Origin of the sequence: Stenotrophomonas sp. NLF4-10 (genome assembly GCF_022359915.1) — a bacterium.
In the GTDB taxonomy this organism is placed as follows: domain Bacteria; phylum Pseudomonadota; class Gammaproteobacteria; order Xanthomonadales; family Xanthomonadaceae; genus Stenotrophomonas; species Stenotrophomonas daejeonensis.
In genome coordinates this window covers 2,589,137-2,646,060 of record NZ_JAKSEE010000003.1, presented here as the reverse complement: position 1 = coordinate 2,646,060, position 56,924 = coordinate 2,589,137, and the positions used below count along the sequence as shown (strand labels likewise).

The window sequence follows — 56,924 nt, the reverse complement described above, 5'->3', positions numbered from 1 at the left end:
CCTTGTTGGCGTCGGTGGCGGGCAGCGGTTGCGGCGCCTGGTCCTCGTCGGGCAGCGGGGTTTGAAGGGTCTGCCATACCGCCTGCGAGAGCTTGCGCGGGGCCTTGGGGAAACGCTCGAACAGGCGCAGCAGGGCGTCGTGGTCGGTCGGCGGCGTGCGCGCCAGGGTGGCGGCCAGTTCGTTGTCGAGGATCCAGCTGCGCGGCTTGTCGCTCTGCCGGGCCTGCTGGTCGCGCCAGCGCAGCAGCCGCAGCAGGCGGCGTTGCGCGTCGGTATCGAGGAACTGCGCCGCGCGCATGGACAGGTGCGGCCAACGCTCGCCTTCGTCGTTGTCGACGCCGGCCAGCAGGCGTTGTGCATCGTCCTGCATCCATGCCTGCCTGCCGAGTTCGTGCAGGCGCCGGTCGATGGCATCGTGCAGGGCGAACAGGTATTCGACGTCGTCGGCGGCATATTCGAGCTGCGCCGGCGACAGCGGGCGGCGCATCCAGTCCGAGCGTGTCTCGCCCTTGGGCAGGGTGGTGCCGGTGATCTCGGCGACCAGTTTCTGGTAACCCATGCCGCCGCCGATGCCTGCCAGCGCGGCGCCGATCTGGGTGTCGAACAGCGGCCGCGGCAGCGCGCCGCAGGCGCACTTGAACGCCACCAGGTCCTCGCTGGCGCTGTGCATGACCTTGAGGATGGCGGTGTCCTCCAGCCACGGGCGCAGGGCGTCGGTCATGCCGGGGATCAAGGGGTCGATCAGCAGGATTTCGTCGCCCACCGCCATCTGCACCAGCGCCAGTTGCGGCCAGTAGGTGCGTTCGCGGATGAATTCGGTGTCCAGTCCGATGCGCGCGGGGCGTTGTTGATGGCGCGCTTCCAGTTCGGATGGGTGTTTGATCCAGTGAGCCACGTGTATTCCGTCGACGGCAGGGTTTGCCCGGGCAGGCGAGAATAGCCTAACGTCGCAGCGCCCCCGAGCGCGGGAACCGTATGGAAGGAAGTTTGCGCACAACCGGCAGGATGGTCCGCATGGCGCTGTGTGCCGTGCTGGCCTGTGCCGCGTGCGGGCGCCAGGCGCCGGAGGTTTCCGCGGTGGTACCCGAAGCCATCGACCATGCCGCGGCGGGCGAAGCGGCGCGACCGGCGGCCGGCGCGCTGCCGATGGTCCTGCCGGATGCGCCGCCGCCGTGGGTGCCGTTGACGGTGGAGCTGCAGGCCGACGAAGTGCGCGGGGCACTGCGCAAGGCGGCGGCTGCACTGGCGGAAGGGCGGCTGTACCACGAGGCGGACGATGCAATTCCGCTTTACCTGGCGGTGCTGGCGCTGCAGCCGGACAACCGCGAGGCCACGCGCGGGTTGCGCAAGGCGAGGGCGCAACTGCTGGCCTCGGCCCGCGGCCTGCTGGAGCAACCCGAGGACCAGCGCAGGGCGCTGGCCGATGCGGCCGAACGGATGGCGGTGGCGGTGTACCTGGCGCCGGAAGGCAAGCCCGAGCTGGAATTGCAGCAGCGCGTGCAGGTGGCGCGCCGGCTGCTGGCGCTGAACCGGGCCGGCGAGGATGCGCTGCGCAAGGGGCGGTTCGACGAGGAAGGCGGCGCGCTGGCCGCGTTCACCGAGGTGCTGGCGCTGGACCCGGGCAACAGCCGCGCGCGGCAAGGAGTGGCGGCGGTGGAAAGCGGCCTGCTGCGCGCCGCCGAGGAGGCGGCCGCGCTGGCCGATTTCGATGCCGCGCTGCGTTTGCTCGACCGTGCCGCGAAGATCCGCGATGACGCCCCGACCGTGGCCGATGCACGCTTGCGCATCGAAGCCATGCGCATGGCGCAGCTGGCTGCGTTGCGCGACGGCGGCCTGCGCGACCTCACCTCACCCAAGGGCCTCAAGGACGCGCGCGAGAAGCTGGAGCGGGCGCTGCGCATCGCCCGGCCCGGCGACGAGGCGGTGGCGGTGCTGCGGCAGCGCATCGAACTGGCCGCGCATTACGGCAGTTTCCGCCCCGGGCAGGTGTTCACCGACGCCCTGCTCGATGGCGGGCGCGGGCCGCAGATGATCGTGGTCCCGCATGGCGGCTTCCAGATGGGCGCGACCAATGGCGAGCCGGGGGCGGTCGATGCCGAGCGGCCGCAGCATTACGTGCGCTTCGAGCGCGGCTTCGCCATGTCGATCACCGAGGTCACCGTGGCCGAGTTCGGCCGTTTCGTGGCCGCGGCCAATGCCCGCCCGCGCGCTGTCCGGCGCGGGCATTCGGTGGTCTACGACGAGCGCAGCGGCAACTTCATCCGCCGCAGCGGCGTGGATTGGCGGTCCGGCTACAACGGTGCCAGGGCCACGCCGGACGATCCGGTGATGCACGTCAGCGTGCGCGATGCCGAGGCCTATGCGGCATGGCTGTCCGAGCAGACCGGGCGCTATTACCGGCTGCCGAGCGAGGCGGAGTTCGAATACGCCCTGCGCGCCGGCAGCACCGGGCGCTACCCGTGGGGGAACGCCGGGGTGCCGCCGGAGGGCAGCGGCAATTTCACCGGCGGCGAGGACGTCTCGCCCAGCGGCCGCCACTGGAAGAATGCCTTCGTCGGCTATGGCGACGGCTACTGGGGCGCGGCGCCGGTCGGCCGCTTCCGCGCCAATGCCTGGGGCCTGCACGACATGGCCGGCAACCTCAGCGAATGGGTGGCCGATTGCTGGCACGCCAGCTACCGGCGCGCGCCGGCCGATGGCGCGGCCTGGTACAACCCGGGCTGCCGGCAGCGCGTGGTGCGCGGCGGCAACTGGGCCAACGCGCCGGAACAGACCCGCGCGGCGTGGCGGCTGTCGCAGGACTCGGACATGACCAGCGCGCGCATCGGCTTCCGGTTGGTGCGTGGCATCTGACGCGGCGCGCTACCATCGCCGTGGCAGACCCGGCGATGGAGATTCCCGATGCGACAGGACCCTGTTGGCAACCCGCGCGACCCGCGTCGCCGCCGTGGCGTCGGCGGCCTGCGCTGGATCGTCCTGCTCGGCTTCGCCATCTATGGTGGCTGCTACTACTTCAGCAACCGCACGGTGGACCCGTATACCGGCGAAAAGGTGCTGATCGATGCGTCGCTCGACGCCGAGAGCGAGAAGGCGCTGGGCCTGCAGGCCTACCAGCAGATCCTGTCGCAGGAGCGGCCGGTGGACCCGGATACGCAGGTGGCGCGGCAGATCCGCGGGATCGCGCAGCGGCTGATCGCCAAGGTCGAGCCGGTGGAGGCGGCGCTGGCAGCCGAGCACGGACAGGCGCCCAACCGCTTCTCGCAGGGCTTCGACTGGGAAGTGAACGTGCTGCAATCGGACCAGGCCAACGCGTTCTGCCTGCCCGGCGGCAAGATGGCGGTCTACACCGGGCTGGTGCCGGTGGCGAAGAACGCCGATGCGATGGCGGTGGTGATGGGCCACGAGATCGCCCACGCGCTGCTGCGCCACGGCGCGCAGCGCATGGCGCAGCAGAAGCTGACCGAGATCGGTCAGATGGCCGGTGCCGCCGGCGGCATGGATGCGCAGCAGCAACCGATGCTGATGTCCGCCTTCGGCTACGGCTACCTGCTGCCCTATGCGCGCACCCACGAAACGCAGGCCGACGAAGTGGGGCTGATGCTGGCCGCGGCAGCCTGTTTCGACCCGCAGGAAGCGGTGCCGCTGTGGGAGCGCATGGGCGCGGCCAGCGGCGGGCAGGCGCCGCCGGAGTTCGCCTCTACCCACCCCAATCCCGGCACCCGCATCCAGAACCTGCAGGCGCTGATGCCCAAGGCGATGGAATACCGGCAGCGGTTCTGCGAGACGGCGCAGGCGAATTGATTCGTGGATGCGGGGCAAGCTCCCGCGCAAATGGCCATGCGTCTCGCAGGTGCCGGGCTTGCCCGGCACGAGGCATTGCCGGGAAAGCTTAAAGCTTCATGCGGGGCAAGCCCCGCATCTACGAGGGGTCGATGACCTGCACGTCCACCGTGCCGTCGCCCACGCGTGCATGCAATGTATCGCCGGCCTGGACCTGCGTGGTCGAACGCACCAGCGCGCCGTCATCGGCACGGGTGAGGATCGAGTAGCCGCGCGCCACCGTGGCCAGTGGGCTCACCGCTTCCAGCGAACGGGCGATGCCGCGCAGGCGCAGGGCGTCGCGTTGCAGTTGCCGCGCCATCGCCGCCTGCGTGCGCGGGGCCAGCATCGACAGCCGTTCGGCGAGCAGGGCGAGGCGGCGGCCGGGCCGGGTCGCGCGCAGCACCGCGTTGCCATGCGCCAGCCGCGCGTGCCGCTGTTGCAGCTGCCGTTGCCAGCAGGCATGCAGGCGCGCGAGCGCGGCCTGCTGGCGTTGCCGCAGCAGCGCCAGCCGCGCCTGCGGGCTGCCCGCCTGCAGGCGCAGTGCGGCGCGGTCGGCGCGCTGCATCGCCTGGTTCAGTACGTGCGCCTGCCGTTGCGCGAGGCGGTGCTGCAGGTGGCGCAGGCGCGCGCCGAGGTCGCGCCGGTCCGGCACCAGCAGCTCGGCGGCCACCGAAGGCGTTGGTGCGCGCAGGTCGGCAGCGAAGTCGGACAGGCTGAAATCGGTCTCGTGGCCGACCGCCGACACCACCGGGGTGGCGCAGGCGGCGATGGCGCGCGCCAGCTGTTCGTCGTTGAACGCCCACAGGTCTTCCAGCGAGCCGCCGCCGCGGGTGAGCAGGATCGCGTCGTAGCGGCCGCTGGCGTCGGCGCGGCGCAGCAGCGCGGTGATCTGCGCGGCGGCGGTTTCACCCTGCACCAGCGTCGGCAGCAGCTCCACTTCCAGCAGCGGGAAGCGCCGCGCCAATACGCTGAGCACGTCGCGCACCGCCGCACCGCCGGGCGAGGTGATGACCGCCAGGCGCCGCACATGCGCCGGCAACGGCTTCTTGCGCTCCGCGTCGAACAGGCCTTCGGCCTGCAGGCGCGCCTTCAGCTCCTCGAAGGCGCGGCGCAGCGCGCCCTCGCCGGCTTCCTCCATGTGGTCGAGCACCAGCTGGTAGTCGCCGCGCGCCTCGTACAGGGTCAGGCGCCCGCGCACCAGCACGCGCAGGCCCTCACGCGGGACGAACTTCAGCCACTGGCTCTTGGGCCGGAACATCGCCGCGCGCACCTGCGCGCGTGCGTCCTTCAGCGTGAAGTACAGGTGCCCCGACGATGGCCGGCTGACGTTGCCCAGCTCGCCCTCCACCCACACCAGCGGGAACGCGCCTTCGAGCAGGTCGCGGGCGAGCGTGTTGAGCTGGCTGGGGGTGAGGAGGTGGTCCATGTGGCGGGAAAGAAAAGCGGAGGGCTATTGTTCTCGCCTGCGCAGGGGAACGCCAGCGCTGGCGGCGGCAGACCTGTAGGAGCGCACTTCAGTGCGCGAAAGGGCTTTGTCGGTAGGGCCCCATCGCGCACTGAAGTGCGTTCCTACGAGTGCGCTTTTATGGGGAGGGCAAGGAGATCGGGGCATCGTCGTGCCGCTGCAACGCCCAGCGCACATGCTCGCGCACCAGTTCGGAGGGATGTTCGATGCGGCTTTCCAGCGCCTGCCGCGCGGCGGGCGAGGGTGCGGCATTGCCCAGCGCCACGGCGATGTTGCGCAGCCAGCGTTCGTGGCCACTGCGGCGGATCGGGCTGCCCTCGGTGCGGCGCAGGAATTCGTCCTCTTCCCACGCGAACAGCTCCGGCAGCGTGGCGGTGTCCAGGTTGTTGCGCGCGCGGAAGTCCGGCTCGTCGGTGCGACGGGCGAACTTGTTCCACGGGCACACCAGCTGGCAGTCGTCGCAGCCGTAGATGCGGTTGCCCATCAGCGGGCGCATTTCCAGCGGGATGGCGCCGTCGTGCTCGATGGTCAGGTAGGAGATGCAGCGGCGCGCGTCGAGCCGGTACGGGGCGATGATCGCCGCGGTCGGGCAGACCTCGATGCAGCGCGTGCAGGTGCCGCAGTGCGCGGTGGCCGGTGCGTCGACCGGCAGCGGCAGGTCGACGTAGATCTCGCCGAGGAAGAACCACGAGCCGCCGTCCTTGTCGATCAGGCAGGTGTGCTTGCCGATCCAGCCCAGCCCCGCGTTGCGCGCCAGCGCGCGCTCCAGCACCGGCGCCGAATCGACGAACACGCGATGGCCGAACGGGCCGACCTCGGCGGCCACGCGCTCGGCCAGCTTCTGCAGGCGGTTGCGCATCAGCTTGTGGTAGTCGCGGCCGAGTGCATAGCGCGCGACGTAGGCGCGCTCGGCATTGTTCAAGGTGGCCCAGGCTTCGGCGTCTTCCTTGGGGCCGTAGTCCAACCCGACCGAAATCACCCGTACCGTGCCCGGCAGCAGTTCGTGCGGGCGCGCGCGCATCGCGCCGTGCCGGGCCATCCATTCCATCGTTCCGTACAGGCCCTTGCCGAGCCAGTCGGCCAGGTGCGCCTCGTCCTCGCGCAGCTCGATGTCGCTGATGCCGCAACGCTGGAAACCGGCCTCGCGCGCAAGCTGGCGGATGCGCAGCGACAGCTGCGCCATGTCGGCGGCGGAAACGGCTTCGGGCATGGCGCAAGTATAGAATTGCCGGCATGAACCCGCCCGCCGAACTGTTCGATACCGCCGCCGCGCGGCGCATCGATGCGCAGGCCACGGCCGTGCTTGGCGGCGACGGTTACGTGCTGATGCAGCGCGCCGGGCAGGCGGCATGGCAGTGCGCGTTGCAGCACTGGCCGCAGGTGCGGCGCATCGTGGTGGCCTGCGGGCCGGGCAACAACGGCGGCGATGGTTACGTGCTGGCACGGCTGGCGTGCCAGTCCGGCCGTGAGGTGCGCGTGCTGCACCTGCCGGATGACGCGCCGCGCACGCCGCTGGCGCAGCGCGCGTGCACTGACTACCTCGCCGTTGGCGGGCGGGTCGAATTGTCCCGCGACTGCCTCGGGAGCGCGGAGTTGGTCGTCGATGCGTTGTTCGGCATCGGGCTGTCACGGGCGCCGACGGCCGCTGCCGCAGCGCTGGTCGAGGCCATCAATGCCGCGGGCGCACCGGTGCTGGCGCTGGACGTGCCCAGTGGCGTCGATGCCGACAGCGGCGCGGTGCCGGGCGCGGCCGTGCATGCCACGCGCACGCTGCAGTTCATCGTGGCGCACCGCGGGCTGCATACCGGCGATGCGCTGGAACATGCCGGGCACTGCCTGCTGGACGGGCTGGATGTTCCCGCCGAAGCATTTGCCGGTGCTGCGGCTGTGGCATCGCGCTGGAACGGGGCGGCGTTGCCGGGGCTGTTGCCGCCGCGCCGCGCCAACACGCACAAGGGCGAATCCGGCCACGTGCTGTGCATCGGCGGCAACCACGGCAGCGGCGGCGCGGTGATGCTGTGCGCCGAGGCCGCGCTGCGCAGCGGCGCCGGGCTGGTCAGCGTGGCCACGCGCGCGCCGCACGTGGCGCCGTTGCTGGCGCGCTGCCCGGAAGCGATGGCGCATGCGGCCGATGCGGAATTCGATCCGGCCGGATTGCTGGCGCGTGCCGGCGTCATCGCGCTGGGGCCGGGGTTGGGGCAGGACGACTGGGCCCGACGCTTGTGGACCGCGGCGCTGGACAGCGGCAAGCCGCTGGTGGTCGATGCCGATGCGCTGAACCTGCTGGCCGCCGCGCCACGCCCGCTGCCGCAGGCCATCCTCACCCCGCATCCGGGCGAGGCCGCGCGCCTGCTTGGTATGGATGCCGCCGGCATCCAGCGTGACCGTTTCGCCGCTGCGCATGAATTGGCCACGCGCTTTTCCGCCGTGGTCGTGTTGAAAGGCGCTGGCAGCGTGGTGGCCGCGCCGGGCGCCACGCCGCGGGTGATCGCCGCCGGCAACCCGGGCATGGCGGTGGGCGGCATGGGCGACCTGTTGACCGGCGTGATCGCCGCGCTGCGCGCGCAGGGGCTGCCGGCATTCGATGCGGCCAGCGCCGGTGCGTTGCTGCACGGGCTGGCCGGCGATGCCGCCGCACGCGCGGGCCAGCGCGGCCTGTTGCCGCGCGACCTGCTGCCTCACCTGCGCACCTTGTCCAATCCGGAATGACGACGATGATCGAACTGCTGCTCCCCGACGCCGACGCCACCGACCGGCTGGGCCGGTTGCTGGCGCATACCCGGCCGTCGCCGGCGGTGGTCCACCTGCACGGCGACCTGGGCGCAGGCAAATCGACGCTGGCCCGTGCATTGCTGCGCGCGCTGGGCGTGCAGGGCGCGATCCGCAGCCCGACCTACACGCTGGTCGAGCGCTACCCGCTGCCGGCCGGCGAGGCCTGGCACCTGGACCTGTACCGGATCGGCAATGCCGGCGAGCTGGACTTCCTCGGGCTGGACGAGGCGGCGGCCGACCTGTGGCTGGTCGAATGGCCCGAACGCGGCGCCGGCGCGTTGCCCCCGCTGGACCTGCAGGTGGCGCTGGAAATGCATGGCGCAGGCCGCAAGGCCAGCCTGCACGCCCATTCACCGGCCGGCGAGGCGTGGCTGGAACGGGCGCGGCAATCGGGTCACTTGCAGGGTCTTCCTGCCGCCTGACGGCAGAAAGGTGTGGCAGGTTGCGGATTATTAAGGGAAAAGGTGTTGCAATCGTGCGCCGCCAATGATTGAATCCGCGCCATGCCCACGGCCATCCGCCTGCCTGTCCTGTCTGCCCTTGTCGCCGGACTCGGTCTGGCCGCTTGCGCTTCGGCGTGGGCGGGCGAGGTCCGCGGCGTCGCCCTGCAGGCGGGCGCCACCGGCACCCATGCCGAGATCCAGCTGGCCGGCGGCGGCAGCTACAAGACGCTGAGCCTGTCCGCGCCGAACCGGCTGGTGGTGGATTTCCCCGATTCCAGCGCCGTGCGCGGCCTGAAGCTGCCGGCGGCGACCGGCGTGGTCACCGCGGTACGCACCGGCAACCCGGTGCCGGGCACGTTCCGGGTGGTGTTCGACCTGGCCGAGTCGGTGACGGCGTTCAAGCCGCGGATGCAGGCGTCGGGCGCCGAATCGAAGCTGGTGATCGAATGGCCGGGCGATGCCCCGGCATCGGCCGCCACCGCACCAGCACCGACACCGGCGACAACGGCACCACCCCCAGCCCAGAACGATGCTGTGGCCCGTGCCGAGGCCGCCCGTGCCACGGCGGCACTGACCGCATCGGTGCTGCAGCAGGCGAATGCGCCCGCTCCGGCCTCGGCCACGACCACGCAGGAAGCCCGCCCGTCGCCTGCCGCCATCCTCAACGGCCTGACCGTGGCCACCGGCGTACCGGCCACGGTGCCGGCGGCTTCCACACCGGCGCAGGTGACGGCCGCCGAACCGCCGGCGCCGCGCCCGGTCATGCCCAGCGATGCCTCGCGCATCACCATGCAGCCGGGCATGCGCACGCTGGTGGTCGCCATCGACCCCGGCCACGGCGGCCAGGACCCCGGCGCCATCGGCCCCACCGGCAAGCGCGAGAAGGACGTGACCCTGGCGGTGGCGCGCGAACTGGCGCGGCAGGTCAATGCCACCCCGGGCCTGCGTGCCTACCTGACCCGCGACACCGACGTGTTCATCCCGCTGCCGATGCGCGCCCAGCGCGCGCGCGCGGCCAAGGCCGACATCTTCATCTCGATCCATGCCGATGCGGCGGAGAACCGCTCGGCCACCGGCTCGTCGGTGTACGTGCTGTCGACCAAGGGCGCGTCCTCGCAGCGCGCGCGCTGGCTGGCGGACAAGGAAAACGCGGCCGACCTGATCGGCGGCGTCAGCCTGCAGCGCACCGAGGGCACGCTCGCCAACGTGCTGCTGGACCTGGCCCAGAGCGGCTACATGAAGGCCTCCGAGGATGCGGCCGGGCACGTGCTGGGCGGCCTGAAGCGGATCGGCAACAACCACAAGCCGAACCTGGAGCGGGCCAACTTCGCGGTGCTGCGCACCTCGGACATGCCGGCGATGCTGGTGGAAACCGCGTTCATCTCCAACCCGGAGGAAGAACGCCGCCTGATCGACCCGGCCTACCAGCGCCGCATCGCCGGCGCGGTGCTCGATGGCGTGCACACCTTCTTCAGCCGGCAGCCGCCGCCGGGCACGCTGTTCGCTGCGCGCGCGCAGGCCGAGATGGAAGCCGCCGCCGGCACCGTGGCCGGCGGCAGCAAGTAAGGTGCAATTGTCGGCCAGCGGCTGGCTGTAGGTCGGGGCCACTGCCCCGACGGCTGCCGCCATGCACCGACGCGGGTTATCGGGGGCGTAGCCCCGACCTACCTCGATGACAATGATTCCGGGGTTGCCGAGCAACCGGCTATCATCTGCCGATGCCTGCTTTCCGCCTGATTTCCGCGCGTTCGCCCACCTGTTTCCCGTCCCCGGCCACGGGCGCCGCGGCATGAACAGCATCCGCCCACTCCCCGAAATCCTGATCAACCAGATCGCCGCCGGCGAGGTGGTCGAGCGCCCGGCGTCGGTGGTCAAGGAACTGGTCGAGAACGCGCTCGACGCCGGCGCCACCCGCGTCGACATCGACTTGGAAGAGGGCGGCGTACGCCTGATCCGCATCCGCGACAACGGCGGCGGCATCGCCGCCGAGCAACTGCCGCTGGCGGTGTCGCGCCATGCCACCAGCAAGATTGCTTCGCTCGACGACCTTGAAACCGTCGCCACGCTCGGCTTCCGTGGCGAGGCGCTGCCGTCCATCGCCTCGGTCAGCCGCTTCACCCTGGCCTCGCGCCAGCCGCACGACGAGCATGGCGCGGCGTTGCAGGTCGAAGGCGGCAAGGTTGGCGAGGTTGCCCCGCGCGCGCATGCGCCGGGCACCACGGTGGAAGTGCGCGAGCTGTTCTACAACGTGCCGGCGCGGCGCAAGTTCCTGCGCGCCGAGCGCACCGAGCTGGGCCACATCGAGGAATGGCTGCGCTCGCTGGCACTGGCGCGGCCCGACGTGGAACTGCGCGTGTCGCACAACGGCAAGCCCTCGCGCCGCTACAAGCCCGGCGACCTGTATTCGGATGCGCGGCTGGGCGAAACCCTGGGCGAGGACTTCGCGCGGCAGGCGCTGCGCATCGACCATGTCGCCGCCGGCCTGCGCCTGCATGGCTGGGTCGCGCAGCCGCAGTATTCGCGCGCCAGCGCCGACCAGCAGTACCTGTACGTCAACGGCCGCCCGGTGCGCGACCGCAGCGTGGCGCATGCGGTGAAGCTGGCCTACGGCGACGTGCTTTACCACGGCCGCCAGCCGGCCTACGTGTTGTTCCTCGAACTCGACCCGGCGCGCGTGGACGTCAACGTGCACCCGGCCAAGCACGAGGTGCGCTTCCGCGATTCGCGGCTGGTGCACGACTTCGTGTACCGCACGCTGAAAGACGCGCTGGCCGAAACCCGCGCCGGCATGGAGCCGGCGGCCGCGCAAGCGCCGCACCCGGCCGGGGCATCGCCGCTGCCCGCTGCGGGCATGGGGGGCGGCTACGCGTTTGCGCGTCCGGCCGGCGGCACTGGTGCGGGCACCGCATGGCAGGCGCGGCAGTCGCCGCTCGGGCTGCCGGTGGCCGAGGCTCCGGCCGCCTATGCTGCGCTGTATGCGGCGCCATCCGACACCGCGCAGGCAGCGGTCGTCGACAACGGTACCGGCCTGCCGCCGACCTCCGCCGACAGCGGCGTGCCGCCCTTGGGTTACGCCATCGCGCAGTTGCACGGCATCTACATCCTGGCCGAGAACGCCGAAGGGCTGATCGTGGTGGACATGCACGCCGCGCACGAACGCATCGGCTACGAGCGGCTGAAGACCGCGCATGACGGCATCGGCCTGCACGCGCAGCCGCTGCTGGTGCCGATCACGCTGGCGGTCGGCGAGCGCGATGCCGACACCGCCGAGCGCGAGGCGGCGACGCTGGCCGAACTCGGTTTCGAGATCACCCGCTCCGGCCCCGGCTCGCTGCACGTGCGCAGCATCCCCGCGCTGCTGGCCAATGCCGAGCCGGAGGCGCTGCTGCGCGACGTGCTCACCGACCTGCGCGAACACGGCCAGAGCCGGCGCGTGGCCAGTGCCCGCGACGAGCTGCTCTCGACGATGGCCTGCCACGGCGCAGTGCGCGCCAACCGGCGGCTGACGCAGCCGGAAATGAACGCCCTGCTGCGCGACATGGAAGCCACCGAGCGCTCGGGGCAATGCAATCACGGGCGCCCGACCTGGGCGCGTTTTTCGCTGGCGGAGATCGACCGCTGGTTCCTGCGGGGGCGTTGACGATGAAACGAATGGGGGGAGCCGCGTTGCTGGCGGCGCTATTGCTGGCCGGTTGCGGCGGAAGCGACAAGCAGGACGTCGCCGACGCCGCGCCGCACTTCGATGCCGCGTTCCTGATGAACAACGACATCTGGCGCGAGCAGCGCAAGACCGAACTGCTCGCGGCCGATGGCTGGACCAGCCTGGTCGGCCTGCACTGGCTGGAGCTGAAGGCGCACTACATCGGCAGCGGCAGCACCAGCGGCATCCGCCTGGCGGTGGGGCCGGAGCGGATGGGCATGGTGTCGCGCGATGGCGGGCAGGTGTGGTTCACCCCCGAGCCGGGCGCGGCACTGCAGGTGCAGGGGCAGCCGCTGACCAAGCGCATCGCCTTCCACAGCGACGACGATTTCGAGCCGACCATCATCAGCTTCGACGACGGCAAGGGCGCGCTGAGCCTGATCCACCGCGGCCCGCGCTACGCGCTGCGGGTCAAGCACGCCGACGCGCCCGCGCGCGTCCATTTCACCGGACTGGATTATTGGCCGGCCGATCCGTCGTGGCGGATCACCGCGCGCTTCGTGCCGCACGACGCCGGCAAGACCCTGCCGATCGCCGACATCACCGGCCTGGTCCGCGACCAGGCCAACGCCGGCGCGGTCGAATTTGAGCGCGATGGCCGCACCTGGCGGCTGGAAGCGCTGGGCGAGCCCGGGCGGCCGCTGCAGCTGATCTTCGCCGACCGCACCAGCGGCCGCGGCAGCTATGCCGCCGGCCGTTACATCGATGTGGGCGTGCCGGACGCGAAGAGCCAGGTGGTGGTCGATTTCAACCGCGCCTACAACCCGCCGTGCGCGTTCACCCCGTTCGCGACCTGCCCGTTGCCGCCGCCGGAGAATCGCCTGGACCTGCCGGTCGAGGCTGGCGAGAAGACCTACGTCAAGCCGGACGCCGGAGGACATGCATGAACTGGATGGCACGCACCACCGCGTTGCTGCTGGGCGTGGCCCTGCTGCTGGGCGCGCCGGCGCCGGTGCTGGCACGGCAGGCCGCCGTGCCGGTGGCGGCACCCGCCCACGCGCCGCCGGTGCCGTTGTTGTGGAAGGTCAGCGGCGCGCAGGGCAGCGCGTTGTACCTGCTGGGTTCGTTCCACCTGCTGACGCTGCGGGACTACCCGTTGTCGGTGGACGTGGACACGGCGTTCGATGCCTCGCGCCGCCTGCTGTTCGAACTGTCGCCGGAGGAAATGCAGGCGCCGGAGCTGGCCGCGCGGATGCTGCGGGCGGCGGTGCGCGCCGATGGCCGCCAGCTCAAGGACGACCTGGATGCGGAAACGTGGCAGCGCCTGCAGGCCTACGCCGGCGCCAACGGCCTGCCGCTGGAGAAACTGGCCGGGTTGAAGCCGTGGTTCGTCGGCCTGTCCATCAGCCTGGCGCAGATGCAGCGGCAGGGGCTGGACGCGCAGGCCGGGCTGGACCGGCACCTGATGGCGCGCGCCGCCGACGCCGGCAAACCGGCCGAGGGGCTGGAGAGCGCGGCGGCGCAGATCGCCATGCTCGACGGCATGGACGCTGAGGAGCAGCGCCAGCTGCTGCGCGAGGCGCTGGAGCAGGTGGACAAGGGCGACGAACAGAGCCGGCGCCTGCACGATGCCTGGCGCCGCGGCGACGACGTGACCCTGTGGCGCGACATGGCCGCGCAGATGCGGCAGGACTACCCGGGCCTGTACCGGCGCATCAACGTCGAGCGCAACGACGCATGGCTGGCGCCGCTGCGGCAGCGCCTGCAGGCCGGGCAGGGCACCACGCTGGTGGTGGTCGGCGCACTGCACCTGCTGGGCGAGGATGGCGTGGTCGAGAAGCTGCGCGCGGAGGGCTACGAGGTCGAGCGGATCTGTTCGGCGTGCGCGCCGGCGGGGAAGGCGAACGGCAGAAATCCATGATTGCGGCATGGCTTGGTTCAGGCGTTCCCTGAGGTTCCGGCATCATGCTCCGGAAAGATGGTCGGGGCATGGGGCCTTGGTAGAGCGGGGCTTGCCCCGCAGGGGCATTACCGGGCCAGCCCCGTGCCGGGCAAGCCCGGCACCTACGAGATGGGCCAAGAACTCGAAGAATCGCGGCGGTTTGAATCATGCGGGCCCACAACGAAGAAGGCCGACGCTTGCGTCGGCCTTCGTGCATTTTCAGCGGCTGCCGCGGCGCTTGTCGCCCGGCGGCGGCGGTTCCGGCGGCTTGGTGCCCGGCTGCGGGCGGCCGAAGCCGGCGCCCATGCTGCGCTGGAATTCCTGCCACAGCTCCAGGTTGCGCTCGGTGAGCTGGTTCATCATCGCCCACGGCGTCTGCCCGAGCAGGTTGCCCATCTGCTGGCGGAACTGCTGCTGCTGGTCGAGGAATACCTGCATGCTGCGCTCCAGGTAGTTGCCCATGAAGCCCTGCAACGAGTCGCCGTAGAAGCGGATCAGCTGGCTCAGCAACTGCGTGGACAGCATCGGCTCGCCGTCCTGTTCCTTGTCCGCGATGATCTGCAACAGCACCGAGCGGGTCAGGTCCTCGCCGCTCTTGGCGTCGCGTACCTCGAAGTCCTCGCCGTCGAGGATCAGCTGGCGCACGTCCTCGATGGTGATGTAGCTGGAAATCTCGGTGTCGTAGAGCCGCCGGTTGGGATACTTCTTGATGATGCGGGTCGCAGCCATTAAGCAGTCACTCGTCACGGTAGATGCGCAGCATGGCGCAGTGCAGCAGGGCTTGCAACCGCCATAAGTACGGGTTGCGGGCTGCTGGGAAACGGTATTCGTGCTGCGCGGCAGGCCCGGCCATGCTGCGCAGCATGGCCGCCGTCACCAGCCCATGTGGTGGCCGCCGTTGATGTCCAGGTTGGAGCCGGTGATCCACGCCGCTTCCTCGGCGACCAGGAAGGCCACCGCGTAGGCGATCTCCTCCGGCTTGCCCAGGCGCCCGGTGGGGATGTCGGCGATGATCTTGGCGCGCACTTCCTCCGGTACCGCCATCACCATGTCGGTGGCGACGTAGCCGGGCGAAATGGTGTTGACGGTGATGCCGAAGCCGGCGTTTTCGCGCGCCAGCGAGATGGTGAAGCCGTGCATGCCGGCCTTGGCCGCGGCGTAGTTGGCCTGGCCGTACTGGCCCTTCAGGCCGTTGATCGAACTGATCTGGATCACCCGGCCCCAGCCGCGCCGGCGCATGCCCTCGATCACCGGGCGGGTGACATTGAACACCGAGTTGAGGTTGGTGTTGATGACCTCGTGCCACTGCTCCGGGCTCATGCGGTGGAAGGTGGTGTCGCGGGTGATGCCGGCGTTGTTGACCAGTATCTCCACCGGCCCCAGCGCCTCCTCGACCGCCTGCACCAGCGCCTTGCCGCTTTCCGGGGCGGACACGTCGCCGGGGAACAGCGCGAAATCGTAGCCCTCGTCGCGCATGCGCTGCTGCCAGTGCTGCGCCTTCCCGGCATTGCGGTAGTTGGTGGCGACCCGGTGGCCCTGGTCGGCCAGGCGCTGGCAGATCGCGGTGCCGATGCCGCCGGTGCCGCCGGTGACCAGTGCGATGCGGGGTGTCGTCATGGGGTGTCCAGGCGAAGGCGCAGGGGGCATTCGATTCTATGTGAAGGCGCCGGCAGTGCGTAGGTCGGGGCCATGCCCCCGACGCTGTTGACCGCCCGAAGCGTCGGGGGCGTGGCCCCGACTCCGCCCCTGACCTAGGGGAATGGCGTCCCGTCCGCCTTGATCGACTCGCGGCGCAGGCGCTGCGGCTGGAACGCGGCAACGGCGCGTTCCAATAGTTCCGGCAGGGTAACGGTGCCCTCCAGTGCCGCTGCCGGCTGGCCGAGCGCCCGCCACAGCCAGCGCAGCGTCGGCAGCGGGTCGGTGGCGTCCACTGGCTGCGCGGCCAGCGACTTGGACAGCTTGCCGCCCTGTGCGTCCAGCAGCAGCGGCAGGTGCAGGTAGCGTGGCGTGGGCAGGCCCAGCGCGCGTTGCAGCAGGATCTGCCGCGGCGTGGAGTCGAGCAGGTCGGCGCCGCGTACCACGTCGCTGATGCCCTGTCCGGCATCGTCCACCACCACCGCCAGCTGGTAGGCCCAGCAGCCGTCGGCACGCAGCAGCACGAAGTCGCCGACGTCGCGGTCCACGGCCTGCGCGAAGCGCCCTTGCAGGCCATCGTCGAAGGCAACGCTGCTGCCGTCGGCCACGCGCAGGCGGATGGCCGGCTGCGGGCGCGGCGGCCGGGCCACGCAATGGCGGTGGATGCCCTGCTGGCCGGCAAGGTCGGCGCGACTGCAATGGCAATGGAAGGCCTTGCCCTGCTGCAACAGCTGTCCGACGGCGGCCCGGTACAGCGCATGGCGCCGGCTCTGGTAGTGCACCGGTTCGTCCGGGTGCAGGCCGAAGGCGGCCAGCGTGGCCAGTTGCGCTGTCGCGGCGCCGGCCACCTCGCGCGGGCCGTCCACGTCCTCGATGCGCACCAGCCATTGCCCGCCGGCGTGCCGGGCCAGCAGCCAGCTGCCGAAGGCGGCCAGCATCGAGCCCGGGTGCAGCGGGCCGGTGGGCGAGGGGGCAAAGCGGCCGCGGTAGCCGGCCGTTGGCGGCAAAGCTGAATCGCCGGTCACGTTCACGCTTGAAATCGTTCCGCTCGCACCTCAAATTCGCCCCGATTATCCATCACTTACGGATCCCCTCGCATGTTTACCCGCATCGGCCTGTTCCTGCTGACCAACCTCGCCGTGCTGGTGCTGGCCAGCGTGGTGATGTCCATCCTCGGCGTCAATTCCACGCAGATGAGCGGCCTGCTGGTGATGGCCGCGATCTTCGGTTTCGGCGGTTCCATCATCTCCCTGCTGCTGTCCAAGTTCATGGCCAAGCGCGGCACCGGCGCGGTGGTCATCACCCAGCCGCGCAACCCCACCGAGCGCTGGCTGCTGGACACGGTGGCGCGCCAGGCGAAAGCCGCCGGCATCGGCATGCCGGAAGTGGCGGTCTACGACGCGCCGGAGATCAACGCCTTCGCCACCGGCGCCAACCGCAACAACGCGTTGGTGGCGGTGTCCACCGGCCTGCTGCACAACATGAGCGAGGACGAGGCCGAGGCGGTGCTGGGCCACGAGATCGCCCACGTCGCCAATGGCGACATGATCACGATGGCGCTGCTGCAGGGCGTGCTGAACACTTTCGTGATCGTGCTGGCGCGCGTGGTCGGCGGCGTCATCGACGGCGCCTTGTCCGGCAACCGCGACGGCGGTCGCGGCTTCGCCTACTACATCATCGTGTTCGTGCTGGAGATGGTGTTCGGCCTGTTCGCGACGATGATCGCGATGTGGTTCTCGCGCCACCGCGAATTCCGCGCCGATGCCGGTGGCGCACAGTTCGCTGGCCGCCAGAAGATGATCGCCGCGCTGGAGCGGCTCAAGCTCAACCACGGCCAGAGCACGCTGCCGAACCAGATCGCCGCCTTCGGCATCGCCGGCTCCACCGCGAAGAAGCTGTTCCTCAGCCACCCGCCGCTGGAGGAGCGCATCGCCGCGCTGCGTTCTTCGACCGTGGCCTGAGCGGCCCGCCGGTTTTGCTGCAACAGAATGCCCGGCCATGTGCCGGGTATTTTTTTGCACGGCTAGAATCGGCGGATGGAAGACACGCTCACCGTCACCGTCCTGCGCGGTCCCGGACTGCTGCCGCTGCTGGACGACGTGGCGCGCCTGCGCATCGGCGTGTTCAACGCCTGGCCTTACCTGTACGAAGGCAGCCTGGATTACGAACGCGACTACCTCGCCGCCTATGCCGCCACGGCGGATGCGGTGTGCGTGGTCGCCCGTGCCGGTGGTGAAGTGGTCGGCGCCTCGACCGGGTTGCCGCTGCTCGACGACGGCCCGGCGTTCCGCCAGCCGTTCGAGGCCGCGGGCATCGACCCGGCGCAGGTGTTCTATTTCGGCGAGTCGGTGCTGTTGCCGGCGTGGCGCGGACGCGGCATCGGCCATGCGTTCTTCGACGCGCGCGAGGCACATGCGCGGGCCCTGGACCGGTTCGCGATGACCGCATTCTGCGCGGTGGACCGCGAAGCCGACGATCCGCGCCGCCCGCCCGGCCACCGCGACAACGACGCGTTCTGGCACAAGCGCGGCTATGCGCGCCGGCCCGGCATGACCCTGCACCTGCGCTGGCGGGAAACCGGGCGCGGCGAGGTGCTGCACCCACTCACGTTCTGGACCCGCATGCTGGAGCCCGCCGCATGAAGATCGCCGTCGCCCGTTACGAAATCGGCGCACCCGCCGATTTCGATGCCTTCGCCCTGCGCCAGCGGCAGGTGCTGGCCGAGGCCGCCGCCGCCGGCGCGCGTATCGCGGTACTGCCCGAATACCTGTCGCTGGAACTGGCCGCGACGTTCGAGCCATCGGTTGCAGGCGACCTGCCGGCCTCGCTGGCGGCGATCCAGCGCTACCGGCAAGCGTGGCTGGAATTGTTCGCCGGGCTCGCCCGCGCGCTGGACATGCACGTGGTGGCCGGCACCTTCCTGCTCGATACCGGCGCTGGCCGCTACCGCAATCGCTGCGACTGGTTCACACCGCAGGGCGCACATCTGTGGCAGGACAAGCTGCAACTGACCGGCTTCGAGAAGGCCACCGGGCTGATCGAGGTGGGCGATGCCCTGAAGGTGTTCGAGGTGGACGGCATCCGCGCCGGCGTGGCGATCTGCTACGACAGCGAGTTCCCATTGCCGGTGCGCGCGCAATGCGAGGCCGGCGCGCGGCTGCTGGTGGTACCCAGCTGTACCGATACCGAGGCCGGCGCCACCCGCGTGCACGTGGGCTGCCTGGCACGGGCGCTGGAGAACCGCCTGTTCGTGGCGAAGGCGGTGACCGCCGGGCAGGCCGGCTGGAGCCCGGCGCTGGACGTCAACACCGGGCAGGCGATGGTGTACGCGCCGATGGACCGCGGCTTTCCCGCCGACGGGGTGCTGGCGCAGGCCGCCGAGGGACAGGCATGGGCGGTGGCGGAGCTGGACTTCGACGCGTTCGAGGCCAGCCGCGCGCAGGCGCAGGTGGCCAACGACCGCGACTGGCCGGGGCAGTGGCAACCGGCGCTGCAACGCGCGGTGGTGGTGACATGCGGCTGAGCGCCGCATTCCCGTAGGTCGGGGCTACGCCCCGACGGCATTGGACATGAAGCGTCGGGGGCGTAGCCCCGACCTACGTCATGCGTTTGGTGGATGGCACTGCGCGACCATGACCATTGGCCGGCTCGGGTGTCCGCACCGCTGGCTAGACTCGGGCCTTTGCCACAATCGGCCAGGGGCCGGGGGACGTGATGATCAAGCGGGGTTTGCTGTCATTGGGGTTGGGGCTGACGTTTGCCACCGGCGCGCAGGCGGCCGAGCAGGTGGACCTGGACATGGTGGGCAAGATCCGCCAGGAGGCCTTCCACCGTTCGCAGGTGATGGATACGTTCTCGCATCTCACCGAAACCATCGGTCCGCGCCTGACCAACTCGCCGGCGATGGCGCAGGCCAATGCCTGGACCCGGCAGAAGTTCACCGAGTGGGGTCTTGCCGACGTGCATGACGAGGCCTTCGAGGACTTCGGCCGTGGCTGGGAGTTCGATTCGGCCAGCGTGGAAATGCTGGAGCCGCGCGTGACCCAGCTGTACGCGCTGCCCAAGGCGTGGACGCCTGGCACCCACGGCACCGTGGAAGGCGAGGTCGTCAAGGTCGACATCAAGAAGCTGGCCGATCTGGAGAAGTACAAGGGCCAGCTGCGCGGCAAGATCCTGCTGCTGGGCGACGCACGCGACTACAAGCGCGGCACCGAGGCCGATTCGCACCGCCACGACGCCACCTCGCTGGAGGACCTGCAGCAGTTCGCCATCCCGAAGGACATCAGCAAGGAGCGCGCCAAGCGGCTCAAGGAATTCGGCGAGCGCCAGGAGCTGGTGCGCGCCACCAATACCTTCTTCGTCGAGGAAGGCGCGCTGGCCGCGATCGGCATCAGCGGCTGGGACAACGGCATCATCCGCGTCGGTGGCGGCGGTTCGCGCAAGGCCGGCGAGCCGGTGGGCATCCCCGAGCTGGCGATGATCGCCGAGCACTACAACCAACTGGCGCGCGCGCTCGAGCGCAAGCAGCCGGTGAAGCTGCGGGTCAACGTCGATGCGCGCTTCACCGACGAGGCCGACCAGCCCGGCAACAACACGCTGGCCGAGATCCGCGGCAGCAGCAAGGCCGACGAGATCGTGATGCTGGGCGCGCACATGGATTCCTGGCACACCGGCACCGGTGCGGCCGACAACGCCGCCGGCGTGGCGGTGATGATGGAAGCCATGCGCATCCTCAAGGCAGTGGGCGCCAAGCCGAAGCGCACCATCCGCGTGGCGCTGTGGAGCGGCGAGGAGCAGGGCCTGATCGGCTCGCAGGCCTACGTGTCCCGGCACTTCGCCCACTACCCGGAGCCGACCGATCCGGCGCAGAAGGCACTGCCGTCGTTCCTGCGCGAACCGACCGGCCCGCTGCAGAAGCTGCGCGACTACGAGAAGTTCTCGGTGTACTTCAACATGGACAACGGCTCGGGCCGCTTCCGCGGCATCTACGCGCAGGAGAACATGGCGGCGATGCCGATCTTCGAGGCGTGGCTGAAGCCGTTCAACGACGTCGGCGCGACCACCGTGGCCAGCCGCAACACCGGCAGCACCGACCACATCAGCTTCGACCGCGTCGGCCTGCCGGGCTTCCAGTTCATCCAGGACCGGCTGGACTATTTCAGCAACGTCCACCACAGCAACCTGGACACCTGGGACCACGCCGAGCCGGAGGACCTGAAGCAGGCCGCGGCGATCGTCGCCTCGTTCGTCTACAACGCGGCGATGCGCGAGGAGAAGATGCCGCGCAAGCCGCTGCTGGAAAACTGAGCGCGCTGCGGCACGGGAAACGACGAAGGGCCGCGATGCGGCCCTTCGTCTTTCTGCGGCGTCAGGTCATGCCGCGCTTTGTGCGGCCTTGTGAAACCCGACCAGCTTGAACGCGAGCAGTGTCCCGATATAACCGCTGCCGGTCAGCAGCAGGTTCCACAGGAAGCGGCTGGCCGGGCGCAGCGTGGGGTGGTCGGCGGCATCAACGAGGGCGACGAAGGCCGGTTGCAGGACGCGCCGGATGAACATGGCAATGAACGGGGCGACCCGTGCCTGGTACAGGTCGAGCAGTTGCAGGCCGGCCAACCCCAGCAGCAGTTCCAGGCCGAGCGAGTCGAGCAGCGGGACCAGCAGCCGCAGTTCCGGGTGGCTGATGAAGGCCAGGATCAGCAGCCAGGTGAGGATCTGGAAGACGCGCTTCCAGGTTTTCTTGTTCTTGAATATCGGGTGCATGGAATGGCCTCACGGTGGTTTCGACCCTTCTCCCTTCGGGAGAAGGTGCCCCGAAGGGGCGGATGAGGGGCGAACGTAGTCCATGATGCTTGACCATCGGGTCACCCCAACCCCCGCTTCGCGCCCCGGCCCTTGCGCTGGCGCAAGGGCGTTCGAAGGGCAGCGAACAGGTGGTTCGCGAACTACCTCTCTCACCCCGACGGGAGAGGGGCCATGGATCAGCTCGACGCCTCGCGCACCGCCTCCGGCAGCGGCGCGCTCCTGCCGGTCTGCGCATCCATCCACACCACCACCACGTTGCCGTCCGAGTACAGCTTGCCGGCGTCCTGCTGGTCGACGATGCGGTGGCCGATGGTCACGCTGCTGTTGCCCAGCCGCTCGACGAACAGCTCCACGACGATGTCGTTCGGCCACACGATCGGCAACCGGTAGTTGACGTTGGTGGCGGCCACCACCGGCACGATGCGGTCGTTCAGCGACACGCCTTCCACGCCCAGCATCCAGCGCACGCGCGCTTCTTCCAGGTAGGACACGTACTTGGCGTTGTTGACGTGGCCCATCGAGTCCATGTCGCGCCAGCGCACGCTGATCGGCACGCGGGCCAGCAGCTTGTGTTCGTCGTTCATCGGGAATCCTTTTGCTTGCGGGGGGCGGCCTTCCTGGCGGCCGTTTTCTTCGCGGGCTTTTCCTTGCGCGGTGGCCTTGCATCGGGCTTGTTCGCCACCGCCGCCGGTTGTTCGGGGCGCGCGGCGGTGGAGGGCAGCATCCGTGCGAGGAACTGGCCGGTGTAGGACGCCGGGTGCGCGGCCACGTCTTCCGGGGTGCCGGTGACGAGGATGGTGCCGCCGCGGTGGCCGCCTTCCGGGCCGAGGTCGACGATCCAGTCGGCGGTCTTGATCACGTCGAGGTTGTGCTCGATCACCACCACCGTGTTGCCCTCGTCGCGCAGCTTGTGCAGCACGCCGAGCAGTGCCTCGATGTCGTGGAAGTGCAGGCCGGTGGTCGGCTCGTCGAGGATGTACAGGGTGCGGCCGGTGTCGCGCCGGCTCAGTTCCTTGGACAGCTTCACCCGCTGCGCCTCGCCGCCGGACAGCGTGGTCGCGCTCTGGCCGAGCTTGATGTAGCTCAGGCCCACGTCGACCAGCGTCTCCAGCTTGCGGGCGATGGCCGGCACCGGCTCGAACAGCTTCAGCGCGTCCTCGACGGTCATCTCCAGCACGTCGTTGATGCTGTAGCCCTTGTACAGGATCTCCAGCGTCTCGCGGTTGTAGCGCTTGCCGTGGCAGACGTCGCAGGGCACGTACACGTCCGGCAGGAAGTGCATCTCGACCTTGATCAGGCCGTCGCCTTGGCAAGCCTCGCAGCGGCCGCCACGCACGTTGAAGGAAAAACGCCCCGGCGCATAGCCGCGCGCGCGCGCTTCCGGCACCTGCGCGTACAGCTCGCGCAAGGGCGTGAACAGGCCGGTATAGGTGGCCGGGTTCGAGCGCGGGGTACGGCCGATCGGCGACTGGTCGATGTCCACCACCTTGTCGAACAGGTCCAGTCCCTCGACCTCCCTGTACGCCGCGACCGGGTGCGAGGCGCCGTTGATCTCGTTGGCGGCCAGCGAGAACAGGGTGTCGTTGATCAGCGTCGACTTGCCCGAGCCGGACACGCCGGTGACGCAGGTCAGCAGCCCGGCGGGGACGTGCAGGTCCACGTTCTTGAGGTTGTTGCCGCGGGCGCCGCGCAGGTGCAGCGTCATCTTCGGGTTCGGCTTGTGGCGCCTGGCCGGAATCTCGATGGCGCGCTTGCCGGACAGGTACTGCCCGGTCAGCGAGCGCGGCGCGGCGAGGATGTCCTCCAGCCTGCCTTCACCCACCACCTCGCCGCCGTGCACGCCGGCACCGGGACCGATATCCACGACGTGGTCGGCCAGGCGGATCGCGTCCTCGTCGTGCTCGACCACGATCACCGTGTTGCCGAGGTCGCGCAGGCGGGTGAGGGTGCCGAGCAGGCGCTCGTTGTCGCGCTGGTGCAGGCCGATGGACGGCTCGTCGAGCACGTACATCACGCCCACCAGCCCGGCGCCGATCTGCGAGGCCAGGCGGATGCGCTGCGCCTCGCCACCGGACAGGGTGTCGGCCTTGCGCTCCAATGTGAGGTAATCCAGGCCCACGTCGACGAGGAAGCCCAGCCGCTCGCTGATCTCCTTGACGATCTTGGCGGCGATCTCGCCGCGCCAGCCCGGCAGGCTCAGTTCGCCGAAGAAGCGCTTGGCCTCGTCGATCGGCAGCACCGCCAGCTCCGGCAGCGGCCGGTCGGCGACGAACACGTTGCGCGCGGCCTTGTTCAGGCGCGCGCCCTTGCACTCGGGGCAGGGGCGTTCGCTGATGAACTTTGCCAGTTCCTCGCGCACCGCCGGCGATTCGGTCTCGCGGTAGCGGCGTTCGAGGTTGGGGATGATGCCCTCGAAACGGTGCTTGCGCTGGCTGCGGCCGCCGGCCTCGGTGAAGTAGGTGAAGGTGATCTGCTCCTCGCCGCTGCCGTACAGCACCGCCTGCCGTACGTATTCGGGCAGCGACTGCCACGGCGCGTCGACGTCGAACTTGTAGTGCTTGGCCAGCGAGGCGATCAGCTGGAAGTAATAGGCGTTGCGGCGGTCCCAGCCGCGCACCGCGCCGGCGGCCAGCGACAGTTCGGGGTGCACGACCACGCGCGAGGGGTCGAAGAACTCGGCCATGCCCAGGCCATCGCAGCCGGGGCAGGCGCCGACCGGCGAGTTGAACGAGAACAGCCGCGGCTCCAGTTCCGGCAGTGCGTAGTCGCAGACCGGGCAGGAGTATTTGGAGGAGAACAGCTGCGGGGCCGCGTCGGCGTTGTCCAGCGACATCACCGTGGCCATGCCGTCGCCCAGCTTGAGCGCCGTCTCGAAGCTTTCGCTGAGCCGTTGCTTGATGTCCTCGCGCGGGCGGAAGCGGTCGATCACCGCCTCGATGGTGTGCTTCTGGCGCAGCCCCAGCGCCGGCACCGCGTCGATCTCGTACAGCTCGCCGTCCACCCGCACGCGCACGAAGCCCTGCGCGCGCAGCTGGTCGAACACCTGCACGTGCTCGCCCTTGCGCTCGCGGATCACCGGCGCCAGCAGCATCCAGCGCTGCTCGCCGTCCAGCGCCAGCACCTGGTCCACCATCTGGCTGACGGTCTGCGCCTCCAGCGGGTAGCCGTGGTCGGGGCAGCGCGGGCTGCCGACGCGGGCATAGAGCAGGCGCAGGTAGTCGTAGATCTCGGTGATGGTGCCCACGGTCGAGCGCGGGTTGTGGCTGGTGGACTTCTGCTCGATCGAGATCGCCGGCGACAGGCCCTCGATATGGTCGAGGTCGGGCTTCTCCATCACGCTCAGGAACTGCCGCGCATAGGCCGACAGCGATTCCACGTAGCGGCGCTGGCCCTCGGCGTAGATGGTGTCGAACGCCAGCGAGGACTTGCCCGAGCCGGACAGGCCGGTGATCACGATCAGCTTGTCGCGCGGCAGGTCGAGGTCGATGTTCTTGAGGTTGTGCGTCCGCGCACCGCGGATGCGGATGAAATCCATCGCCATGAGGAATCCGTTGCTGGTCGCCACCGGCGGGGCAGGTGGCGGGGTGTGGGGGCGTAGCCGGCGGCAGTCGACCAGCCTAGCGGCCTTGTGATTTGGGGGCAATTACCGGAATTGCCAGCCCGTGCGCGGCGTCGCGGAAGCGGCGCATGCCCTTGTCCAGGCAGGGGTTTGGCGGGGAGGGGCGGCTTGACCCGGACGCGGTTCTGCCCCTACAATTCCGCTTCTGTCCGCCCTCGATGGTGGGCAGATCCCAAGAATAACTACAGAAGAGACACTCCCATGTACGCAGTACTGGTAACCGGCGGTAAGCAATACCGCGTCGCGCAGGGCGAGACCCTCCGCGTTGAGAAGCTCGAAGCCGAAGCCGGCAGCGAGATCAAGTTCGACACCGTCCTGATGCTCGGCGATGCCGACGGCATCAAGATCGGCGATGCCCTGAAGGGCGCTTCGGTGACCGCCAAGGTCGTGGCCCACGGCCGCGCCGACAAGGTGCGCATCATCAAGTTCCGCCGCCGCAAGCACCACATGAAGCGGCAGGGCCACCGCCAGCACTACACCGAAATCGAAATCACCGGCATCGCCGGCTAATCCAAGGAGAATCCGTCATGGCACATAAAAAGGGCGTAGGCTCCTCGCGCAACGGCCGCGATTCCAACCCGAAGTACCTCGGCGTCAAGATCTTCGGTGGCCAGGCCATCGAAGCCGGCAACATCATCGTGCGCCAGCGCGGCACCCAGTTCCACCCGGGTACCGGCGTCGGCCTCGGCCGCGACCACACGCTGTTCGCGCTGGTCGACGGCAAGGTCGAGTTCACGGTGAAGGGCCCGAAGAAGCGCCGCACCGTCAGCGTCGTCGCGGAAGCCTGATCCCGCACGCGCAGGCGCCCCTGCCTGGCATGGGCGCAGCGACGAAAGCCCCGCTTCGGCGGGGCTTTTCGTTGGAACGGCGGCAGCCGCGCGGCGCGCGTGGCGCCGGCCCGATAGACTTCCCCGGTGGGGCCTCCTTCCCGGTCCCCCATTCCTTTTCGATTCCCGGTCTTTCCCATGAAACTCGTTGATGAAGCCGAAATCTCCGTAATTGCCGGCAACGGCGGCAATGGCTGCGTCGGTTTCCGTCGCGAGAAATTCATTCCGCTGGGCGGCCCGGACGGCGGCGACGGCGGCGACGGCGGCAGCGTGTGGATCCGGGCCGACGAAAACCTGAACACCCTGGTCGATTTCCGCCATGACCGCATCTTCAAGGCGCAGCGCGGCGAGAACGGCATGGGCCGGCAGATGTACGGCAAGGCCGGTGAGGACCTGACCATCACCGTGCCGGTCGGCACCATGGTGATCAACGTCGCCACCGATGAAGTCATCGGCGACATGACCCGGCATGGCGACCGCCTGCTGGTGGCCAAGGGCGGCAAGGGCGGCCTCGGCAACATGCATTTCAAGAGTTCAACCAACCGCGCGCCGAGGCAGGCGTTGCCGGGCGAAGAGGGGGAGGAGCGCCTGCTCAAGCTGGAGCTGAAGCTGCTGGCCGACGTCGGCCTGCTCGGCTTCCCCAATGCCGGCAAGAGCACCCTGATCCGCGCGGTGTCGGCGGCCACGCCGAAGGTGGCCGACTACCCGTTCACCACCCTGTACCCGAACCTGGGCGTGGTGAAGGTGGAGAACTACCGCAGCTTCGTGATCGCCGACATCCCCGGCCTGATCGAGGGTGCGGCCGACGGCGCCGGGCTGGGCGCGCAGTTCCTGCGCCACCTGCAACGCACCCGGTTGCTGCTGCACCTCGTCGACATCTCGCCGATGGAAGGCGGGGTGGAAGGCATTTCCCCGGTCGAGCAGGTGCGCGCGATCGAGCGCGAGCTGGGCAAGCACGACCCGGAGCTGCTGGAAAAGCCGCGCTGGCTGGTGCTGAACAAGGCCGACCTGATGTTCGAGGACGAGGCGCAGGCCGCGGCCGCGCAGGTGGTCGAGGAGCTGGGCTGGACCGCCCCGTGGTACCTGGTGTCGGCGCTGGGCCGCGAGGGCACCTGGCCGATCATGAAGGACATCATGGCCTTCTTCGACCAGCAGAAGCTGCTGGAAGCCGAGGCGCGGCAGGCGCAGGGCTGAGGCGGATGCCGGGAGTCCGCGCGTAGATGCGGGGCTTGCCCCGCATGGGGCTTTCCCGGTGAAGCCTCGTGCGGGGCAAGCACCGCACCTACGAGATTTCCCGGCCAATGGCGTCGTATCAGCGACGGCCCGAAGGGTTGCCGCCACGGACGGCGGCAACAAAAAACCCGGCGCAGGCCGGGTTTTTCAATGCCTGACGCCTTGCGGCACCAGTGGATCGCGCGGATCAGGCGGCCTTGATGGCCTTGATGCGGGCGGTCAGGCGGCTCTTGTGGCGGGCGGCCTTGTTCTTGTGGATCAGGCCACGGGCGCTGAAACGGTCGAGGATCGGCTGGGCGACGGCGAAGGCAGCCTCGGCGCCGGCGGCGTCATTGGCGTCCAGGGCCTTGATCACCTTCTTGACGGCGGTGCGCAGCATCGAACGCTGAGCGACGTTGCGCGCGTTGCGCACGACGGTCTGCTTGGCGCGCTTCTTGGCGGACTTGATATTGGCCACGGTGGTGGTTTCCTGAAAATCGGTGTGGTGGGAACAGCAAGCGCGCAAGTATGATGGGTGCACCAATGAACGTCAAGTCGAGTTGTCAAGGGGGCCGTGGGTGAGTTCACCGCGCATGTTGCGGGGGCTGCTGTCGTTCAGCAGCATGACGATGGTTTCCCGGGTGCTGGGGCTGGTCCGCGACCAGGTCATCAGCACCCAGTTCGGCGCCAACGCCGTCACCGACGCGTTCTGGGTGGCGTTCCGCGTGCCCAACTTCCTGCGCCGGCTGTTCGCCGAGGGCTCGTTCGCCACCGCCTTCGTGCCGGTGTTCACGCAGGTGAAGGAAACCCGCCCGCACGGCGACCTGCGCGAGCTGATGGCGCGGGTGGCCGGCACCTTGGGCGGCGTGCTGCTGGTGGTCACCGCGCTGGCGCTGATCTTCGCCCCGCAGCTGGCGTTGCTGTTCAGCAGCGGCGTGGCCGCCGACCCGGCCAAGCAGGGGCTGCTGATCGACCTGTTCCGGCTGACCTTCCCGTTCCTGTTGTTCGTGTCGCTTACCGCGCTGGCGGGCGGGGCGCTGAACAGTTTCCAGAAGTTCGCGATGCCGGCGCTGACGCCGGTGATTCTCAACCTGTGCATGATCGCCGGCGCGCTGTGGCTGGCACCGCGGCTGGGCGGCACGCCGGAGAAACAGATCCTGGCGCTGGGCTGGGCGGTGCTGGCCGCCGGCGTGCTGCAGTTGCTGTTCCAGCTGCCGGCGCTGCGCGGCATCGACCTGCTGACCCTGCCGCGCTGGGGCTGGAACCACCCGGACGTGCGCCGGGTGATGACGCTGATGGTGCCGACCCTGTTCGGCTCGTCGGTGGCGCAGATCAACCTGATGCTGGATACGGTGATCGCCGCGCGGCTGGCCGACGGCTCGCAGTCGTGGCTGTCGCTGGCCGATCGTTTCCTGGAGCTGCCGCTGGGCGTGTTCGGCGTGGCGCTGGGCACGGTGATCCTGCCGGCGCTGGCCCGCCACCACGTCAAGACCGATGGCGAGGGCTTCTCCGACGCGCTGGACTGGGGCCTGCGCATGACCCTGCTGATCGCGGTGCCGGCGATGCTCGGCCTGCTGCTGCTGGCGCAGCCGCTGATCGCCACACTGTTCCAGTACCGCGAGTTCACCGCGTTCGACACCCGGATGACCGCGCTGTCGGTCTACGGCCTGAGCGTCGGGCTGCCGGCGTTCGCGCTGCTGAAGGTGGTGTTGCCGGCGTTCTATTCGCGGCAGGACACCCGGACCCCGGTGCGCGCCGGCGTGGTCGCGCTGGTCGCCAACATGGTGTTCAACTTCGCGCTGCTGGCGGTGCTGTACCAGTGGATGGTGCCGGACGAACTGAAGGCGCAGGGCGTGATGCGGGCGCTGGCCGGCGTGCCGGGCCTGCACCTGGCGCTGGGCATCGCCAGCGCGCTGTCCAGCTACCTGAACCTGGCGCTGCTCTGGTACTGGCTGGGCAGGACTGGCGTATACCGGCGCCGGCCGGGCTGGGGCGGCTACGTGCTGCGGCTGCTGCTGGCCTGCGCGGCGATGGTGGCGGTGCTGCTGGCGCTGCTGCACTGGCTGCCGGACTTCGACGGCATGGGCAAGTGGGAGCGTGGCGGCAGCCTGGCGCTGCTGGTCGGCGGTGGCGGCCTGACCTACCTGTTGGCGATGCTGGCGATGGGTTTCCGCCCGCGCGACCTGCGCGGGCGGTGAGGCGGGCATGACCGCCTCACCGCTATACTTCCCGGCTACACATGGCAAGGCGCCGGCCTGCAAGGGCCGGTTTTCCGGGTTTGAATGAGCAGGCTGTTTAGGGACGTCGAAGGCGGGGTGCTGTTCCCGCGGGGAAGCGTGGTCTGCATCGGTGCCTTCGATGGCCTGCACAGGGGCCACCGGGCGTTGGTGCGGCATGCGGTCGAGCGCGCGCGCGCGCTGGGCGTGCCGGCGGTGGCGCTGGCCTTCGAACCGCTGCCGCGCGAGTGCTTCGCCAAGGACGACCCGCCGCCGCGGCTGATGCTGGCGCGCGACAAGGTGGCGGCGCTGCGCGCGCTGGGCATCGACAGCGTCGGCCTGCTGCGCTTCGACGCGAAGATGGTGGCCACGCCGGCCGAGGATTTCGTCCGCGACACGCTGGTGCGCCGGCTGGGCGTGCGCGAGGTCTGGATCGGGCCGAAGTTCCATTTCGGCAACCGCCGCGGCGGCGACCTCGCGCTGTTGCAGCGGATGGGGCCGGAGCTGGGCTTCGCCGCCGGCGAGATCGCGCCGGTGCACGTGCACGGCGAGCGCGTCTCCAGCACCCGCATCCGCGAACTGCTGGTGGAAGGCAACTTCGCCCATGCCGCCGACCTGCTGGGCCATCCCTACGCCATCGGCGGGCGCGTGGTGCGCGGGCGCCAGCTCGGGCGCACGCTGGGGTTCCCCACCGCCAATCTGCGTTTTCCGAAAACGCCCGCACTTTCAGGCATCTACGCCACCTGGGTGCACGGCGTGTTCGAGCAGCCGTGGCCGTCGGTGTCCAGCTTCGGCACCCGGCCCACGGTTGACGGCGTGGAACCGCTGCTGGAAGCGCACCTGTTCGACTTCAAGGGCGACCTGTACGGTCGCCACATCGAAGTGGAATTCGTCGCCAAGCTGCGCGACGAAGAGAAGTTCAACGACCTGCCGGCCTTGACCGCGCAGATGCACCGCGACGCCGAACAGGCGCGTCATATCCTCAACGAACAACGACTGCGAGCCACCGCGTGAGCCAGGACTACAAAGCCACCCTCCACCTGCCGGCGACGGAATTCCCGATGCGCGGCGACCTGCCCAAGCGCGAGCCGGGCATCCTGGCGCGTTGGGAAGAGCAGGGCATCTACGCGCAGCTGCGGCAGAACGCCAAGGGCCGGCCGCTGTTCGTGCTGCACGATGGCCCGCCGTATGCCAACGGCCAGATCCACCTCGGCCATGCGGTCAACAAGATCCTCAAGGACATCATCGTCAAGTCGCGTTACCTCGATGGCTTCGACGCGCCCTACGTGCCGGGCTGGGATTGCCACGGCCTGCCGATCGAGATCGCGGTTGAGAAGAAGTGGGGCAAGGTCGGCACCAAGCTCGACGCCGCGCAGTTCCGGCAGAAGTGCCGCGAATACGCCGAGGATCAGATCAACCTGCAGCGCACTGACTTCAAGCGGCTGGGTGTGATCGGCGACTGGGACAACCCGTACAAGACCCTGAGCTTCGATTTCGAGGCCAACGAGATCCGTGCGCTGGCCAAGATCGTCGCCAACGGCCACCTGCTGCGCGGCGCCAAGCCGGTGCATTGGTGCTTCGACTGCGGCTCGGCGCTGGCCGAGGCCGAGATCGAATACCAGGACAAGACTTCGCCGGCGATCGACGTGGCCTACGCCGCGCGTGATGCGAAGAAGCTGGCCGCCAGCTTCGGCGCCGAACTGCCCGAAGGCGTGGAAGTGGCGGTGCCGATCTGGACGACCACGCCGTGGACGCTGCCGGCCTCGCTGGCGGTGTCGCTGGGCGCGGATATCGACTACGCCTTGGTCGAAGGTCCCGCCCGCGACGGCAAGCCGCGCTGGCTGGTGCTGGCTTCGGCGCTGGCCGAGCGCGCACTGGCGCGTTATGGCATCGCCGAAATGGTCGTGCATGGCCACGCCAAGGGTTCGGCGCTGGAAAACCAGTTGCTGGCGCACCCGTTCTACGCCGAGCGCGACCTGCCGCTGCTCAACGGCGAACACGTCTCCGACACCGACGGTACCGGCGCGGTGCATACCGCGCCCGGCCACGGCCAGGAAGACTTCGCGGTCAGCCAGCAGTACGGGGTGATGGACAAGTACAACGCCGGCCAAATCAATCCGGTCGATGGCCGTGGCGTGTATCTGCCTTCGACGCCGGCGGCGGGCGAGGTGGAATTGGCCGGCGTGCACCTGTGGAAGGCGCAGCCGCTGATCGTCGAGGTGCTGCGCGGCAACGGCTCGCTGCTGGCCTTCGCCGAAATCCAGCACAGTTACCCGCACTGCTGGCGGCACAAGACGCCGGTGGTATTCCGCGCCACGCCGCAGTGGTTCATCTCGATGGACAAGGCCGGGCTGCGTGCCGACGCCATGGCCGCCATCGACTCGGTGGGCTGGTTCCCGACGTGGGGCAAGGCGCGCATCGCCAGCATGGTCGAAGGCCGCCCGGACTGGTGCATCAGCCGCCAGCGCACCTGGGGCGTGCCGATCGCGTTGTTCACCCATCGCGAGACCGGCGAGCCGCACCCGCGCACCGTCGAGTTGATGCAGCAGGTGGCCGACCGCGTGCAGGCCGAAGGCATCGACGTGTGGTACTCGCTTGATCCGGCCGAACTGCTGGGCGATGAAGCCGCGCAGTATGAAAAAGTCACCGACATCCTCGACGTCTGGTTCGACTCTGGTGTCACCCACGAGGGCGTGCTGCTGGCGCGCGGTTTCGGCAAGCCGGCGGATTTGTATCTGGAAGGTTCCGACCAGCACCGCGGCTGGTTCCAGTCCTCGTTGCTCACCGGCGTGGCTATCGACAAGCACGCGCCGTACAAGCAATGCCTGACCCACGGCTTCACCGTGGACGAGCACGGCCGCAAGATGTCCAAGTCGCTGGGCAACGGCATCGAGCCGCAGGAAATCATGCGCACGCTGGGCGCGGACATCCTGCGCCTGTGGATCGCCTCGGCCGACTACAGCAACGAGATGTCGCTGTCGCAGGAAATCCTCAAGCGCAACGCCGACGCCTACCGGCGCCTGCGCAACACCGCGCGCTTCCTGCTCGGCAACCTCGACGGCTTCGACCCCGCCACGCACCTGCGCCCGCTGGAGGACATGGTGGCGTTGGACCGCTGGATCGTGCACCGCGCGTGGGAGTTGCAGGAGAAGATCAAGGCCGCGTATGCCAACTACGACATGGCCGAGATCGTGCAGTTGCTGCTGAACTTCTGCTCGGTCGACCTGGGCTCGCTGTACCTGGACGTGACCAAGGACCGCCTGTACACGATGCAGGAAGATTCGCGCGGCCGCCGTTCGGCACAGAGCGCGATGTACCGCATCGCCGAAGCCTTCGTGCGCTGGGTCGCGCCGATCCTGACCTTCACCGCCGACGAACTGTGGGGCTACCTGCCCGGCGAGCACGCCGGCAACGTGCTGTTCACCACGTGGTACGACGGCCTGGCGCCGCTGCCGGCCGACGCGCAGCTGTCGGCGGCCGACTTCGAGCAGTTGCTGGCGGTGCGCGAGCAGGTGGCCAAGGTGCTGGAGCCGATGCGTGCCAACGGCGTGATCGGCGCCGCGCTGGAAGCGGAGATCACCGTGGCCGCCAGCGAGGAACAGGCCGCGCGCTGGCAACCGCTGGCCGACGAACTGCGCTTCCTGTTCATCAGCGGCGACGTCAGCGTGCGCCCGGCGACCACCGACGAGGTGTTCGTCAGCGCGCAGCCGACCGACAAGCCCAAGTGCGTGCGCTGCTGGCACTACCGCGCCGACGTCGGCAGCGTGGAAGCGCACCCGGAGCTGTGCGGCCGCTGTGCCGGCAACATCGACGGCCCCGGCGAAGACCGCCGCTGGTTCTGACCGCTCTGCATTCCCTGTAGGAGCGACGTCAGTCGCGATGGGCTTTCCCGGTGAAGCTCCATCGCGACTGACGTCGCTCCTACAGGGGCCCTCCGCCGCTTTCACTGGTAGAACGACGCGATGACCGCAAGACCCAAACCCAACGCCCTGATCTGGCTGCTGCTCTCGGCCGCCGTCATCGGCCTTGACCAGTGGAGCAAGGCCTGGGTGCTGTCCAGCCTGCCCGAGTACACCCCGGTGTCGGTGATCGACGGCTTCTGGAACTGGTACCGCACCTACAACACCGGTGCCGCGTTCAGCTTCCTCAGCGATGCCGGCGGCTGGCAGCTGTGGTTCTTCACCCTGCTGGCGGTGGGTATCAGCGGACTGATGGCGTTCTGGCTGTCGCGCACCGCGCGCGGCAACTGGCGCAGCGCGCTGCCGTATGCGCTGGTGATCGGCGGCGCCATCGGTAACGTCATCGACCGGCAGATCCACGGCCACGTGGTCGATTTCATCCAGTGGTACGTGGGTGAGCATTACTGGCCGTCGTTCAACATTGCCGACTCGGCGATCGTCGTCGGCGCCATCGGCATTGCCCTTGCCGGCCTGTTTGATGGAAAGAGGCGGGAACAGGGAACGGGGAACGGGGAATGACACGATACGGTTTCGTTCCCGTTTCCCTTCTTTTCCGTTCCCGCCCTTAGAATCCCTGCATGGACGTACTGCTCGCCAACCCCCGCGGCTTCTGCGCCGGCGTCGACCGCGCCATCGAGATCGTCAAGCGCGCCATCGAGACGCTGGGCGCGCCGATCTACGTGCGCCACGAAGTCGTGCACAACCGCTTCGTCGTCGACGACCTGAAGCAGCGCGGCGCGATCTTCGTCGAGGAACTGGACGAAGTGCCCGACGGCAACACCGTGATCTTCAGCGCCCACGGCGTCTCGCAGGCGGTGCGCGACGAGGCCGAGCGACGCGGGCTGAAGGTGTTCGACGCGACCTGCCCGCTGGTGACCAAGGTGCACTTTGAGGTCGCGCGCCACTGCCGCGCCGGCCGCGACGTGGTGCTGATCGGCCACGAAGGCCACCCCGAGGTCGAGGGCACAATGGGGCAGTGGCGGCAGGAGGCCGGTGGCGGTTCGATCTATCTGGTCGAGGACGAGGACGATGTCTGCGCGCTGGAGGTCGGCCAGCCCGGCAACCTCGCCTACACCACGCAGACCACGCTGTCGGTGGACGACACCCGCAGCGTGATCGCCGCGTTGAAAGTGAAATTCCCGGCTATCCAGGGGCCGAAGAACGACGACATCTGCTATGCCACGCAGAACCGCCAGGACGCGGTGCGCGAACTGGCGGGCAGGTGCGACCTGGTGCTGGTGGTCGGCTCGCCGAACAGCTCCAACTCCAACCGGCTGGCCGAGCTGGCGCGCCGCGAGGGCGTGGAGTCCTACCTGATCGACGGCGCGCACGAGATCAAGCCCGAGTGGGTGGCAGGCAAGCGCAACATCGGCCTGACCGCTGGCGCCTCCGCGCCGCAGGTGCTGGTGGACGGCGTGATTGCGCGCCTCCGAGAACTGGGCGCCGGCAGCGTCGCCGAACTGTCCGGCGAACCGGAATCGATGGTGTTCGCGCTGCCCAAGGAACTGCGCCTGCGTTTGGTCGATTGACCGCGCTGGCAGCCAACCCTACAATTCGCGGCTCCGCCGGAATAGCTCAGTTGGTAGAGCGGCGCATTCGTAATGCGTAGGTCGTAGGTTCGATTCCTATTTCCGGCACCAGCATCAACGGAAAGCCAGACGCTTGCGTCTGGCTTTTTCGTTTCCGCGGTGGGTAGTCACCGGAACTGCAGGGTCAGCAGGAAGTACCGGCCCAGCGGGTCGTCGAGGCCCACGGCCTGGCCGCCATTGCCGGGCAGGTAGTTGACTGGTTGGGTATTCAGCAGATTGTGGATGTCCAGCGCGGCGGTCAGGCGCGGGCCGATGGGGCGTTCCAGATGCAGGTTCCAGCGCAGTTGCGCGGGGTTGCTGCAATGGCCGATGCCGCTTTGCGCGGGCGGGCAGGCGGCTTCGGGCTGCCAGGCGCGGGTGCTGCCGGTGTAGAAGGCCTGCAGGGCGGTATCCCATTGCCGGCCTTGCCATTGCACGGTGGCGGTGACCGCCGTGGCGGGCGTGGCGTGCCCGCGCAGGTTGGTCCATTGCCCGCTGCCGTGGCGCTGGCGGCGCAGCTGCTGTTGTTGGATGGCGTCCAGCGAGAACCGCCACAGGCCGGAGGTCGCGGTGGCGTGGCGGTAGTCGCCATGCAGGGTCCAGTTGCGCGAAACGGTGCGGCCGATGTTGTCGAAATACAGCTGTAGTCCCTGCAAGCGGCCGTTGTCGTCGAGCTGCCAGGTGTCCGGGTTCCAGAGGGCGTCTTCCGGGCGCAGGTCGAGGATTTCGTCGTGCAGGTCGATGCGGTTGTGGGTCAGCGACAGGGTGAAATCGGTGCCCGCCGGCGCCCACAGGAGGCCCAGTGCATGGCTGCGCGAGGTTTCCGCGGACAGTGCGGGGTTTTCCATCACCTGCACTTCGACCATGCAGTTGTCCTGCACCGGATGCGCGCAGGCCGGCAGCGTGGACGAGGTCGGCAGCGCCACCACGCCGAAATAGCCGGGCGGGCGACGGCGCTCGAACAGGCTGGGCGCGCGGTAGCCGCGTCCGCTGGACAGCAGCAGCGACCAGGAGGGCGACAGGTTCCAGCGCAGGCCGGCGCGCGGGGAGAAGGCAGTGTCGCCGGCGTCGCGGTCCAGCCGTGCGGCCAGGTCCATGTGCAGGCCGGTGGCCAGCGGCAGGCCGAGCTCGGCATAGGCGGCGCTGGCCTGGCGCGAGAGGCGGCGGCGCTCGGTGGGCAGGCCCAGTGCCAGTTCGCCGTCTTCGAGCAGCTTGTCCGGACGTGCGGTCCACGTTTCGCGGCGCAGGTCGAGGCCGCTGGCCAATTGCGCCGGGCCGCCGCGCAGCTGGCCCAGCTCCCGGTGTTGCCCCCACCAGCCCAGCCATTGGTCGGTGCGGCCGCGGTTGCGGGTGGTGGGGAACAGGTCGTCGTACAGGGCCGGGTCCAGTGCCGTGAAACCGGGAATGAAGCCGTCCGCCACCGCGTCGAGCAGGCGCGAGCTGCGTATCGCGCCGGAGGTGGTCAGCATGACCTGGCTGCGCTGCCGGCTCAGGCCGGCTTCCCAGCCACGGCCGGCGCGGTTGCGGCCGATGCCGGCGCTGAAGTCGGCTTCGATGCCGTTTGCCGCCGAGCGCGCGTTGCCGGCTTCTTCGAAAACATGGTTGATCAGGTCACCGTTGTCGAAGCGCAGTGCGGCGGCGGTGGGGCCGAGGTCGAAGCGCTGGCGGCTGTGGCTGGCGCGCAGTTCGGCATGGGCGTACAGGCCGTCGCCGATGTCGTGTTTCCAGTGGCCGTACACGGAGGCGGTGGTGCTGGCCGGTTGCAGCGAGCGTGGGCGCGAGCTGTCGTACCAGCAGCCATCGTCGGCGAGCAGCGATGGCGGGCAGCGGAAGGCGGGCAGGTAATAGCCATCGTGGGTGAGCAGACCGACCGGGTAGCGCGATGCTTCGCGGTGCCAGCTGCGGCGGTCGCCGGCCACGTGCCGGCGCTGCTGCAGGTCGATGCCGAGGAACCAGCGGTTGCGGCCGTCGGCGTGGCCGGTGGCCGCCTGCAGGCGGTACTGGCCGCCATCGTCCTGGTTGCTGATGCCGGTCTGCAGCAGGGCTTCGGGACCGTCGGCCTGTTCGCGCAGCACGATGTTGACCACGCCGGCGATGGCGTCGGCGCCGTAGATGGCCGAGGCGCCGCCGCGGACCAGTTCGATGCGTTCGACGAAGCTCAGCGGAATGCCGCCCAGGTCGGTCAGCGCGCCCTGCTGCAGCGACACCATCGGGTAGCGCGGCAGGCGCCTGCCGTTGACCAGGAACAGGGTGGCACGCGGGCCCATGCCGTCCAGGCTGGTGGTGGCCGCCGCGCCGGCCGGCAGGTACAGCGAGTCGCCGTCGCGCGCGGCGTCCACCGGCGGGTGGCCGTTCATGCCGGGCAGGTGGCGCAGCAGGTCGAACAGCGAGCCATAGCCGCTGCGCTGGATGTCCTCGCGCTCGATCACGGTGACCGCGATGGTGCTTTGCAGCGAACTGCGTGGCAGGCGGCTGCCGGTGACGTGGATGGGTGCCAGCTCCACGTCGCCCCGTGTTTCGCTGGTGGCCGTGGTGGCTGCCGCCGGGCTGGTCGGTGGGTGGCGCGACGGGGATGCCGTGGCCGCCTGCCGGCGCACCACGAACACGCCTGCGGGCGTGCGCAGCAGTTTCACCGGCAGCCCCTGCAGCAGCTTTTCCAGCGCGCCGGCGGGGGTGAAGCTGCCGCTGACGCCGGCGCTTTGCAGATCCTTCAGTTCGCGGGCATCGAACAGCAGCGCATCGCCGCTTTGCTGCGACCATTGCCGTAATGCCTGCGCCAGCGGGCCATGTGCGATGTGGTAGTCGGCATCGGCGGCGAGGGCGCAGGCGGGCGACAGCAGGAGCAGGTACAGGCCGGTCCGCCGCAGCCGGCGCAGCAGCTGGCCCGCAGTGGGCATCAGTGCCTGCCGCGCAGTTCGAGTGCGCCGTCGGCCCGTGGCCGGCTGCCGACCGACCAGCCCAACTCCAGTGCGGAAAGAAGGGCCTCCTGGTCGCCGGCACGGAAGCTGCCGCTGACGGCGAGGTTGGCGATGGCCGGGTCGGCGATGACGAGCGGGGTGGGCGTGTAGCGGTTCATCTGCGCCACGGCGGCGGACAGCGGCGTGGCGTCGAACAGCAACTGGCCGTGCAGCCACGCCTCGGCCTGCGGCCGCAGCAGCGTCGTGCTGGGCTCGATGTGCCCGGACCGGCGTACCTGCAACTGCTCGCCCGGTTGCAGTTGCCGGTGCATCCTCTGCGGGCCCTGGCTGGCTACGTCGAGCGCGCCCTCCAGCAGCGCCACGCCGACCTCGCCATCGTCCAGCAACTCGACCTGGAAGGTGGTGCCGATGTCGCGCAGGGTACTGTTGCCGGCCTGCACCCGCATCGGCCGGGAGGCGGCGGCCACCCGCAACTGCATGCGGCCCTGCTGCAGTTCCAGCCGGCGCGTGCGCCAGCCGAAACGGGTGGTCAGGGTGGTGCCGGCGTCCAGCACCACCAGGCTGCCGTCCTCCAGTATCTGCGGCTGCGTGGCCAGGCCGCTGTTGACGTAGGTATGCGGCGCCGGGTTGCCGTCGGTGGCCAGCAGCCAGCCCGCGCCGACGGCCAGGCACAGCGTGGCGACGATGGCGGCGCGGAACAGCGGGTGCCGGTGGCGTGGGCGCCGGGTTATGCGCTGGGCGCCTGCGCGCAGCCAAGGATCGTCGCGCAGCCCGGCGGCGTGCTGGTGCAGGGTTTCGGCCTCGGCCCAGGCGTGGACGTGGGCCGGGTCCTGCGCCAGCCACTCCTCGAAGCGGGCGCGTTCGCCGGCGGTGCAGTCCGCGGCTTCCAGCCGCGCCACCCAGGTCGCGGCCTGGTCGAAGTGGGGATTCGTCGGGGTGTTGCGCATGTTCACTCTATCGGCCGTCCACGTCCATGTTGAAGGCATCGCTGCCCAGTTCCCGGCGCAGCCCCTGCAGGGCGCGCGCGATCTGCTTTTCCACGGTCTTGGCGGTGATGCCGCGGTGGCGCGCGATCTGGCTGTAGCTCATGCCGCTGATGCGGTTGAGCAGGTAGGCCTCGCGGCAACGCTCGGGCAATTTCAGCAGTGCCTGGCGCAGGGTGTTGAGCATCTGCCGGGATTCGGCCTGGCGCAGCGGACCCGGCGTGGGGGACGAGGCGTCGGCGGGGACATCGTGCTCGGCCAGCGGCAGGTGCGGCCCGGCTTGCGCCGAACGCCCGAGGTCGGCGAGGCGGTTGCGGGCGATCCGGTACAGCAGCAGCCGCAGTTCGCCCTCGGCGTGGCCGCGGTAGCGCATCAGCCGCTCCATGCAGTCCTGCGCAATGTCCTCGGCGTCCTCGGGGCTGGTGCCGCGCGCGCGCAGGAACGCGCACAGCGGCGAACGCTGCGCCTGCACGAAGCCGGCAAAGGCGTCTGTGCCGGGCATGCCGGGTGGATCGACGGGGGCCAAAGGGGCGGGCGTGGACAGGGCCGGGGCTCGGTGGAAGGAATGACGCGGATTCTACGCAGAAGGGGCCGGCACCGGGGGTATTCGCCGGCCCGCTTGCGGCAGGTCCTGGCCCTCGATGGGGGTGATCGGTGCGCTGCCACGTTGTGCTTGGGTCCCGCATGGTGCGGGCCTGCTGAACCAAGGAGAGAGAAGTGCGAATCAAGCGATCGGTATTGAGTGTTGCGCTGTCCGGCCTGCTGACCACGATGGCCCTGGGCACGGCCGGGGTTGCCAACGCGCAGGACGCGGCAGCCGGGGACGGCAAGGTTGGCGACCCGGACAGCTGGGTCGATGACGAATTCAAGGCCGACTGGGGCCTGGCGGCGATCAATGCCCAGTACGCCTATGCGCGCGGGCTCAGCGGCAAGGGCGTCCGCCTGGGCATCTTCGACAGCGGCGTGGGTGCCGACCATTCCGAGTTCGCCGGCAAGGACCTGCGCAGCATCCACATGGCCGATCCCGGTTGCGTCAGCGAGGAGATCCTGGGCGGCCCGGATGGCTGCTTCATGACCGATGGCAACACGGTGGCGATCGACTACCTGGATTACACCGACAACGACAAGGCGCTGGTGGAATGGCTGGTGGACATCGGCTTCCTGATCCCGGACGCCGAATCGATCATCGCTTCCTGGGCGGGGCTCAGCTACAACACCCACGGCACCCACGTGGCCGGCACGATGGTGGGCAACCGTGATGGCGAGGGCACCCACGGCGTGGCCTGGGCCGCCGACCTGACCACCGCGCGCCTGTTCGCCAACAGCTACGAGGACATGAGTTCGTACCTGGGCGGAGCCTTCGGCTACGACTTCGGCGATTTCGGCTATCCGGGTACCCGGTTGTCCCAGGGACCGTATTCCGAATCGGTCGCGGACATGTACGAGCAGATGGCCGCCGATGGCGTGCGTGCCATCAACCACAGCTGGGGCCTGGCCAGCGAGCCGACCACGGTGGCCGACATGGACATGCTGTACGGCTACAACGTGGACTATTTCGATACCTACATCCAGCCGTCGCTGCAGCACGGCATGCTGCAGGTGTTCGCCGCTGGCAACAACTACGGCGAAATCGCCGGCATCTATGCCACGTTGCCGCGCTACGTGCCGGAACTGGAGAAGTACTGGCTGAGTGTGGTCAACATCAACCTGAGCGGTGCCATCGACGGCAGTTCCAGCATCTGCGGGCAGACGATGGACTGGTGCGTGGCCGCGCCGGGTACCGACATCACCTCCAGCGTGGTTGAGGGCGACATCGAAGGCGAGGCGATCCGTGACGACGACGGCAACGTCATCGGCTTCAAGGTCGTCTCCGAATCGCCCGAATACGGCTATGGCGACATGACCGGCACTTCGATGGCGACCCCGCACGTCACCGGTGCGCTGGCGCTGCTGATGGAACGCTTCCCGTACCTGGACAACCCGCAGATCCGCGACGTGCTGCTGACCACCACCACCGACTTGGGCGCGCCGGGCGTGGACGAAATCTACGGCTGGGGCCTGATCGACCTGAAGAAGGCCATCGACGGCCCGGGCATGCTGCGCGTGGATACCGACGTGGTGATGAACCAGCGTGCCGGTGGCATCCAGGTGTGGGAAGGCGCGGCATGGGATGACTGGAGCAACGACATCGGCGGCCCCGGCAAGCTGGGCAAGGACGGCATCGGCTGGCTGCGCCTGAGCGGCGACAACAGCTTTGCCGGTGCCAGCGTCAAGCAGGGCATCCTCGAACTGACCGGCGACAACGCCCTCACCGGCGATGTCAGCGTGGATGGCAAGGCCGGCGTGTTCTACCTGACCGATACCGGCAGCCTCGACGGCAGCAACCTGTGGGTGAACCAGGGTGTGGCGATGATCAACGGCACCCTCACCGGCGGCAGGACCGTCGTCGGTGCCGCAGGCACGCTGGGCGGCAACGGCACGCTGGGCGACCTGGAAGTGCGCGGCACGCTGTCGCCGGGCAACTCCATCGGCACCCTGACCATCAACGGCAATTACCTGCAGAAGGCTGGCTCGACCTATCAGGTCGAGCTGCTGCCGCCGTCCGCTTCCGACACCGTCGTCGTGACCGGCAGCGCCAATATCGAAGGCGGCACGCTGAAGCTGGTGCAGGTGGGCAGCAACCTGCTGCTCGGCCAGCAATACACGCTGCTGACTGCGGCCGGTGGCCTGAACGGTGCGTTCACCACGTTGGATACCTCGGGCCTGTCGCCGTTCATCAAGCCCAACGCGATCTTCTCGGCCAACGCCTTGCAACTGGCGATCACGCGCGGGCAGGCGCTGGCCAGCGTTGCGGGCAGCGCCAACCAGCGGGCGGTCGCCACCGCTGCCGATGGCTTGGCCGACGACAACAGCCTGCTTCAACGCTTGGTAGTGCTGCCGGCCGAGCAGGCGCCGGCCGCGTTCGACCAGTTGGGCGGTGAACTGCATGCCAGCGCCAGGTCGTTGCTGGCGCAGGATTCGCGCCAGCTGCGCAACAGCGCACTGGCCCGTGCCCGCCACGGGCAGGACGCCTTCACCGCGCAGGGGGATGCCGAATCCGGCGTGGGCGCGTGGGCGGAGGTGCAGCATGGCAGCAGCCGGCTGGATGCCGATGGCAATGCCGCGCAGGCCAAGGCAAGCGGCAGCACCACGCTGGTCGGTGCCGACCTGCAGCTGGATGGCGGCTGGCGCTTCGGCGTGCTGGGCGGCACCGGCCGTTCCGACATCGCCATCGCCGACCGCGGTTCCAAGGCCGACGTGGATGGCAAGCATGCCGGCGCCTACGTGGGCCAGCACTGGGGCGGCTTCGGCGTGCGCGCCGGCTACGCCCAGTCGTGGCAGACCCTGAAGACCCATCGCAAGGTGGACTTCACCGGCCTGCAGGACAGCACCTATGCCAAGTACGACGGCACCACGGAACAGGCCTTCGTCGAGGCCGGCTACCGCTTCGGTTTCGGCCGTGGCGGGGTGGAGCCGTTCGCGCAGTACGCCCAGGTCCGGGTGAAGACCGACGCCGCGCGCGAGAGTGGCGGGTTGTCGGCGCTGGCGCTGGCCGGCGACACCTTCAAGACCGACCTGGCCGTGGCCGGCGTGCGTTTCAACGCCGACCTGGCGGCCAGCGGGCAGGCGCAGAGCTGGCTGAGCCTGCGCGGCAGCCTGGCCTGGCAGCGTGCCAATGGCGATCGCGTCCCGGTGAGCAGCGCGTCGTGGAACGGCGGCGGCAGCTTCGCCGTGACCGGCGTCCCGCTGGTCCGCAACGCGACGCTGGCCGAGCTGGGCGTCGCCGCACGGCTGTCCGCCAACACGCTGCTGGAGCTGGGCTACACCGGCATGCTGGCCGACGAAGGGCACGACACCGGCCTGAACGCGCGGTTCTCCGTGCAGTTCTGATCCGCCCGCTTCGGGCACACTGGAGGGGCGGTGGCGACACCGCCCCTCTCGCATCCCGGAAGAGAGCCCCGCCATGCCCGCCGACCACACCAAGCCCCTGAACCTGCTGCTGGCGGCCACGCTGGCCGGCTGCAGCAGCCATGCCGAACCCGTCGCCCAGGCTTCGATGAAAACGCCCCCCATGCTGGAACCGGCCCGCCCCACCGAACGCGCCACCGCCACCGTCAGCCTGCCGCGGCAGGTGGCCCCCGGCACCGCATTGAGCGGGCGCGTGCCCCCCGGCTCGCGGGTCACGGCCAACGACGAGGTCGTGCCGGTGGACGCCGATGGATGCATCGCGTGGCCGGTGCCGGCGGACGTGGCGGAGCTGCGCCTGCGCGTGCAGCGGCCCGATGGCCGGGTCATCGTCCAGCGCGTGCAGGTCGGGCCACGCTGAACCGCGGCTTGGGTGCGACATCATGTCGCAGGCGAAAACGGGCTTTCCTTGCGCGGAATCATTGTCAACGTCTTTCTAAAGTGCATCGGCACGGCCTAAAATTGCCGCGCTGAATCTGGCAGTCCCAAGTACGTGTTCTTCCGGTGGGCAATCCCCGGGCGGTCGTTCCGCGCAAGTCGCGCAAAGGGTGTCGGACAAGGCGCTCCCCCGCAATTGGATCGACCGATGATTCCGTTGAAATCGCCTGGACGCTGGCTGCGTCCAGCACTGCTGTCCGTGTTCGCCGCATTGCTGACTGGTTGCGATGCGGCCATCCTCAACCCCAAGGGCCAGATCGGCCACGACGAAAAGACCCTGCTGATCACCGCCACGGTGCTGATGCTGCTGGTCGTCATCCCGGTCATCGTCATGACCTTGGTGTTCGCGTGGAAATACCGCGCGTCCAACACCAAGGCCCGCTACGAGCCGGACTGGGCGCATTCCACCGCCATCGAGGTGGTGATGTGGTCCATCCCGTGCATGATCATCCTGGTGCTGGCGGTGCTGACCTGGCGCTCCTCGCACGCGCTGGACCCGTATCGGCCGCTGGATTCGGACAAAAAGCCGGTGGTGATCGAGGCCGTCTCGCTGGACTGGAAGTGGCTGTTCATCTACCCGGAAGAAAAGGTCGCGGTGGTCAACGAGCTGACCTTCCCGGTCGATACGCCGCTGAATTTCCGCATCACCTCGGACACGGTGATGAACGCGTTCTTCATCCCGCGCCTGGGCAGCATGATCTACTCGATGGCCGGCATGCAGACCAAGCTGCACCTGATCGCCGACGAGACCGGCCGGTTCGAGGGCATGTCCTCCAACTACAGCGGCCACGGCTTCAACAAGATGCACTTCACCGCGCATTCGGTGACCGAGCCGGAATACCGGCAGTGGCTGGACACGCTGCGCGGCGACGGCAAGGCGCTGGACCTGGCCGCGTTCGACGCACTGGGCGCGGAGAAGAACCACGACTGGTACCCGGTCACCTACTACGGCAGCGTCGAGGACGGCCTGTTCGGCACGGTGATCCGCCGCCACGTCGGCGACAACCGCCATCTGGGCATGAAGCACGATGGCCACGGCGCCGCACATGAAGGCCACGACGGCCACGCCGCCGAAGCAACGGCATCGACTGCCGAAGACGCGGCCGGCGAACACGCTGCCGAAGCGCACGCCGAACACGCCGCTGACGAACATGTCGCTGAAGAGCACGCTGCCCATGCCGGGCATGGCATGGCGGGAGAATGACAATGCTGGGCAAACTGACTCTTGAAGCCGTCCCGTACCACGAGCCGATCGTCATGGTCACGCTCGCGGCGGCGGGCCTGATCGGCCTGATCATCATGGCGCTGGTCACCCGCGCCAAGCTGTGGGGCTATCTGTGGAACGAGTGGTTCACCTCGGTGGACCACAAGAAGATCGGCGCGATGTACCTGATCGTCGCCTTCATCATGCTGCTGCGCGGCTTCGCCGACGCGGTGATGATGCGTATGCAGCAGGCGGTGGCCGCCGGCGGCGCGGAAGGCTACCTGCCGCCGCACCATTACGACCAGATCTTCACCGCCCACGGCGTGATCATGATCTTCTTCGTGGCGATGCCGCTGATCACCGGCCTGATGAACCTCGTCGTGCCGTTGCAGATCGGCGCGCGCGACGTGGCGTTCCCGTTCCTGAACTCGCTCAGCTTCTGGCTGTTCCTGTCCGGCGCGGCGCTGGTGATGATCTCGCTGGGCGTGGGTGAATTCGCGCAGACCGGCTGGCTGGCGTTCCCGCCGTTGTCGGGCAAGGAGTACAGCCCCGGCGTCGGTGTCGATTACTACATCTGGGGCTTGCAGGTGTCGGGCCTGGGCACCACGCTGAGCGGCATCAACTTCCTGGTCACCATCTTCCGGATGCGCACGCCGGGCATGAAGCTGATGACCATGCCGGTGTTCAGCTGGACCGCGCTGGTCGCCAACGTGCTGATCGTGGCCACCTTCCCGGTGCTGACCCTGACCCTGGTGCTGCTGACGCTGGACCGCTACCTCGGCATGCACTTCTTCACCAACGATGCCGGCGGCAACGCCATGCTGTATGTCAACCTGATCTGGATCTGGGGCCACCCCGAGGTCTACATCCTGGTGCTGCCGGCGTTCGGCGTGTTCTCCGAGGTCATTGCCACCTACTCGCGCAAGGCGCTGTTCGGCTACAAGGGCATGGTCTACGCGACCGCCTGCATCGGCCTGCTGTCGATGCTGGTGTGGCTGCACCACTTCTTCACGATGGGCTCGGGCGCCAACGTCAATGCCTTCTTCGGCATCACGACGATGATCATCTCGATCCCCACCGGCGTGAAGATATTCAACTGGCTGTTCACCATGTATCGCGGGCGCGTGCACTTCGATACCCCGGTGCTGTGGACGATCGGCTTCATGGTCACCTTCGTCATCGGCGGCATGACCGGCGTGATGCTGGCGATCCCGGCCATCGACTTCGTGGTGCACAACTCGCTGTTCCTGATCGCGCACTTCCACAACGTCATCATCGGCGGCGTGGTGTTCGGCATGTTCGCCGGCATCACCTACTGGTTCCCGAAGATGTTCGGCTTCAAGCTGGACGAGACGTGGGGCAAGCGCGCGTTCTGGTGCTGGTTCATCGGCTTCTACCTGGCCTTCATGCCGCTGTACGCGCTCGGCTTCATGGGCGTCACCCGCCGCCTGCAGAGCTACCCGAACGCCGACTACCAGCCGTACTTCGTCGCCGCGATGATCGGTGCGTTCATCATCGGCGCCGGCGTGCTGTGCCAGATCATCCAGATCATCGTCTCGATCCGCGACCGCAAGAAGAACGCGGACCTGACCGGCGACCCGTGGGACGCGCGCACGCTGGAGTGGGAAACCGCCTCGCCGGTGCAGTTCTACAACTTCGCGACCCTGCCCAAGGGCGAGGAGCTGGACGACTTCTGGCGCCGCAAGCAGCGCGGCGAGGCGTGGCCGAAGCCGGCGCAGTACAGCGACATCCACATGCCGAAGAACACCGCCGCCGGCGTGTTCATGGGCGCCTTCAGCCTGGTGCTGGGCTTCGCGATGATCTGGCACATCTGGTGGCTGGCCGTCGTCGGCCTGGTCGGCATGATCGGCACCTTCATCGCCCGCAGCTTCGTCAAGGACGTGGACTACTGGGTGCCGGCCGCCGAGGTCGAGCGCATCGAGAACGAACACCGCCAGCACCTGATCGCGCAGGGCCTGGTGAAGGCAGAGGTGAAGGCATGAGCAGCATCGCCCACATGAACCACGATGCCGCCGCGCACGCGGCGGACCACCACCACGAGCACCACGACAGCGGTGGCAACACCGTGCTGGGCTTCTGGATCTACCTGATGAGCGACCTGCTCATCTTCGCCTCGCTGTTCGTCACCTACGTGGTGCTGGCCGGCGGCACCAACGGTGGGCCGGACGCGAAGGAACTGTTCGACCTGAAGTTCGTCGCCGGCGAAACCGCGCTGCTGCTGGTGTCCTCGCTGACCTTCGGCCTGGGCATGATCGCCATGCACCGGAAGAAGCTCGGCCTGATGTTCGGCTGGCTGGCGGTCACCTGGCTGCTGGGCGCGGGCTTCATGGTCATGGAGATCTGGGAGTTCAATCACCTGGTCCAGCACGGCCACGGCCCGGACCACAGCGCCTTCCTGTCGGCGTTTTTCGCGCTGGTCGGCACCCACGGCCTGCACGTCAGCGGCGGCCTGCTGTGGCTGCTGGTGATGTTCATCCAGCTCAAGCGCGATGGCCTGACCTCGACCAACACCACCCGCATGGCGTGCCTGAGCCTGTTCTGGCACTTCCTCGATCTGGTCTGGATCGGCGTGTTCTCTGTCGTCTACCTGTCGGGAGCCCTGTGATGTCCGCACATGACAACCATGCCCACGGCGCGGGCGGCGAGAGCCACGGCAGCGTCAAGTCCTACCTGACCGGCTTCGTGCTGGCCGCCATCCTGACCGTCATCCCGTTCTGGGTGGTGATGGCCGGCGGCCTGTCCAGCGGCCTGGCGACCGGTCTGGTGATCCTCGTCTGCGGCGTCCTGCAGCTGCTGGTGCACCTGGTGTTCTTCCTGCACCTGGACCGCTCCTCGGCGCAGCGCTGGAACGTCAACGTCGGCCTGTTCACCCTCATCATGATCGGCATCATCGTCGCCGGCACGCTGTGGGTGATGTGGAACATGAACTACTTCATGATGGTCCACTGACGCCGCGCGCCATCGGCGATGCCAGCGAAAGCCGCCTCCGGGCGGCTTTCGTCTTCATGGCCGGTACTACCGGTTCCCGGTGCCGACGCCTGCGGTGGTTTCAACCGGCACGGCGCAGGAATTCGTCCGCATCCATCGGCTTGCCGAGGTGGTAGCCCTGCAGCACGTCGCAACCCAGCTGGTCGAGGTAGTCGCGCTGGGCCGCCGTCTCCACGCCTTCGGCCACCACCTGCAGTTGCAGCGAACGGCCTAGGGCGACGATAGAGGAGACGATGGCCGCGTCCTCGGTGTTGTGTTCCAGGTCGTGGACGAAGGCGCGGTCGATCTTCAGCTCGGTGGCCGGCATGCGCTTGAGGTGGAGCAGGCTGGAATAGCCGGTGCCGAAGTCGTCGATGGCGATCTTCACCCCCATCGCGGTCAATGCGTTGAGCAGTTGCAGGCTGGCCTCGACGTCCTTCATCGCGGTGGTTTCGGTCACCTCCAGGGTCAGGGACGACGGTTCCAGTGCATGGCGCCGCAGCGTGTCGCGCACGTTCTCCACCAGCGCGGGCGAGGCGAACTGCAGCGGCGACAGGTTCACCGCCATCGTCCAGTCCGGGTGGCCGGCGTCGTGCCACGCGCGCAGCTGCGCGCATGCATGGTCCAGCACCCAGTCGCCGATGGGCAGGATCAGGCCGCTGCGCTCGGCGATGGGGATGAAGGTGTCCGGGCCGAGCAGCCCCAGTTCCGGGTGGCGCCAGCGCAGCAGCGCCTCGGCACCGCTGGGGGCCTGCCCGCTGGCCGGGAACTTGGGCTGGTAGTGGAGCACCAGTTCGTCGCGCGCCAGCGCCTTGCGCAGGTCCTGCAGCAGCCGCAGGCGGTGGCTGGTGCCGGCCTGCATGGACTGGGTGAAGAAGGTGTAGCCGTTCCGCCCGCCCTGCTTGACGTGGTACATCGCCGCGTCGGCGTGGGCCATCAGCTCGCGCTGGTCGGTGGCATCGTCCGGGTACAGGGCGATGCCGAGGCTGGCGCTCAGCTGCAGTTCGGCGCTGTCGATCACGAACGGCTCGGCCATTGCCGCGATGATGCGCTCGGCCACCAGCACCGCGTCGTCGGGCGCTTCCACGTTCAGCACCACCACGAACTCGTCGCCGCCGAGCCGGGCCAGCGTGTCGCGCGGCCGCAGCAGCGCGCGCATGCGCTCGCCGACCCGGACCAGCAGGCGGTCGCCGAGCGGGTGGCCATAGGCATCGTTGACCAGCTTGAAGCCGTCCAGGTCGCAGAACATCACCGCCACCAGCGTGCCGTGGCGCTGCGCCTTCTCCAGCGCCTGTTCGATGCGGTCCTGCAGCAGCATGCGGTTGGGCAGGCGGGTCAGCGGGTCGTGCAGCGCGGCCTGTACCAGCTCGTGGTTGGCGCGCGCCAGCGAACTGGCCAGGCGCCCGGTGCGGCTGTGCATGCGTTGCTCGAACAGCGAGGCGATCAGGGCGATACCGATGATGCCCAGGGTGGTGATGATCACCAGCACCGCCAGCCAGCGGCCTTCCAGCCCGCCGTCGATGGCCGCGGCGCAGACCGCGCCGTCGGGGAAGCGCGCGGCGGCCATGCCGGTGTAGTGCATGCCGACGATGGCCAGGCCCATCACCAGCGAGGCGATCATCCGCAGCGGGAGGGTATGCCGGCCTTCGCCGCGCAGGCGCAGGGCGATCCACAGCGCCGCGCCGGACGCGCCGATGGCGACCGCGATCGACAGCGCGAGCCACAGCGGGTCGTAGTCGATGCCCGGCTGCATGCGCATCGCGGCCATGCCGAGGTAATGCATGGCCGCAATGCCGAGGCCCATCAGCACCGCGCCGGCCAGCAGCCGCGGCAGCGGCAGCTGCGGGCGCGACACCAGCCATAGCGCATAGGCCGAGGCGCCCACGGATACCGCCAGCGAGTACAGGGTCAACGCCAGGTCGTAGCCGACCGGGACCGGCAGCCGGAACGCCAGCATGGCGATGAAGTGCATCGACCAGATGCCCAGCCCCATCGCCAACGCGCCGCCGGCCATCCAGCCATGCACGCCGCGGCCGCGGGCGGTGGCGAGCCGGCCGGCCATGTCCAGGGCGGTATAGGACGCCAGGATGGCGACCAGCAGGGAAGCGGCCACCAGGGCCGGGCTGTAAGTACCAATCATGGGAAGCGGAGCGGGAGGCCGCGCGATGCTGAAGAAGTGCACCGGTATCGGAGCGGCGGCCGCGGTTCTTGAACGGTGGCCGTGCCGGCGGTGGGGATTCCTTCAGGATGTGCCGGGGCCTGCCGTGGTCTCGGCTGCTGCGAATGCGGCAGGCTAGAGTAATGGGCCCCTTCCCCCGGAACCGATCATGGCCAAGACCCCCGCCAAGGCGCGCACCGCCTATGTCTGCAGTGAGTGCGGCGCCGAATACGGCAAGTGGCAGGGGCAGTGCACCGAGTGCGGGGTCTGGAACGTGCTCAGCCAGGTGGTGCTGGAAAGCGCCGCCGCCGCGCCGGCGCCGGCCGCGCGCCGCAGCGGCTGGGCCGGCAAGGCCGAGGCACCACGGATCACTGCGCTCAAGGACGTGCGGCAGAGCGAGCACGCGCGCGTGTCCACCGGCATCGGCGAGTTCGACCGCGTGCTGGGCGGTGGGCTGGTCGAAGGCGCGGTGGTGCTGGTCGGCGGCGATCCGGGCATCGGCAAGTCCACGCTGCTGTTGCAGGCGCTGGCGAAGATGGCCGGCACGCTGCCGGTGCTGTACGTCACCGGCGAGGAATCGCTGGCGCAGGTGGCCGGCCGCGCGGTGCGGCTGGACCTGCCGCTGGACGGGGTCAACGCGCTGGCCGAGACCGGCATCGAATTGATCCTGCAGCACGCCAGCGCGGCGCGGCCGAAGCTGATCGTCGCCGACTCGGTGCAGACGCTGTGGACTGAAACCCTGACCGCTGCGCCAGGCTCGGTCAGCCAGGTGCGCGAGAGCGCGGCGCGGCTGGTGCGCTACGCCAAGGAAACCGGCACCGCGGTGTTCCTGGTCGGCCACGTCACCAAGGAAGGCGGCATCGCCGGCCCGCGCGTGCTCGAGCACATGGTCGATGCGGTGCTGTATTTCGAAGGCGAGAGCGGCAGCCGCTTCCGGGTGTTGCGCGCGTTCAAGAACCGCTTCGGCGCGGTCAACGAGCTGGGCGTGTTCGCGATGGGCGAGAAGGGCCTGAAGGAAGTCCCCAACCCGTCGGCGATCTTCCTGTCCGGCGGCAGCACCCGCCAGCCTGGCAGCTGCGTGATGGTCACCCGCGAGGGCACCCGGCCGCTGCTGGTGGAAGTGCAGGCGCTGGTGGATTCATCGCCGCTGTCCAACCCGCGCCGGGTGGCGGTGGGGCTGGAGCAGAACCGGCTGGCGATGCTGCTGGCGGTGCTGCACCGCCACGGCGGGGTGATGGTCGGCGACCAGGACGTGTTCATCAACGTGGTCGGCGGCATCCGTGTGCAGGAGACCGCGGTCGACCTGCCGGTGCTGCTGGCGGTGCTGTCGAGCCTGCGCGACCAGCCGCTGGCCGAAAAGACGATTGCGTTTGGCGAAGTGGGCCTGTCCGGCGAGATCCGCCCGGTGCCCAATGGCGAGGAGCGCTTGCGCGAGGCGGCCACGCATGGCTTCAAGCGTGCCATCGTGCCCAAGGCCAACGCGCCCAAGGGCGGCACGGTGAAGGGCATGGAGGTGATCGCGGTGGAACGCTTGTCGCAGGCGCTGGAAGCGGCCGAGTAGATGCGGGGCTTGCCCCGCATGGCGCTGTCCCGTTGAAGCCCCATGCCGGGCAGGCCCGGCGCCTACCCCCGGCCGAACACCAGCTCGATCACGAACTGGCTGCCGAAGAAGGCCAGCAACAGCAGCACCATCGCGCTCAGCGTCCAGTGCACCGCCTTGACCCCGCGCCAGCCATAGCGGCGGCGCCCGATCAGCAACGTGCCGAACACGAGCCACGACAGCACGCTGAGCACGGTCTTGTGCACCAGCTTCTGCGCCAGCAGGTCGTCGACGAACAGCACGCCGGTGACCAGGGTCAGGGTCAGCAGGCTGAAGCCGACGGCGATGGTGCGGAACAGCAGCAGTTCCAGGTCGGCCAGCGGCGGCAGCGCACGCAGCCACGGGCGGAAGTCGCGCCGGCGCAACGCGCGTTCCTGTAGCCACAGCATGATCGCCAGCAGCGCGGCGATGCTCAGCGTGGCGTAGGCCAGCAGCGCCAGCCAGGCATGGCTGGCCAGTTGCCAGTCCAGTTCCTTGCTCGGTGCGTGGCCGTGGCCGTGGTAGGCCAGCAGCAACAGCGCCGCCAGCGGGAACACCACCACGCCCAATGCGGCCATGCGCCCGCGCGCGCCCACCAGCGCGGTCAGCACCGCCATGCCCAGCGCCACCAGCGACAGCGCGGCGAAGAAGTGCATGTCCGGCCCGCCGCTGGTGTGCAGGGCGACCGTCAGGTGGTAGCCGCCATGCAGCACGATCGCCGCACCGGCCGGCCACAGCCAGGCGCGTGACGGCCGCTGGCGGGCATCGCCCATGCCGCGGACCAGCAGCAGCGACGCGGTCAGGTACAACAGCAGGGAGATGAGAACGATTGCCATCTGCGAAGTTTCGCACATGCCGGCGGCAAAGGCCGCATGTGCGGGTGGCGGGAGGCGGCCGCCGGCTATAATTCCGGTTCTATCGCATTCGTTTCCGCAGGTTGCCCCGCATGTTCGAGTCCCTGACCCAGCGCCTTTCCGGCACCATCGAGCGCCTGCGCGGCCGTGGCCGCCTGACCGAGGAGAACATCCGCGAGGCCACCCGCGAGGTGCGCATCGCGCTGCTGGAGGCCGACGTCGCGCTGCCGGTGGTGCAGGCGCTGATCGAGAAGATCAAGGTGCGCGCGGTCGGCCAGGAAGTGCTCAAGTCGCTGACGCCCGGCCAGGCGTTGATCAAGGTGGTGCGCGACGAACTCACCGCGGTGATGGGCGCGCAGGCCAGCGACCTGAACCTCAACGTGCCGGCCCCGGCCATCATCCTGATGGCGGGTCTGCAGGGCGCGGGCAAGACCACCACGGTCGGCAAGCTGGCCAAGCACCTGAAGGAAAAGCGCAAGAAGAAGGTGATGGTGGTCAGCGCCGACGTCTACCGCCCGGCCGCGATCGAGCAGTTGAAGACGCTGGCCGAGCAGACCGGCGTGCTGTTCTTCCCGTCGGCGCCGGAGCAGAAGCCGGTGGACATCGTCCGCGCGGCCATCGACGACGCACGCAAGTCCTTCGCCGACGTGCTGATCGTCGATACCGCCGGCCGCCTCGCCATCGACGAGGCGATGATGGCCGAGATCAAGGCGCTGCACGCGGCGGTCAACCCGGCCGAAACCCTGTTCGTGGTCGATTCGATGACCGGCCAGGACGCGGCCAACACCGCCCAGGCGTTCGGCGAGGCGCTGCCGCTGACCGGCGTGGTGCTGACCAAGACCGACGGCGACGCCCGCGGCGGCGCGGCGCTGTCGGTGCGCTACGTCACCGGCAAGCCGATCAAGTTCACCGGTACCGGCGAGAAGGTGGACGGGCTGGACGTGTTCCACCCCGAGCGCGTGGCCAGCCGCATCCTCGACATGGGCGACGTGCTGTCGCTGGTCGAGCAGGTCGAGCAGCAGGTCGACAAGGACAAGGCGGCCAAGCTGGCCGAGAAGGTCGCCAAGGGCAAGAAGTTCGACCTCAACGACATGCGCGACCAACTGGAGCAGATGCAGAACATGGGCGGCATCGGCGGGCTGATGGACAAGCTGCCGGGCCTGGGGCAGATCCCCGAGCACCTCAAGCAGCAGGCCAGCCAGAGCAAGGAAGTGCCGCGCATGATCGCCATCATCAATTCGATGACGAAAAAGGAGCGGCGCAACCCCGGCCTGCTCAACGGCTCGCGCCGTGCCCGCATCGCGCGCGGCTCCGGCACCCAGCCTGCCGACGTCAACAAGCTGATGAAGCAGTACATGCAGATGGAAAAGATGATGGGCAAGCTGGCCGGCGGCGGCATGAAGGGCATGATGCGCAACATGAAGGGCATGCTCGGCGCGATGGGCGGCCGCGGCGGCCTGCCGTTCCGCTGAGCCGGCGCGGGCGCCGCGGAACGCCGGGCCACGTCCCGCCATGAACTGGTCGCCGGGACGGCACTGCATCCACCTGTGCCTGGCGCTGGTGCTGGCCGCATGGCTGGCTTCGGGCTGGGCCTTGCTGCCGGCGACGTTGGTGCTGTGGGTTGCGCTGGCGTTGCTGGCCGGGTTGGTCGATGCGCTGTTCCGGCGGCGTGCTCCAACGCTGGCTGCGGCGGAGTCGCAGGAGGGCGAGCCGCGGGGCGTGTCGTCCGCCGCCGCGCTGGCGCCGCTGCATGGCCCGGTGCCGCGTGCCGATGTGCTGTCCGTGCCGGCCGCGGCCGGGCGCGAATGGCGCCGTCATGTCGCCGACATCGAGCCGTTCCACAACGAGCGCTACCCGCGTGCGGACATCTGCATTACCCAAGACCTGTTCCTGCGCGCCGGCGACGTACTGCTGCTCCGCTTCCACCCTGCCGCGCGGGATGGCCGGGAGCCGGTGCGCTGGCCCTGCGACCTGTGTCCGCCGGGGCAGGGCGGACGACGCTGGTTCGACGTGGGCAGCCGGGAGGAGACCCGCATCCTGATCGAACATGCCGGCGTGCATTCGCTGGGCATCGGCCAGGACGACCCAGGCGGTGCCACGGGATGCGGCAGCATCGGCGTCTGGCTGGGCGTGCCGACGCCGGAGGCCTTGTCGCTGCCATTGGAGCCGGCGCCGGCGTCGGCCTGCCGGTACGAGCATGACCGGGCGGGAGGGCTGGTGGTACGGATCGAAGGCGAGGACCGCCCGCCAGCGCATGCACGTTTGCCGGTGCACGAGCCGGCAGGCGTACCGCAAGGCGCGGTGCTGCTGTTCGCCAATGCCGCCGATGCCTGGGACGTGGCGGGCATCGCCGACCCGGCCATCGACTGGCTGGCGCAGTACCGGCACCTGCACCGCTGGTACCTGCAACTGAGCCGCGGCGACGTGCTGGTGCTGGAACAGGCATGGCAGGCCGGCGAGTTCGACCGCCGCCTGCCGCGCGAGGACGGCGCGACGGGCTTCACCGACGGCAGCCTGCGGCTGTACGGGTTCGTGCGCGGGCCGGGCCTTTATGACGGCGGCACCACCGATGGCCGCCATGCGTTCACCTGCGATGCCGACGGCTTCTACTGCCTCGAACTGGAACTGCATGGGCCGCCGGAATGGCGCGGCCGGCCGGCGACGGATTTCGTCGACCTGCGGCTGTGGGGCGCCTTCCTGCAACGCCCGCGGGCAGTGCGCGACTTCGACCTGCGCGAAGGCCGCGTCGAGGATTGGTACCGGATGCTGATGCCGGTGCCGCGGGGCATGGCGTGAAGCGCCGCCCGCGTGACCTGCCGGGATTGGCGCCAGCGGGGGGGCTCGGCGATGATCGGGCTTCCCGAATGGAGCGCGGCATGAATCCGGACATCCGGCGACGCATCGACGACTTCCGCCACCGCTTCGGCGTCGAGCTGCCGATCCTGCTGGCACCGATGGCCGGTGCCTGCCCGGTGGCGCTGTCGCAGGCGCTGGCCAATGCCGGTGGCATGGGCGCGATGGGCGCGGTGTTGTCGCAGCCGCAGGACATCGGCCGGTGGATGGCGGCCTTTCGCGCGGGCGCTTCCGGGCCGGCGCAGGTCAACCTGTGGGTGCCCGACCCGCCGCCGCCGCGCGATGCCGCCGCCGAGGCCGCGACCCGCGCCTTCCTCGAACGCTGGGGGCCGCCGGTGCCGGTCGAGGCGGGCGATGCCGCGCCAGCCGACTTCGATGCGCAGTTCGCGGCGCTGCTCGATGCCCGCCCGGCGGTGGCCTCGACCATCATGGGCGTGCTTTCCGCCGAGCAGGCGCGACGCTTGAAGGACGCCGGCATCCACTGGTTCGCCTGCGCGACCACGCTGGAGGAGGCGCGGCTGGCGCAGGCCGCCGGCGCCGACGCGGTGGTCGCGCAGGGCATGGAGGCCGGTGGCCATCGCGGCGCGTTCGACGCCGGGCGCGCCGAAGCGCAGATGACCGGGCTGTTCGCCCTGCTGCCGCGCCTGGTCGACCGGCTGGACATACCGGTGATCGCGGCCGGCGGCATCGCCGACGGCCGTGGCGTGGCCGCCGCGCTAATGCTGGGCGCCAGCGCGGTGCAGGTGGGTACCGCCTTCCTTGCCGCCGAGGAGTCCGACATTCCCGATGCATGGAAGCAGGCCCTGGCCGATTCCGAGCCGGAGGGCACGCGCGTCACCCGCGTCTTCAGCGGCCGGGCGGGGCGCGCGCTCGATACCGCCCATGTCCGGGCCGCCGAGGCCGGGGATGCGCCGCGTCCGCGGCCCTACCCGGTGCAGCGCGGGCTCACCGCCGGCATGCGCCGGCAGGCCAAGGCCGATGACCGCCTGGAGACGATGCAGGCCTGGGCCGGGCAGGCGGCGTGGATGGCACGACGCGGGCCGGCCGCCGGCATCCTGCGGGCGATGTGGCAGCAGGCGCAGGCGCTGCTGTGAGCCGCCTGTTCTGCAATGGCGAACCGCTCGACGCGGCGCTGGCCGGCGCCGCGCTGGTCAACTACGGCCACTTCACTTCGATGCAGGTGCGCGGTGGCGCGGTGCAGGGCTGGGCGCTGCACCTGCAGCGCCTGCAGCAGGGCACGCGCGAGTTGTTCGATGCGGCGCTGGACGAAGCGCAACTGCGGGCGTGGCTGCGGCAGGCGCTGGCGCGGTGCGGCATGCAGGACGCATCGCTGCGCATCACCGTGTTCTCGCGCGATTTCGATTTCCGCCAGCCGCTGCGCGCGGTGCCGGTGGACGTGCTGGTCGCTGTTTCCGGGCCGGCCACGGCGCCGGCGGTCGCTCGCACGGCGCTGCCGGTGCATTACGAACGCGAATCGCCACATATCAAGCACGTCGGCACCTTCCCGCTGTTCCACCACCGCCGGCAGGCCATGCGTACAGGTTTTGACGATGCCCTGTTCGTTGACATGGCCGGCAACGTGAGCGAAGGCAGCACGTGGAACCTGGCACTGTGGGACGGCGCCTGCGTGACATGGCCGCAGGCCGCGGCGTTGCGTGGCGTTACCGAACAATTGCTGGGCGCGGGACTGGAGGCGCTGGGGCAGGCGCAATGCCGGCGCTGCATTGCGCTGGATGCGCTTGCCGCCTTCACCGGCGCGGTGGCCTGCAACGCCACCGGCCTGTGGCCGCTGGGCCGGATCGGCGGGCAGGCGTTCACGCAATCCGAGGAACTGCTGCAACAGCTGCGGCAAGCCAAGGCCCAGGCGCCTTGGCAACCCCTGTAGGAGCGACGCCCGTCGCGACCGGCGCTCTACCGGGAAAGCCCCTTCGCGACTGGCGTCGCTCTTACGGCAGGGGTTGCCCACGTTCAGGCGCGGACTTGGAATGCACCGCCACCGCCGCTATAATCGCCGGCTTACCG

General features: G+C 69.3%; 46 protein-coding genes, 1 tRNA gene and 1 pseudogene (1 of these 48 cut by a window edge). 32 read left to right on the top strand and 16 right to left on the bottom strand.

Features of this window, described 5'->3' with window-relative positions; translation table 11 throughout:
• A protein-coding gene (rnd, locus tag MIC98_RS12420; protein ID WP_239737397.1) for a ribonuclease D crosses the window boundary here: on the bottom strand, window positions 1–895 show its 5' portion. 200 nt of this gene lie to the left of the window's left edge; only the first 895 of its 1,095 coding nucleotides appear in the window; its start codon is at window positions 893–895; its stop codon lies off the left edge, out of view.
• 119 nt (window positions 896–1,014) lie between these two features.
• On the opposite strand from rnd, the gene MIC98_RS12415 reads away from it, so the two are divergent.
• Together MIC98_RS12415 and MIC98_RS12410 are read left to right on the top strand one after the other, a co-directional pair.
• Window positions 1,015–2,853 carry a formylglycine-generating enzyme family protein gene (locus MIC98_RS12415; RefSeq protein ID WP_345772162.1) on the top strand — a complete coding sequence of 613 codons (1,839 nt, stop codon included), beginning with the start codon at window positions 1,015–1,017 and terminating at the stop codon, window positions 2,851–2,853.
• Between the two features lie 48 nt (window positions 2,854–2,901).
• On the top strand, window positions 2,902–3,801 hold the full coding sequence (locus MIC98_RS12410; protein WP_239737396.1) for a M48 family metallopeptidase: 900 nt from the start codon (window positions 2,902–2,904) through the stop codon (window positions 3,799–3,801).
• Window positions 3,802–3,919: 118 nt separating this feature from the next.
• On the opposite strand, the gene xseA is transcribed toward MIC98_RS12410, so the two are convergent.
• Together xseA and queG are read right to left on the bottom strand one after the other, a co-directional pair.
• On the bottom strand, window positions 3,920–5,248 hold the full coding sequence (gene xseA, locus MIC98_RS12405) for an exodeoxyribonuclease VII large subunit (RefSeq protein ID WP_239737395.1): 1,329 nt from the start codon (window positions 5,246–5,248) through the stop codon (window positions 3,920–3,922).
• A gap of 157 nt (window positions 5,249–5,405) precedes the next feature.
• The gene (gene queG, locus MIC98_RS12400) at window positions 5,406–6,497 is read right to left on the bottom strand and encodes a tRNA epoxyqueuosine(34) reductase QueG (protein ID WP_239737394.1); all 1,092 of its coding nucleotides are present in this window, start codon (window positions 6,495–6,497) and stop codon (window positions 5,406–5,408) included.
• Window positions 6,498–6,520: 23 nt separating this feature from the next.
• Between queG and MIC98_RS12395 the strand changes: the two genes are divergently transcribed.
• The 6 genes from MIC98_RS12395 (at window position 6,521) to MIC98_RS12370 (ending at window position 14,063) form a co-directional block, all read left to right on the top strand.
• Window positions 6,521–7,996 (top strand): NAD(P)H-hydrate dehydratase, encoded by a 1,476-nt coding sequence (locus tag MIC98_RS12395; RefSeq protein WP_239737393.1) that lies wholly within the window; start codon window positions 6,521–6,523, stop codon window positions 7,994–7,996.
• A 5-nt stretch (window positions 7,997–8,001) separates the two neighbouring features.
• Window positions 8,002–8,481 carry a tRNA (adenosine(37)-N6)-threonylcarbamoyltransferase complex ATPase subunit type 1 TsaE gene (tsaE, locus tag MIC98_RS12390; RefSeq protein ID WP_239737392.1) on the top strand — a complete coding sequence of 160 codons (480 nt, stop codon included), beginning with the start codon at window positions 8,002–8,004 and terminating at the stop codon, window positions 8,479–8,481.
• 81 nt (window positions 8,482–8,562) lie between these two features.
• The gene (locus MIC98_RS12385) at window positions 8,563–10,068 is read left to right on the top strand and encodes an N-acetylmuramoyl-L-alanine amidase (RefSeq protein ID WP_239737391.1); all 1,506 of its coding nucleotides are present in this window, start codon (window positions 8,563–8,565) and stop codon (window positions 10,066–10,068) included.
• A gap of 223 nt (window positions 10,069–10,291) precedes the next feature.
• Complete coding sequence (mutL, locus tag MIC98_RS12380) at window positions 10,292–12,142, top strand: DNA mismatch repair endonuclease MutL (protein WP_057641909.1); 1,851 nt, start codon at window positions 10,292–10,294, stop codon at window positions 12,140–12,142.
• 2 nt (window positions 12,143–12,144) lie between these two features.
• Window positions 12,145–13,089, top strand: coding sequence for a DUF1684 domain-containing protein (locus MIC98_RS12375; protein ID WP_345772161.1), 945 nt, complete (start codon window positions 12,145–12,147; stop codon window positions 13,087–13,089).
• A complete protein-coding gene (locus MIC98_RS12370) occupies window positions 13,086–14,063 on the top strand; it encodes a TraB/GumN family protein (RefSeq protein ID WP_239737390.1) in 978 nt (325 codons plus the stop codon). The genes MIC98_RS12375 and MIC98_RS12370 overlap by 4 nt, the downstream gene beginning before the upstream one ends.
• 240 nt (window positions 14,064–14,303) lie before the next feature.
• Here the strand turns inward: MIC98_RS12370 and phaR are convergent, their stop codons facing one another.
• The 4 genes from phaR to gluQRS form a co-directional block, all read right to left on the bottom strand.
• On the bottom strand, window positions 14,304–14,813 hold the full coding sequence (gene phaR / locus MIC98_RS12365) for a polyhydroxyalkanoate synthesis repressor PhaR (protein ID WP_239737389.1): 510 nt from the start codon (window positions 14,811–14,813) through the stop codon (window positions 14,304–14,306).
• A gap of 7 nt (window positions 14,814–14,820) precedes the next feature.
• Window positions 14,821–14,949, bottom strand: coding sequence for a hypothetical protein (locus MIC98_RS17065; protein WP_275452848.1), 129 nt, complete (start codon window positions 14,947–14,949; stop codon window positions 14,821–14,823).
• Between the two features lie 8 nt (window positions 14,950–14,957).
• Window positions 14,958–15,701: a beta-ketoacyl-ACP reductase gene (locus MIC98_RS12360; RefSeq protein WP_239737388.1), complete on the bottom strand. Its 744-nt coding sequence runs from the start codon at window positions 15,699–15,701 to the stop codon at window positions 14,958–14,960.
• Window positions 15,702–15,835: 134 nt separating this feature from the next.
• On the bottom strand, window positions 15,836–16,750 hold the full coding sequence (gene gluQRS, locus MIC98_RS12355; protein ID WP_345772160.1) for a tRNA glutamyl-Q(34) synthetase GluQRS: 915 nt from the start codon (window positions 16,748–16,750) through the stop codon (window positions 15,836–15,838).
• A gap of 66 nt (window positions 16,751–16,816) precedes the next feature.
• On the opposite strand from gluQRS, the gene htpX reads away from it, so the two are divergent.
• From htpX to MIC98_RS12335, 4 genes are all read left to right on the top strand, one after another.
• The gene (gene htpX, locus MIC98_RS12350; RefSeq protein WP_239737387.1) at window positions 16,817–17,680 is read left to right on the top strand and encodes a protease HtpX; all 864 of its coding nucleotides are present in this window, start codon (window positions 16,817–16,819) and stop codon (window positions 17,678–17,680) included.
• A 75-nt stretch (window positions 17,681–17,755) separates the two neighbouring features.
• Complete coding sequence (locus MIC98_RS12345; protein ID WP_239737386.1) at window positions 17,756–18,361, top strand: GNAT family N-acetyltransferase; 606 nt, start codon at window positions 17,756–17,758, stop codon at window positions 18,359–18,361.
• On the top strand, window positions 18,358–19,242 hold the full coding sequence (locus MIC98_RS12340) for a carbon-nitrogen hydrolase family protein (RefSeq protein ID WP_239737385.1): 885 nt from the start codon (window positions 18,358–18,360) through the stop codon (window positions 19,240–19,242). Before MIC98_RS12345 ends, MIC98_RS12340 begins: the two co-directional genes overlap by 4 nt.
• 191 nt (window positions 19,243–19,433) lie before the next feature.
• The gene (locus MIC98_RS12335) at window positions 19,434–21,026 is read left to right on the top strand and encodes a M20/M25/M40 family metallo-hydrolase (RefSeq protein WP_239737384.1); all 1,593 of its coding nucleotides are present in this window, start codon (window positions 19,434–19,436) and stop codon (window positions 21,024–21,026) included.
• Between the two features lie 66 nt (window positions 21,027–21,092).
• Here MIC98_RS12335 and MIC98_RS12330 read toward each other — a convergent pair whose 3' ends face one another.
• The 3 genes from MIC98_RS12330 to uvrA form a co-directional block, all read right to left on the bottom strand.
• Window positions 21,093–21,479 carry a hypothetical protein gene (locus MIC98_RS12330; protein ID WP_239737383.1) on the bottom strand — a complete coding sequence of 129 codons (387 nt, stop codon included), beginning with the start codon at window positions 21,477–21,479 and terminating at the stop codon, window positions 21,093–21,095.
• Between the two features lie 218 nt (window positions 21,480–21,697).
• Window positions 21,698–22,105, bottom strand: coding sequence for a thioesterase family protein (locus MIC98_RS12325; RefSeq protein ID WP_057641961.1), 408 nt, complete (start codon window positions 22,103–22,105; stop codon window positions 21,698–21,700).
• Entirely contained in the window at window positions 22,102–25,062 is a 2,961-nt protein-coding gene (uvrA, locus tag MIC98_RS12320; RefSeq protein WP_239737382.1) for an excinuclease ABC subunit UvrA, read from the bottom strand. Before uvrA ends, MIC98_RS12325 begins: the two co-directional genes overlap by 4 nt.
• 279 nt (window positions 25,063–25,341) lie before the next feature.
• Here uvrA and rplU point away from each other — a divergent pair, with 279 nt between their 5' ends.
• From rplU to obgE, 3 genes are all read left to right on the top strand, one after another.
• Window positions 25,342–25,650 carry a 50S ribosomal protein L21 gene (gene rplU, locus MIC98_RS12315; protein ID WP_057641959.1) on the top strand — a complete coding sequence of 103 codons (309 nt, stop codon included), beginning with the start codon at window positions 25,342–25,344 and terminating at the stop codon, window positions 25,648–25,650.
• Between the two features lie 17 nt (window positions 25,651–25,667).
• Complete coding sequence (rpmA, locus tag MIC98_RS12310) at window positions 25,668–25,928, top strand: 50S ribosomal protein L27 (protein ID WP_057641958.1); 261 nt, start codon at window positions 25,668–25,670, stop codon at window positions 25,926–25,928.
• A gap of 177 nt (window positions 25,929–26,105) precedes the next feature.
• Window positions 26,106–27,161 carry a GTPase ObgE gene (gene obgE / locus MIC98_RS12305; protein ID WP_239737381.1) on the top strand — a complete coding sequence of 352 codons (1,056 nt, stop codon included), beginning with the start codon at window positions 26,106–26,108 and terminating at the stop codon, window positions 27,159–27,161.
• 226 nt (window positions 27,162–27,387) lie between these two features.
• On the opposite strand, the gene rpsT is transcribed toward obgE, so the two are convergent.
• On the bottom strand, window positions 27,388–27,657 hold the full coding sequence (gene rpsT, locus MIC98_RS12300; protein WP_057641989.1) for a 30S ribosomal protein S20: 270 nt from the start codon (window positions 27,655–27,657) through the stop codon (window positions 27,388–27,390).
• Window positions 27,658–27,772: 115 nt separating this feature from the next.
• Here rpsT and murJ point away from each other — a divergent pair, with 115 nt between their 5' ends.
• The 6 genes and pseudogenes from murJ to MIC98_RS12270 all read left to right on the top strand — a co-directional run bounded on the left by murJ (window position 27,773) and on the right by MIC98_RS12270 (window position 34,994).
• Window positions 27,773–29,377, top strand: coding sequence for a murein biosynthesis integral membrane protein MurJ (murJ, locus tag MIC98_RS12295; protein WP_057641983.1), 1,605 nt, complete (start codon window positions 27,773–27,775; stop codon window positions 29,375–29,377).
• 84 nt (window positions 29,378–29,461) lie between these two features.
• Window positions 29,462–30,379: pseudogene (locus MIC98_RS12290) on the top strand (bifunctional riboflavin kinase/FAD synthetase); the annotation flags it as partial.
• Between the two features lie 26 nt (window positions 30,380–30,405).
• Window positions 30,406–33,237, top strand: coding sequence for an isoleucine--tRNA ligase (gene ileS, locus MIC98_RS12285; protein ID WP_239737379.1), 2,832 nt, complete (start codon window positions 30,406–30,408; stop codon window positions 33,235–33,237).
• Window positions 33,238–33,357: 120 nt separating this feature from the next.
• Window positions 33,358–33,873, top strand: a complete 516-nt coding sequence (gene lspA / locus MIC98_RS12280) for a signal peptidase II (protein WP_239737378.1) — start codon at window positions 33,358–33,360, stop codon at window positions 33,871–33,873.
• Window positions 33,874–33,932: 59 nt separating this feature from the next.
• Window positions 33,933–34,883 (top strand): 4-hydroxy-3-methylbut-2-enyl diphosphate reductase, encoded by a 951-nt coding sequence (gene ispH, locus MIC98_RS12275; protein ID WP_239737377.1) that lies wholly within the window; start codon window positions 33,933–33,935, stop codon window positions 34,881–34,883.
• A 35-nt stretch (window positions 34,884–34,918) separates the two neighbouring features.
• A tRNA-Thr gene (locus tag MIC98_RS12270) sits at window positions 34,919–34,994 on the top strand.
• Between the two features lie 56 nt (window positions 34,995–35,050).
• On the opposite strand, the gene MIC98_RS12265 is transcribed toward MIC98_RS12270, so the two are convergent.
• The 3 genes from MIC98_RS12265 to MIC98_RS12255 are packed head-to-tail and all read right to left on the bottom strand — an operon-like array spanning window position 35,051 to window position 39,325.
• On the bottom strand, window positions 35,051–37,819 hold the full coding sequence (locus MIC98_RS12265; RefSeq protein WP_239737376.1) for a TonB-dependent receptor: 2,769 nt from the start codon (window positions 37,817–37,819) through the stop codon (window positions 35,051–35,053).
• A complete protein-coding gene (locus MIC98_RS12260) occupies window positions 37,819–38,787 on the bottom strand; it encodes a DUF4880 domain-containing protein (RefSeq protein ID WP_239737375.1) in 969 nt (322 codons plus the stop codon). The genes MIC98_RS12265 and MIC98_RS12260 overlap by 1 nt, the downstream gene beginning before the upstream one ends.
• A gap of 7 nt (window positions 38,788–38,794) precedes the next feature.
• Window positions 38,795–39,325, bottom strand: a complete 531-nt coding sequence (locus tag MIC98_RS12255; RefSeq protein ID WP_239737374.1) for a sigma-70 family RNA polymerase sigma factor — start codon at window positions 39,323–39,325, stop codon at window positions 38,795–38,797.
• Window positions 39,326–39,540: 215 nt separating this feature from the next.
• Here MIC98_RS12255 and MIC98_RS12250 point away from each other — a divergent pair, with 215 nt between their 5' ends.
• From MIC98_RS12250 to cyoD, 6 genes are all read left to right on the top strand, one after another.
• A complete protein-coding gene (locus tag MIC98_RS12250; protein ID WP_239737373.1) occupies window positions 39,541–42,753 on the top strand; it encodes an autotransporter serine protease in 3,213 nt (1,070 codons plus the stop codon).
• 73 nt (window positions 42,754–42,826) lie between these two features.
• Complete coding sequence (locus tag MIC98_RS12245) at window positions 42,827–43,189, top strand: hypothetical protein (protein WP_239737372.1); 363 nt, start codon at window positions 42,827–42,829, stop codon at window positions 43,187–43,189.
• A gap of 225 nt (window positions 43,190–43,414) precedes the next feature.
• Window positions 43,415–44,470, top strand: a complete 1,056-nt coding sequence (gene cyoA / locus MIC98_RS12240; RefSeq protein ID WP_239737371.1) for a ubiquinol oxidase subunit II — start codon at window positions 43,415–43,417, stop codon at window positions 44,468–44,470.
• 2 nt (window positions 44,471–44,472) lie between these two features.
• Entirely contained in the window at window positions 44,473–46,473 is a 2,001-nt protein-coding gene (gene cyoB, locus MIC98_RS12235; RefSeq protein ID WP_239737370.1) for a cytochrome o ubiquinol oxidase subunit I, read from the top strand.
• The gene (gene cyoC, locus MIC98_RS12230; RefSeq protein ID WP_239737369.1) at window positions 46,470–47,096 is read left to right on the top strand and encodes a cytochrome o ubiquinol oxidase subunit III; all 627 of its coding nucleotides are present in this window, start codon (window positions 46,470–46,472) and stop codon (window positions 47,094–47,096) included. Before cyoB ends, cyoC begins: the two co-directional genes overlap by 4 nt.
• A complete protein-coding gene (gene cyoD, locus MIC98_RS12225; RefSeq protein WP_239737368.1) occupies window positions 47,096–47,440 on the top strand; it encodes a cytochrome o ubiquinol oxidase subunit IV in 345 nt (114 codons plus the stop codon). Before cyoC ends, cyoD begins: the two co-directional genes overlap by 1 nt.
• Before the next feature lie 100 nt (window positions 47,441–47,540).
• On the opposite strand, the gene MIC98_RS12220 is transcribed toward cyoD, so the two are convergent.
• A complete protein-coding gene (locus MIC98_RS12220; protein WP_239737367.1) occupies window positions 47,541–49,598 on the bottom strand; it encodes a bifunctional diguanylate cyclase/phosphodiesterase in 2,058 nt (685 codons plus the stop codon).
• A 187-nt stretch (window positions 49,599–49,785) separates the two neighbouring features.
• Between MIC98_RS12220 and radA the strand changes: the two genes are divergently transcribed.
• Window positions 49,786–51,177, top strand: coding sequence for a DNA repair protein RadA (gene radA, locus MIC98_RS12215; RefSeq protein WP_239737366.1), 1,392 nt, complete (start codon window positions 49,786–49,788; stop codon window positions 51,175–51,177).
• A gap of 62 nt (window positions 51,178–51,239) precedes the next feature.
• Here the strand turns inward: radA and ccsA are convergent, their stop codons facing one another.
• The gene (gene ccsA, locus MIC98_RS12210; protein WP_239737365.1) at window positions 51,240–52,031 is read right to left on the bottom strand and encodes a cytochrome c biogenesis protein CcsA; all 792 of its coding nucleotides are present in this window, start codon (window positions 52,029–52,031) and stop codon (window positions 51,240–51,242) included.
• A 110-nt stretch (window positions 52,032–52,141) separates the two neighbouring features.
• Between ccsA and ffh the strand changes: the two genes are divergently transcribed.
• The 4 genes from ffh (at window position 52,142) to MIC98_RS12190 (ending at window position 56,787) form a co-directional block, all read left to right on the top strand.
• Window positions 52,142–53,521, top strand: coding sequence for a signal recognition particle protein (ffh, locus tag MIC98_RS12205; protein WP_239737364.1), 1,380 nt, complete (start codon window positions 52,142–52,144; stop codon window positions 53,519–53,521).
• A 40-nt stretch (window positions 53,522–53,561) separates the two neighbouring features.
• On the top strand, window positions 53,562–54,845 hold the full coding sequence (locus tag MIC98_RS12200; RefSeq protein WP_239737363.1) for a hypothetical protein: 1,284 nt from the start codon (window positions 53,562–53,564) through the stop codon (window positions 54,843–54,845).
• Between the two features lie 80 nt (window positions 54,846–54,925).
• Complete coding sequence (locus MIC98_RS12195; RefSeq protein ID WP_239737362.1) at window positions 54,926–55,996, top strand: nitronate monooxygenase; 1,071 nt, start codon at window positions 54,926–54,928, stop codon at window positions 55,994–55,996.
• The gene (locus MIC98_RS12190) at window positions 55,993–56,787 is read left to right on the top strand and encodes an aminotransferase class IV family protein (protein ID WP_239737361.1); all 795 of its coding nucleotides are present in this window, start codon (window positions 55,993–55,995) and stop codon (window positions 56,785–56,787) included. The genes MIC98_RS12195 and MIC98_RS12190 overlap by 4 nt, the downstream gene beginning before the upstream one ends.
• The last annotated feature ends 137 nt before the right edge of the window (window positions 56,788–56,924 follow it).

Coding starts and splice junctions, on each gene's coding strand:
- MIC98_RS12265 (WP_239737376.1), bottom strand. CDS start 37,819: ATGCCCACTGCGGGCCAGCTGCTGCGCCGGCTGCGGCGGACCGGCCTG.
- MIC98_RS12330 (WP_239737383.1), bottom strand. CDS start 21,479: ATGCACCCGATATTCAAGAACAAGAAAACCTGGAAGCGCGTCTTCCAG.
- cyoB (WP_239737370.1), top strand. CDS start 44,473: ATGCTGGGCAAACTGACTCTTGAAGCCGTCCCGTACCACGAGCCGATC.
- xseA (WP_239737395.1), bottom strand. CDS start 5,248: ATGGACCACCTCCTCACCCCCAGCCAGCTCAACACGCTCGCCCGCGAC.
- rplU (WP_057641959.1), top strand. CDS start 25,342: ATGTACGCAGTACTGGTAACCGGCGGTAAGCAATACCGCGTCGCGCAG.
- MIC98_RS12200 (WP_239737363.1), top strand. CDS start 53,562: ATGAACTGGTCGCCGGGACGGCACTGCATCCACCTGTGCCTGGCGCTG.
- murJ (WP_057641983.1), top strand. CDS start 27,773: ATGTTGCGGGGGCTGCTGTCGTTCAGCAGCATGACGATGGTTTCCCGG.
- uvrA (WP_239737382.1), bottom strand. CDS start 25,062: ATGGCGATGGATTTCATCCGCATCCGCGGTGCGCGGACGCACAACCTC.
- MIC98_RS12245 (WP_239737372.1), top strand. CDS start 42,827: ATGCCCGCCGACCACACCAAGCCCCTGAACCTGCTGCTGGCGGCCACG.
- ccsA (WP_239737365.1), bottom strand. CDS start 52,031: ATGGCAATCGTTCTCATCTCCCTGCTGTTGTACCTGACCGCGTCGCTG.
- cyoA (WP_239737371.1), top strand. CDS start 43,415: ATGATTCCGTTGAAATCGCCTGGACGCTGGCTGCGTCCAGCACTGCTG.
- MIC98_RS12260 (WP_239737375.1), bottom strand. CDS start 38,787: ATGCGCAACACCCCGACGAATCCCCACTTCGACCAGGCCGCGACCTGG.
- phaR (WP_239737389.1), bottom strand. CDS start 14,813: ATGGCTGCGACCCGCATCATCAAGAAGTATCCCAACCGGCGGCTCTAC.
- MIC98_RS12335 (WP_239737384.1), top strand. CDS start 19,434: ATGATCAAGCGGGGTTTGCTGTCATTGGGGTTGGGGCTGACGTTTGCC.
- htpX (WP_239737387.1), top strand. CDS start 16,817: ATGTTTACCCGCATCGGCCTGTTCCTGCTGACCAACCTCGCCGTGCTG.
- cyoC (WP_239737369.1), top strand. CDS start 46,470: ATGAGCAGCATCGCCCACATGAACCACGATGCCGCCGCGCACGCGGCG.
- obgE (WP_239737381.1), top strand. CDS start 26,106: ATGAAACTCGTTGATGAAGCCGAAATCTCCGTAATTGCCGGCAACGGC.
- queG (WP_239737394.1), bottom strand. CDS start 6,497: ATGCCCGAAGCCGTTTCCGCCGCCGACATGGCGCAGCTGTCGCTGCGC.
- ispH (WP_239737377.1), top strand. CDS start 33,933: ATGGACGTACTGCTCGCCAACCCCCGCGGCTTCTGCGCCGGCGTCGAC.
- MIC98_RS17065 (WP_275452848.1), bottom strand. CDS start 14,949: ATGCTGCGCAGCATGGCCGGGCCTGCCGCGCAGCACGAATACCGTTTC.
- ffh (WP_239737364.1), top strand. CDS start 52,142: ATGTTCGAGTCCCTGACCCAGCGCCTTTCCGGCACCATCGAGCGCCTG.
- MIC98_RS12345 (WP_239737386.1), top strand. CDS start 17,756: ATGGAAGACACGCTCACCGTCACCGTCCTGCGCGGTCCCGGACTGCTG.
- cyoD (WP_239737368.1), top strand. CDS start 47,096: ATGTCCGCACATGACAACCATGCCCACGGCGCGGGCGGCGAGAGCCAC.
- tsaE (WP_239737392.1), top strand. CDS start 8,002: ATGATCGAACTGCTGCTCCCCGACGCCGACGCCACCGACCGGCTGGGC.
- lspA (WP_239737378.1), top strand. CDS start 33,358: ATGACCGCAAGACCCAAACCCAACGCCCTGATCTGGCTGCTGCTCTCG.
- MIC98_RS12385 (WP_239737391.1), top strand. CDS start 8,563: ATGCCCACGGCCATCCGCCTGCCTGTCCTGTCTGCCCTTGTCGCCGGA.
- MIC98_RS12220 (WP_239737367.1), bottom strand. CDS start 49,598: ATGATTGGTACTTACAGCCCGGCCCTGGTGGCCGCTTCCCTGCTGGTC.
- MIC98_RS12395 (WP_239737393.1), top strand. CDS start 6,521: ATGAACCCGCCCGCCGAACTGTTCGATACCGCCGCCGCGCGGCGCATC.
- MIC98_RS12410 (WP_239737396.1), top strand. CDS start 2,902: ATGCGACAGGACCCTGTTGGCAACCCGCGCGACCCGCGTCGCCGCCGT.
- MIC98_RS12415 (WP_345772162.1), top strand. CDS start 1,015: ATGGCGCTGTGTGCCGTGCTGGCCTGTGCCGCGTGCGGGCGCCAGGCG.
- MIC98_RS12255 (WP_239737374.1), bottom strand. CDS start 39,325: ATGCCCGGCACAGACGCCTTTGCCGGCTTCGTGCAGGCGCAGCGTTCG.
- MIC98_RS12360 (WP_239737388.1), bottom strand. CDS start 15,701: ATGACGACACCCCGCATCGCACTGGTCACCGGCGGCACCGGCGGCATC.
- MIC98_RS12375 (WP_345772161.1), top strand. CDS start 12,145: ATGAAACGAATGGGGGGAGCCGCGTTGCTGGCGGCGCTATTGCTGGCC.
- radA (WP_239737366.1), top strand. CDS start 49,786: ATGGCCAAGACCCCCGCCAAGGCGCGCACCGCCTATGTCTGCAGTGAG.
- MIC98_RS12370 (WP_239737390.1), top strand. CDS start 13,086: ATGAACTGGATGGCACGCACCACCGCGTTGCTGCTGGGCGTGGCCCTG.
- mutL (WP_057641909.1), top strand. CDS start 10,292: ATGAACAGCATCCGCCCACTCCCCGAAATCCTGATCAACCAGATCGCC.
- MIC98_RS12195 (WP_239737362.1), top strand. CDS start 54,926: ATGAATCCGGACATCCGGCGACGCATCGACGACTTCCGCCACCGCTTC.
- MIC98_RS12340 (WP_239737385.1), top strand. CDS start 18,358: ATGAAGATCGCCGTCGCCCGTTACGAAATCGGCGCACCCGCCGATTTC.
- rpmA (WP_057641958.1), top strand. CDS start 25,668: ATGGCACATAAAAAGGGCGTAGGCTCCTCGCGCAACGGCCGCGATTCC.
- MIC98_RS12325 (WP_057641961.1), bottom strand. CDS start 22,105: ATGAACGACGAACACAAGCTGCTGGCCCGCGTGCCGATCAGCGTGCGC.